The 56921-nt window shown below is 39.1% G+C and carries 51 protein-coding genes, 3 tRNA genes and 2 pseudogenes; 38 read left to right on the top strand and 18 right to left on the bottom strand.

Annotated features, from left to right (window positions below):
- Nucleotide 1 precedes the first annotated feature (1 nt).
- The 7 genes from HMPREF0014_RS19740 to HMPREF0014_RS19710 all read right to left on the bottom strand — a co-directional run bounded on the left by HMPREF0014_RS19740 (nucleotide 2) and on the right by HMPREF0014_RS19710 (nucleotide 4922).
- Nucleotides 2–77, bottom strand: a tRNA-Glu gene (locus HMPREF0014_RS19740).
- A 134-nt stretch (nucleotides 78–211) separates the two neighbouring features.
- Nucleotides 212–1096: a hypothetical protein gene (locus HMPREF0014_RS19735; protein WP_004711635.1), complete on the bottom strand. Its 885-nt coding sequence runs from the start codon at nucleotides 1094–1096 to the stop codon at nucleotides 212–214.
- Nucleotides 1097–1212: 116 nt separating this feature from the next.
- Entirely contained in the window at nucleotides 1213–2631 is a 1419-nt protein-coding gene (locus tag HMPREF0014_RS19730; RefSeq protein ID WP_004711637.1) for an amino acid permease, read from the bottom strand.
- Between the two features lie 131 nt (nucleotides 2632–2762).
- Nucleotides 2763–2838: transfer RNA gene (locus HMPREF0014_RS19725), tRNA-Glu, on the bottom strand.
- A 25-nt stretch (nucleotides 2839–2863) separates the two neighbouring features.
- Nucleotides 2864–2939: transfer RNA gene (locus tag HMPREF0014_RS19720), tRNA-Ala, on the bottom strand.
- 57 nt (nucleotides 2940–2996) lie between these two features.
- Nucleotides 2997–4505 carry a glutamate--tRNA ligase gene (gene gltX, locus HMPREF0014_RS19715; RefSeq protein ID WP_002051704.1) on the bottom strand — a complete coding sequence of 503 codons (1509 nt, stop codon included), beginning with the start codon at nucleotides 4503–4505 and terminating at the stop codon, nucleotides 2997–2999.
- A gap of 117 nt (nucleotides 4506–4622) precedes the next feature.
- Nucleotides 4623–4922 carry a hypothetical protein gene (locus HMPREF0014_RS19710; RefSeq protein WP_002051642.1) on the bottom strand — a complete coding sequence of 100 codons (300 nt, stop codon included), beginning with the start codon at nucleotides 4920–4922 and terminating at the stop codon, nucleotides 4623–4625.
- 400 nt (nucleotides 4923–5322) lie between these two features.
- On the opposite strand from HMPREF0014_RS19710, the gene HMPREF0014_RS19705 reads away from it, so the two are divergent.
- The 9 genes from HMPREF0014_RS19705 to HMPREF0014_RS19665 all read left to right on the top strand — a co-directional run bounded on the left by HMPREF0014_RS19705 (nucleotide 5323) and on the right by HMPREF0014_RS19665 (nucleotide 14896).
- Complete coding sequence (locus HMPREF0014_RS19705) at nucleotides 5323–6324, top strand: sulfate ABC transporter substrate-binding protein (protein WP_004711643.1); 1002 nt, start codon at nucleotides 5323–5325, stop codon at nucleotides 6322–6324.
- 221 nt (nucleotides 6325–6545) lie between these two features.
- A complete protein-coding gene (gene rsmH / locus HMPREF0014_RS19700) occupies nucleotides 6546–7469 on the top strand; it encodes a 16S rRNA (cytosine(1402)-N(4))-methyltransferase RsmH (RefSeq protein ID WP_004711646.1) in 924 nt (307 codons plus the stop codon).
- Nucleotides 7469–7801 carry a cell division protein FtsL gene (locus HMPREF0014_RS19695; RefSeq protein WP_002051754.1) on the top strand — a complete coding sequence of 111 codons (333 nt, stop codon included), beginning with the start codon at nucleotides 7469–7471 and terminating at the stop codon, nucleotides 7799–7801. The genes rsmH and HMPREF0014_RS19695 overlap by 1 nt, the downstream gene beginning before the upstream one ends.
- 11 nt (nucleotides 7802–7812) lie before the next feature.
- The gene (gene ftsI, locus HMPREF0014_RS19690; RefSeq protein ID WP_002051677.1) at nucleotides 7813–9645 is read left to right on the top strand and encodes a penicillin-binding protein PBP3; all 1833 of its coding nucleotides are present in this window, start codon (nucleotides 7813–7815) and stop codon (nucleotides 9643–9645) included.
- Nucleotides 9646–9648: 3 nt separating this feature from the next.
- Nucleotides 9649–11148 (top strand): UDP-N-acetylmuramoyl-L-alanyl-D-glutamate--2,6-diaminopimelate ligase, encoded by a 1500-nt coding sequence (locus HMPREF0014_RS19685; RefSeq protein ID WP_006581055.1) that lies wholly within the window; start codon nucleotides 9649–9651, stop codon nucleotides 11146–11148.
- Nucleotides 11149–11156: 8 nt separating this feature from the next.
- Nucleotides 11157–12557 carry a UDP-N-acetylmuramoyl-tripeptide--D-alanyl-D-alanine ligase gene (murF, locus tag HMPREF0014_RS19680; protein WP_006581056.1) on the top strand — a complete coding sequence of 467 codons (1401 nt, stop codon included), beginning with the start codon at nucleotides 11157–11159 and terminating at the stop codon, nucleotides 12555–12557.
- Nucleotides 12558–13676 carry a phospho-N-acetylmuramoyl-pentapeptide-transferase gene (mraY, locus tag HMPREF0014_RS19675; RefSeq protein WP_002051726.1) on the top strand — a complete coding sequence of 373 codons (1119 nt, stop codon included), beginning with the start codon at nucleotides 12558–12560 and terminating at the stop codon, nucleotides 13674–13676.
- Between the two features lie 60 nt (nucleotides 13677–13736).
- Nucleotides 13737–14069 carry a hypothetical protein gene (locus tag HMPREF0014_RS19670; RefSeq protein WP_006581057.1) on the top strand — a complete coding sequence of 111 codons (333 nt, stop codon included), beginning with the start codon at nucleotides 13737–13739 and terminating at the stop codon, nucleotides 14067–14069.
- Nucleotides 14070–14071: 2 nt separating this feature from the next.
- Nucleotides 14072–14896: a putative RNA methyltransferase gene (locus HMPREF0014_RS19665; protein WP_006581058.1), complete on the top strand. Its 825-nt coding sequence runs from the start codon at nucleotides 14072–14074 to the stop codon at nucleotides 14894–14896.
- An 18-nt stretch (nucleotides 14897–14914) separates the two neighbouring features.
- Here the strand turns inward: HMPREF0014_RS19665 and ponA are convergent, their stop codons facing one another.
- Nucleotides 14915–17473 (bottom strand): penicillin-binding protein PBP1a, encoded by a 2559-nt coding sequence (gene ponA / locus HMPREF0014_RS19660; protein ID WP_006581059.1) that lies wholly within the window; start codon nucleotides 17471–17473, stop codon nucleotides 14915–14917.
- A 161-nt stretch (nucleotides 17474–17634) separates the two neighbouring features.
- Here ponA and HMPREF0014_RS19655 point away from each other — a divergent pair, with 161 nt between their 5' ends.
- The 17 genes from HMPREF0014_RS19655 to HMPREF0014_RS19575 all read left to right on the top strand — a co-directional run bounded on the left by HMPREF0014_RS19655 (nucleotide 17635) and on the right by HMPREF0014_RS19575 (nucleotide 39186).
- Nucleotides 17635–18693, top strand: coding sequence for a pilus assembly protein PilM (locus HMPREF0014_RS19655; RefSeq protein WP_004711654.1), 1059 nt, complete (start codon nucleotides 17635–17637; stop codon nucleotides 18691–18693).
- Nucleotides 18693–19337, top strand: a complete 645-nt coding sequence (locus tag HMPREF0014_RS19650) for a PilN domain-containing protein (RefSeq protein ID WP_006581060.1) — start codon at nucleotides 18693–18695, stop codon at nucleotides 19335–19337. The genes HMPREF0014_RS19655 and HMPREF0014_RS19650 overlap by 1 nt, the downstream gene beginning before the upstream one ends.
- A complete protein-coding gene (locus HMPREF0014_RS19645; RefSeq protein ID WP_006581061.1) occupies nucleotides 19334–20074 on the top strand; it encodes a type 4a pilus biogenesis protein PilO in 741 nt (246 codons plus the stop codon). The genes HMPREF0014_RS19650 and HMPREF0014_RS19645 overlap by 4 nt, the downstream gene beginning before the upstream one ends.
- Nucleotides 20075–20084: 10 nt before the next feature.
- Entirely contained in the window at nucleotides 20085–20612 is a 528-nt protein-coding gene (locus HMPREF0014_RS19640) for a pilus assembly protein PilP (RefSeq protein ID WP_004711660.1), read from the top strand.
- 62 nt (nucleotides 20613–20674) lie between these two features.
- Nucleotides 20675–22840, top strand: coding sequence for a type IV pilus secretin PilQ (gene pilQ / locus HMPREF0014_RS19635; RefSeq protein ID WP_006581062.1), 2166 nt, complete (start codon nucleotides 20675–20677; stop codon nucleotides 22838–22840).
- Between the two features lie 11 nt (nucleotides 22841–22851).
- Nucleotides 22852–23421: a shikimate kinase AroK gene (gene aroK, locus HMPREF0014_RS19630; protein WP_002051689.1), complete on the top strand. Its 570-nt coding sequence runs from the start codon at nucleotides 22852–22854 to the stop codon at nucleotides 23419–23421.
- Nucleotides 23422–23449: 28 nt separating this feature from the next.
- On the top strand, nucleotides 23450–24532 hold the full coding sequence (gene aroB, locus HMPREF0014_RS19625; protein ID WP_006581063.1) for a 3-dehydroquinate synthase: 1083 nt from the start codon (nucleotides 23450–23452) through the stop codon (nucleotides 24530–24532).
- A gap of 15 nt (nucleotides 24533–24547) precedes the next feature.
- A complete protein-coding gene (locus tag HMPREF0014_RS19620) occupies nucleotides 24548–25423 on the top strand; it encodes a hypothetical protein (protein ID WP_006581064.1) in 876 nt (291 codons plus the stop codon).
- Nucleotides 25424–25885: 462 nt separating this feature from the next.
- Nucleotides 25886–30361, top strand: a complete 4476-nt coding sequence (gltB, locus tag HMPREF0014_RS19615; RefSeq protein WP_171057467.1) for a glutamate synthase large subunit — start codon at nucleotides 25886–25888, stop codon at nucleotides 30359–30361.
- 69 nt (nucleotides 30362–30430) lie between these two features.
- Nucleotides 30431–31852 carry a glutamate synthase subunit beta gene (locus HMPREF0014_RS19610; RefSeq protein WP_002051782.1) on the top strand — a complete coding sequence of 474 codons (1422 nt, stop codon included), beginning with the start codon at nucleotides 30431–30433 and terminating at the stop codon, nucleotides 31850–31852.
- A 173-nt stretch (nucleotides 31853–32025) separates the two neighbouring features.
- Entirely contained in the window at nucleotides 32026–32913 is an 888-nt protein-coding gene (locus HMPREF0014_RS19605; protein WP_020992312.1) for a metal-dependent hydrolase, read from the top strand.
- 131 nt (nucleotides 32914–33044) lie between these two features.
- Entirely contained in the window at nucleotides 33045–33635 is a 591-nt protein-coding gene (locus HMPREF0014_RS19600) for a LemA family protein (protein WP_006581066.1), read from the top strand.
- A gap of 21 nt (nucleotides 33636–33656) precedes the next feature.
- Nucleotides 33657–34739: a TPM domain-containing protein gene (locus HMPREF0014_RS19595; protein WP_006581067.1), complete on the top strand. Its 1083-nt coding sequence runs from the start codon at nucleotides 33657–33659 to the stop codon at nucleotides 34737–34739.
- Nucleotides 34733–35293 (top strand): TPM domain-containing protein, encoded by a 561-nt coding sequence (locus HMPREF0014_RS19590; protein WP_006581068.1) that lies wholly within the window; start codon nucleotides 34733–34735, stop codon nucleotides 35291–35293. Before HMPREF0014_RS19595 ends, HMPREF0014_RS19590 begins: the two co-directional genes overlap by 7 nt.
- Before the next feature lie 339 nt (nucleotides 35294–35632).
- A complete protein-coding gene (locus tag HMPREF0014_RS19585; RefSeq protein WP_006581069.1) occupies nucleotides 35633–36082 on the top strand; it encodes a pilin in 450 nt (149 codons plus the stop codon).
- A gap of 57 nt (nucleotides 36083–36139) precedes the next feature.
- A complete protein-coding gene (locus HMPREF0014_RS19580) occupies nucleotides 36140–37450 on the top strand; it encodes an O-antigen ligase family protein (protein ID WP_006581070.1) in 1311 nt (436 codons plus the stop codon).
- A 107-nt stretch (nucleotides 37451–37557) separates the two neighbouring features.
- Nucleotides 37558–39186: an O-antigen ligase family protein gene (locus HMPREF0014_RS19575; RefSeq protein WP_006581071.1), complete on the top strand. Its 1629-nt coding sequence runs from the start codon at nucleotides 37558–37560 to the stop codon at nucleotides 39184–39186.
- 41 nt (nucleotides 39187–39227) lie between these two features.
- Here HMPREF0014_RS19575 and bfr read toward each other — a convergent pair whose 3' ends face one another.
- The 7 genes from bfr to gmk all read right to left on the bottom strand — a co-directional run bounded on the left by bfr (nucleotide 39228) and on the right by gmk (nucleotide 44151).
- Nucleotides 39228–39692 carry a bacterioferritin gene (gene bfr / locus HMPREF0014_RS19570; RefSeq protein WP_000678121.1) on the bottom strand — a complete coding sequence of 155 codons (465 nt, stop codon included), beginning with the start codon at nucleotides 39690–39692 and terminating at the stop codon, nucleotides 39228–39230.
- 244 nt (nucleotides 39693–39936) lie between these two features.
- Nucleotides 39937–40131, bottom strand: coding sequence for a bacterioferritin-associated ferredoxin (locus HMPREF0014_RS19565; RefSeq protein ID WP_000289091.1), 195 nt, complete (start codon nucleotides 40129–40131; stop codon nucleotides 39937–39939).
- A gap of 219 nt (nucleotides 40132–40350) precedes the next feature.
- On the bottom strand, nucleotides 40351–40734 hold the full coding sequence (locus tag HMPREF0014_RS19560) for a RidA family protein (RefSeq protein ID WP_002051728.1): 384 nt from the start codon (nucleotides 40732–40734) through the stop codon (nucleotides 40351–40353).
- Between the two features lie 121 nt (nucleotides 40735–40855).
- The gene (locus HMPREF0014_RS19555) at nucleotides 40856–42961 is read right to left on the bottom strand and encodes an HD domain-containing protein (RefSeq protein ID WP_004711681.1); all 2106 of its coding nucleotides are present in this window, start codon (nucleotides 42959–42961) and stop codon (nucleotides 40856–40858) included.
- Between the two features lie 39 nt (nucleotides 42962–43000).
- On the bottom strand, nucleotides 43001–43132 hold the full coding sequence (locus HMPREF0014_RS25985) for a hypothetical protein (protein ID WP_102990545.1): 132 nt from the start codon (nucleotides 43130–43132) through the stop codon (nucleotides 43001–43003).
- A 38-nt stretch (nucleotides 43133–43170) separates the two neighbouring features.
- Nucleotides 43171–43449: a DNA-directed RNA polymerase subunit omega gene (rpoZ, locus tag HMPREF0014_RS19550; protein ID WP_000135049.1), complete on the bottom strand. Its 279-nt coding sequence runs from the start codon at nucleotides 43447–43449 to the stop codon at nucleotides 43171–43173.
- Between the two features lie 72 nt (nucleotides 43450–43521).
- Nucleotides 43522–44151, bottom strand: a complete 630-nt coding sequence (gmk, locus tag HMPREF0014_RS19545; RefSeq protein WP_002051739.1) for a guanylate kinase — start codon at nucleotides 44149–44151, stop codon at nucleotides 43522–43524.
- Nucleotides 44152–44273: 122 nt separating this feature from the next.
- Between gmk and ispH the strand changes: the two genes are divergently transcribed.
- A complete protein-coding gene (gene ispH, locus HMPREF0014_RS19540) occupies nucleotides 44274–45224 on the top strand; it encodes a 4-hydroxy-3-methylbut-2-enyl diphosphate reductase (protein WP_002051768.1) in 951 nt (316 codons plus the stop codon).
- Between the two features lie 12 nt (nucleotides 45225–45236).
- Here the strand turns inward: ispH and HMPREF0014_RS25980 are convergent.
- A pseudogene (locus HMPREF0014_RS25980) lies at nucleotides 45237–45487 on the bottom strand (hypothetical protein); the annotation flags it as partial.
- On the opposite strand from HMPREF0014_RS25980, the gene HMPREF0014_RS19535 reads away from it, so the two are divergent.
- From HMPREF0014_RS19535 to rplS, 11 genes are all read left to right on the top strand, one after another.
- A complete protein-coding gene (locus HMPREF0014_RS19535; protein WP_031944344.1) occupies nucleotides 45393–45839 on the top strand; it encodes a prepilin-type N-terminal cleavage/methylation domain-containing protein in 447 nt (148 codons plus the stop codon). The pseudogene HMPREF0014_RS25980 and the gene HMPREF0014_RS19535 overlap by 95 nt on opposite strands.
- Nucleotides 45836–46357: a type IV pilus modification protein PilV gene (pilV, locus tag HMPREF0014_RS19530; RefSeq protein ID WP_020992310.1), complete on the top strand. Its 522-nt coding sequence runs from the start codon at nucleotides 45836–45838 to the stop codon at nucleotides 46355–46357. The genes HMPREF0014_RS19535 and pilV overlap by 4 nt, the downstream gene beginning before the upstream one ends.
- Before the next feature lies 1 nt (nucleotide 46358).
- Nucleotides 46359–47387: a PilW family protein gene (locus HMPREF0014_RS19525; protein WP_006581074.1), complete on the top strand. Its 1029-nt coding sequence runs from the start codon at nucleotides 46359–46361 to the stop codon at nucleotides 47385–47387.
- Nucleotides 47387–48127: a hypothetical protein gene (locus HMPREF0014_RS19520; RefSeq protein WP_020992309.1), complete on the top strand. Its 741-nt coding sequence runs from the start codon at nucleotides 47387–47389 to the stop codon at nucleotides 48125–48127. Before HMPREF0014_RS19525 ends, HMPREF0014_RS19520 begins: the two co-directional genes overlap by 1 nt.
- A gap of 31 nt (nucleotides 48128–48158) precedes the next feature.
- Nucleotides 48159–51848, top strand: a complete 3690-nt coding sequence (locus tag HMPREF0014_RS19515; RefSeq protein ID WP_020992308.1) for a PilC/PilY family type IV pilus protein — start codon at nucleotides 48159–48161, stop codon at nucleotides 51846–51848.
- A 9-nt stretch (nucleotides 51849–51857) separates the two neighbouring features.
- The gene (locus HMPREF0014_RS19510; RefSeq protein ID WP_006581077.1) at nucleotides 51858–52358 is read left to right on the top strand and encodes a type IV pilin protein; all 501 of its coding nucleotides are present in this window, start codon (nucleotides 51858–51860) and stop codon (nucleotides 52356–52358) included.
- Nucleotides 52342–52791 carry a type IV pilin protein gene (locus HMPREF0014_RS19505; RefSeq protein ID WP_020992307.1) on the top strand — a complete coding sequence of 150 codons (450 nt, stop codon included), beginning with the start codon at nucleotides 52342–52344 and terminating at the stop codon, nucleotides 52789–52791. Before HMPREF0014_RS19510 ends, HMPREF0014_RS19505 begins: the two co-directional genes overlap by 17 nt.
- A 146-nt stretch (nucleotides 52792–52937) precedes the next feature.
- Entirely contained in the window at nucleotides 52938–53189 is a 252-nt protein-coding gene (gene rpsP, locus HMPREF0014_RS19500) for a 30S ribosomal protein S16 (RefSeq protein WP_000260334.1), read from the top strand.
- A 19-nt stretch (nucleotides 53190–53208) separates the two neighbouring features.
- Entirely contained in the window at nucleotides 53209–53757 is a 549-nt protein-coding gene (gene rimM / locus HMPREF0014_RS19495; RefSeq protein ID WP_004711694.1) for a ribosome maturation factor RimM, read from the top strand.
- Nucleotides 53758–53801: 44 nt separating this feature from the next.
- Entirely contained in the window at nucleotides 53802–54557 is a 756-nt protein-coding gene (trmD, locus tag HMPREF0014_RS19490; protein WP_006581079.1) for a tRNA (guanosine(37)-N1)-methyltransferase TrmD, read from the top strand.
- A gap of 215 nt (nucleotides 54558–54772) precedes the next feature.
- Nucleotides 54773–55141 (top strand): 50S ribosomal protein L19, encoded by a 369-nt coding sequence (gene rplS, locus HMPREF0014_RS19485; RefSeq protein WP_002051668.1) that lies wholly within the window; start codon nucleotides 54773–54775, stop codon nucleotides 55139–55141.
- Between the two features lie 51 nt (nucleotides 55142–55192).
- Here the strand turns inward: rplS and HMPREF0014_RS19480 are convergent, their stop codons facing one another.
- Nucleotides 55193–56134 (bottom strand): triacylglycerol lipase, encoded by a 942-nt coding sequence (locus HMPREF0014_RS19480; protein ID WP_079377864.1) that lies wholly within the window; start codon nucleotides 56132–56134, stop codon nucleotides 55193–55195.
- Between the two features lie 114 nt (nucleotides 56135–56248).
- Nucleotides 56249–56845, bottom strand: a pseudogene (locus HMPREF0014_RS19475) (lipase secretion chaperone); the annotation flags it as partial.
- Between the last annotated feature and the right edge of the window lie 76 nt (nucleotides 56846–56921).

Here is a 56921-nt window from a genome sequence, read left to right as displayed (position 1 = left end):
TTGGCGTCCCTACGGGGATTCGAACCCCGGTTACCGCCGTGAAAGGGCGATGTCCTAGGCCTCTAGACGATAGGGACGTTTCAGAGGTGGGCGTATATTAGGTCGATTTAATAAAAGTGTCAAATAGTTTTCTAAAGAAATATTAAAAAAAACATTCAAGCGCTTAAAAATAACTCAAATTGTAGAAAATATAGGCATTTATGGCTAATTTTTATTGAAAAGGTTCAATAATTGCTTTGATGACTGCATGGTGTTGTAAGTACCCTACAATTTCATGGGGTTGGTTCGCAAAAGTAAAAATTTCTTGATTGATAATTGGTGGAGTGAAATTAAAAGGTGCTTCACTTAATGGGAAAGCTGTTAAAAAATCATCTTTTGAGTAGAAATTATACCAATCGCCATTGAGGCATTTTGGTCGTTCAATCGGAATAGGGAGTTTACTTTGGATCACCCGAAAAGAAAGTGGCGAAGCTAAGGTAACAAAGCGTTGTACTGAAAAGTGATAAGCCGGGTCTGATAACAAGTGAAATGCGATCACGGAACCTAAAGAGTGAGCAACTACAATACAATCTTCATCATCATGCATTTGTTTTAAAATTCTTTGATGAACTTCGTACATAAAATCAGGATTAGATAAGTACATGTAAGTTTCAATCAAGAATTGTTGAATTAAGCTCTCATGTAATTTAGGAAAATTATTTAAAAGAACCACCATTTCTTTAAGAACGCGATCTTTTACTAACTGTGAAGTCAGATATAAACGTTCTGATAAGCTTTCTGCGGGTTGATCGGGGGAAAGAGGAAGATGTGGCACAAAAGGAGTATGTTCCTTAGGTGTGTTGGCTTGTGAGTGTAAATGGATAGGCAAATGAAAGTTAAAGGATTTTGGAAGTAAGGTGTTTAAATCTAATTGATTAGAGAGTTGATATTTCGTCATTAAATCGCCATAAAAAGGCATGTGTATATGTAAATCTCTTAAATTAACTCTACAGTGCAATTGTTTTAAGCCCAGTTTAAAGACTCTTAGCCAGTGCTCTTTTAAACGATGTGCTGTGTAATTTTGTTGATTCATCCCATGGATAAATATAATTTTCATTGTATACAAGGAATTGTTTTTAATATAAATTTTAATCTACAACGGTAGATTCTATAAAGCCAGTATCTAAACAAAAAAAAGTGTAGCTTTTTGCTACACTTTTTAATTACAAGCACTTAGGCCTTATGGCGATAAAAAATAAAATAACTGATATAGCAAAGAGCCGTAAAAATTAAGCAACCTACAAAACCCGCTCGCATTTGAGGGTCCGCTGCCATACTTAAACAGGTAATAAAGCAGAATAGAAAACCTAAAATTGGGACAATAGGAAATAATGGTGCAGCATATTTTAAATCTTTAACCGTATGTCCAGCTCGGTACCAGTGTCTACGGAAATTGAACTGACTTAAACAGATACTCATCCAGACAATAACCATGGTGAAAGCTGCAACCCCGAGTAAGTTTTTAAAGATGGTTTCAGGTGCAAACTGTTCCGATAACAAACCTGGGATTGCGCCAAACATGGTGACTACTAAAGCAACAATAGGTGTCCCACTTTTTGAAAGCTTGGCAAATACACTTGGAAGAAGCTTTTGTTCTGATAAAGACCACATCATGCGTGAAGCGGCATATAAACCTGAATTGGCGGCTGAGAGCAGTGCAGTAATAATTACAAAACGAATGATATCATCTGCATATGGAATACCAATGTAATTAAATACAGTAACGAAAGGACTGCTACTTACACTTTCACTGCTTAAGCCTGCAAGCTGGAAAGGGAGTAATGCACTGATCACAATAATGGTGCCGACAAAGAAAATAAGAAGGCGCCAGATTGCAGCATTAATCGCTTTAGGGACGTTTTGTGCAGGATCTTTAGTTTCACCAGCAGCCACACCAATTAGTTCTGTCCCAGAGAATGCAAAATTCACAATCAGCATGGTAGTAAAGATAGGAAGGAAACCGTGTGGAAACCAGCCTTGGGCTGTTAAATTACTAAACAGAGGAGCAGTTTGAGCGCCATGAAAAGGAATTAAACCAAAAATGGCTAATAACCCAAGCACAATAAAGGCAATAACGGTAACAACCTTAACAAGCGCTAACCAGAACTCAGATTCAGCAAATACTCGAGTTGAACTAATATTTAGTCCAAAAATGGTCACTGCAAAAATAAGTGTCCAGATCCACATTGAAATTTGCGGAAACCATTCCTGCATGAGTAAGGCAGCGGCGGTAAACTCGGTTCCTAGCGTTGCTGTCCATGTTAGCCAATACATCCATGAAATCATGTAACCTGTACTTGGACTAATGTATTTTTGGGCATATGCACCAAAAGAACCAGAAACAGGCATGTGCACAGCCAGCTCGCCTAAACAGAGCATAACCATGTAAGCAATTGCACCCCCAAGAATGTAGGCAATAATTGCGCCAATAGGTCCAGTTTGTGAAATGACTTCCCCTGAACCCAAAAATAAACCAGTACCGATTGCACCGCCTAGCGATAACATCACAAGGTGGCGAGTACTCATGGCTCTTTTTAAAGGTGCAGTACTGTTCTGATGCTGAGCATCTAGTTGATTGTCAGATGGCTGCATATTACACATTGAGAGAATTTAAGAAAGACGCTATTTTAGATAAAATAGACAAATGTGCAATCAAGAAGGTGTCAAAGAATAGACAGGAAGGTGACGATAGAGTTTTTAAAAGGAATTTTTAAAATAGAAAATGGCGTCCCTACGGGGATTCGAACCCCGGTTACCGCCGTGAAAGGGCGATGTCCTAGGCCTCTAGACGATAGGGACTTGATGAGGCAAACACAAAGGATCTTGGTGGAGCCAAGCGGGATCGAACCGCTGACCTCTACAATGCCATTGTAGCGCTCTACCAACTGAGCTATGGCCCCAGTTTGTGTGAGCGCAATATTAGGGTGAATGCGCTCACACGTCAACAAAAAAATGAATTAAGCTTCGCTAGTTGCTTCATTTTTCGGCAGTTTTAAGCTTTCATTGAGCTTTTCCCAGTTTTTTACCTCTTTTTTACTCGGGGCACCAACAATTTCTAATGCATGTCGTAAGCGAGCAAAGGTTAAATCTGGACCAAGCGTAACCATTGATTGCATCACTGGTGTTGAACTGGTTGAGCCAGCAATTGCGATAAAGAAAGCAGGCATAAAATCACGTAATTTAATACCCATTTGATTTGCCAAGTCCATTAATGTTTGGCTAACCGTGTCATTATTCCAAGTAAACTGACTTTCAAGACGCCAAATAGCAAATTGTAAGCTTTGGCGAACTTGTTCTTGAGTCAATTTTTTACTTTCAAACATTTCGGCTGTAATTTGTGGCATATGGTTAAAGTAGAAACCAGCCCAATTTACTGCCTCAGAAAGTAAATTAATACGCGGTTGAATTGCAGCAGCAATATCTTCTAATGTATTGCGGTCACTCTTCCAAGTAAGTAAACGGTCTAGTAGCTGGCCTGGTGTTAAACCTTTAATCCATTGACCATTTAACCAATTGAGTTTTTCAACATCGAAAATTGGGCCGCCTAAAGATACACGTTGAATATCAAAGTGATCCATCATGTCTTGCAGGGTAAATACTTCACGCTCATCTGGCATTGACCAGCCCATACGGCCTAAATAGTTGAGTAAGGCTTCTGGTAGGACGCCGATATCGCGGTAGTAGTTAATTGATGTTGGATTTTTACGTTTAGATAACTTCGATTTATCTGGATTACGTAGCAATGGCATATGGCAAAGTGTTGGCATTTCCCAACCAAAGTATTGGTAAAGCAATTGATGCTTCGGTGCAGATGGAAGCCATTCTTCACCACGTAATACATGAGTGATTTCCATTAAATGGTCATCAACGACATTCGCTAAATGGTAAGTTGGTAAACCATCAGTCTTAAGAAGGACTTGCATGTCGACTTGTGCCCAAGGAATTTCTACTTCCCCACGGAGTAAGTCGTTAAATTTACATACACCTTCTTCTGGAACTTTCATACGGATGACATGAGGTTCGCCTGCTTCTAGGCGGCGAGTTACTTCTTCTTGAGAAAGCTTTAAACCACGGCCATCATATTTTGGTGTTTCACCGCGAGCCTGCTGTTCGGCACGCATTTGATCAAGTTCTTCTGCTGTCGCGAAACAGTAAAAAGCATGGCCTTTTTCAACAAGTTCTAACGCGTATTGCTTATAAATTCCCATACGCTCTGATTGGCGATAAGGCGCGTGTGGGCCACCCACATCTGGACCTTCAGACCAATTTAAACCTAACCAGCGTAAAGAATCTAAAATCATTTTTTCAGATTCTGGTGTAGAGCGAAGTTGGTCGGTATCTTCAATTCTTAAAATAAATTCCCCGCCATGTTGTTTCGCAAAACACATATTGAATAAAGCAATGTAGGCAGTACCAACATGTGGGAAACCAGTAGGAGAAGGTGCAATACGAGTACGAACTTTCATAGATAATGGGTCAAAATAAAAATTGAAACTATTATAACGAAAAAGCCCAGTATTCTGACGTTTTTATTTAACGGCAGACTGGGCTTAAGTTGAAACGATGAGGGGTCGTTTCAAATATTAAGAAGTATGTGGCTGGAAGATGGCCTGAACAAAACGTGAGAAACGCTCATGCTGTGCTGCAAGAAAGTTTTGAGTAGGTGTTACACGAATAGTGTTAAGTACTTTTAACTCATCATCTGTAGATGGTAGAGCTATAGTATTGCGTTTTTGCTGGTCGAGTGCTTTTTCAATAAGCGAAGACTGGCGGTCAGAAACGCTTTTGGTTGGTGTGTCTTTGAGTGCTGCGGCAACTGATAATTGTGAGGCAAAACTGAGCACCAAACCCAAACTCAAAGCTTTTCCATACTTAATTTTCATTTTTACTCATCCCCTCAGTACGTACATTTCGTCTATTTTTTGAGTTTAACCAAATGTAAAATTACGGTAACGCTACGATTCAAACATAAATTTTAATAAAAAAGTAGAACCATGTCACACTTTTTACAAAAAATACCTTTATTTTACGTTGGTATCTTTCAAATGTAGCCTATCTGTATCCATTACGTCTCATTATTTAACAAATTAATGTGTAGATAAAGTGAAGACTATAAATAAACTATAAGAATAATTACAAAACTTTTCGAAATTATGAATAAAAAGTAAGCGTGAATGATATCGTTTAAAGTGATTAATAAACCTTGAATTGTTATAAGTATTTGATAGAAAAATTAAAATATAAAAATGTAATATAGTTTAAAAGTAAAATTGGTATTTATAAATGAAAAGAATAGTAAAAATTGCGCTCGCTACATATATGGGGTTAGCAGTAAGTGCAGTACAGGCTGCGACTACATTTTTAAATGTTTCTTATGATCCAACGCGTGAATTTTATCAAGAATATAATCAGGCATTTGGAAAATTCTGGAAACAACGCACCGGACAGGATGTCGATTTTAAACAATCCCATGGGGGCTCCGGAAAACAGGCGCGAGCTGTAGCAACTGGTCTTCAAGCCGATGTAGTAACCTTGGCTTTAGCAAATGATATTGATGAGATTGTTAAAGCTGGATATATCCAGCCAAACTGGCAAAAAGAGTTTCCTAATAACTCTGCGCCTTATACCTCTACAGTGGTTTTTCTGGTTAGAAAAGGTAATCCAAAGAATATCCGTGATTGGAATGACTTAACTAAACCAGGTGTTGAAATTATTACACCTAATCCGAAAACGGGTGGAGCACCGCGCTGGATTTATCTTTCTGCGTGGGGATATGCTTTAAAACAGCCGGGTGGCAATGACGCCAAAGCAAAAGAGCTAGTTAAAAAACTTTATCACAATGTTAAGGTGCTAGATTCGGGAGCCCGTGGTTCGCTTACTACATTTGCTGAGCGTGGAATTGGAGATGTTCTACTTTCTTGGGAAAATGAAGCATTATTGGCAACGAAAGGTCTCGATAAAGATAAATATGAAATTGTGTACCCATCAATTTCAATTTTGGCAGAGCCTTCTGTTGCGATTGTAGATAAAACAGTCGATAAGGACGGTAACCGTACTTTAGCAAAAGGCTATCTCAACTTTTTATATTCACCATTAGGGCAAGAGTTAGCTGCGAAACATTATTTTCGTCCACGTAATCCTCAAGTCGCTGCTAAATATGCAGCACAATTTCCAAAAATTAAATTATTTACGATTAATGACGTTTTTGGTGGCTGGGCAAAAGCTCAGCAAACTCACTTTGCCAATGGGGCCATCTTTGATCAGATTTATGATGGGAAACAGTAAATAAAATATGGGCAGCTCCCTAGTTTAAAAATTAATTAAACTTTTCATATTGAAGCAAGTGAACCTGAAAAGGTGAGCTTGCTTTTTATTTTGCTTAAAAAATGCAAAGAAAACGGTTTTCTCTATGAAAAATTAATATTTTCCTACAAAAAGCCGTTTGGTGTTCATCGTAAACAAGGTGATAATGTGCAGTTACATTTTTACGCTATGATTTAACTCCTATGTCGCATATTTCTGTCTTACTTTTTGAGACCGTTGAAAGCTTATTGGCAGATCGCACAACTGGGGTGTATATCGATGCAACCTTTGGACGAGGTGGGCATACACGCTTATTATTGTCGAAACTCGATGAAAACGCTCGAGTATATGCCTTTGATAAAGATCCTCAGGCTCTGGAAGTTGCAGGTGCTTTAGCACAAGAAGACCCGAGATTTACCATTATTCATGCAAGTTTTGCTGATATAAAAGAAAAAATGCAGGAAATTGGGGTGCAAAGTGTCGATGGAATTATGGCAGACTTAGGCGTATCTTCCCCTCAATTAGATCAGGCAGAACGCGGCTTTAGTTTTATGCAAGATGGCCCTTTAGATATGCGTATGGATAACTCTAAAGGTTTGACTGCTGCTGAATGGTTACTTGAAATTGAAGAGGAACAGTTGGCGAATATCATTTATCAATATGGTGAAGAACGATATAGTCGACGTATTGCTAAAGCAATTAAACAAGCTGGAAAATTAGATACGACAGCACAACTGGCCGAACTTGTAAAAACAGCTCATCCAAAATGGGAAAAACATAAGCATCCGGCGACACGTACTTTTCAGGCTATTCGTATTGCTATTAACAAAGAACTAGATGATATTGAAGTGTTTTTACCGCAAGCTGTAGACTTGCTTAAACCAAAGGGACGTTTGTCTGTGATCAGCTTCCATTCGCTTGAAGACAGGTTGATTAAACAGTTTATTCAAAAAGAATCAACGCTTGCAGAAGATTCTGGTTGGGGGATGCCTCAACAGCAGGTTGATACGAGAAGATTAAAGAAAATTTCACGGGTTCGTGCGAGTGAAGAAGAAGTAAAAGCGAATCCACGTTCACGTAGTGCATGGCTTCGGGTTGCTGAACGCTTGGAACAAAAAGGCGCGTAATGAAAAGCAGTGATGAAATCGAAACCACAGAAAATAAAGTGGTCAAAAAAGTTGTGATATATACAGTCATGGTGGCGTTGGTTTTCATCAGTGCCATGATGGTGGTATTGCAAGTGTTTGAATACCGTCATGATTATAGAGAGTTAAGCTCTTATATGCGTGAACGTGATGACCTCAATGCTGAATGGGGGCGTTTATTGATTGAGCAACAAACATTTGGTGCGACTGCTCAAATTGGTACGCGTGCTGTGACACAATTACGAATGTTTTCGCCACCGGCTGCAGAAACGGTGGTAATTTCTTTACCGATGACCTCAGAGCAAAATAAGTAAGGCCTTGCTGTATGGTAGATAAGCGAACAAAGCAAACACGAAAAAAACAGCAGTCTATTTCGGAAAAACCAAGTCTTGCCTTTGATATGTGGCGGTTTTATCTGCTCTGGGCAGTGGTGCTCCTGTGTTTTGTGGTATTAATTGCACGTGCATTTTATGTTCAGATCATTAATAAGGACTTTTTACAAAATAAGGCGAATGCCAATATTTTGCGTACTGAACGTGTAGAAGCTATGCGTGGCGTAATTAGTGATCGCCACGGTGTGCCTTTAGCGATCAGTAGCCCAATCATGAAAATTGTGATGGACCCACGTGATTATTTTGAAACTAAACATTTATATGATCAAATTTCGGCTGAACTAAAACAAGATCCAAAAAATCGTAAATTAAAACGCCAATTACCAGATAAAAATTTAAACTTAGATGAGCTTGCCGATGTGGTCGGTGTTGATCGTGCTGATCTTAAGAAACAGATGAATGCGCGTCCACGTTCTCGTTATTTAGTTTTGAAAAAAGAAGTACCACCGCAACAAGCTGACCTCATTATGAAAGGTAACTTCCAAGGGGTTTATGCAGAAAAAACTTACAAACGCTATTATCCGCAGCCACAACCAAATGCCCAAATTATTGGTTTGACTAATAGTGAGGGTCAAGGTGTTGAAGGCCTGGAAATGCAGTTGAATAAGCAGCTTTCTGGAGTAGATGGCGAACAAAAAATTATTCGTGATAAGCGTGGTAATCGTTTAAAAGTTTCTGAGGTGATTCGTGAGGGCGAGCCGGGTGAGAATATCACTTTAAGTATCGACTCTCGTTTACAGTACATTATGTATCGCGAATTGACCGCAGCGGGTGTTGCGAATAATGCACGTTCAGCAACGGCTATTGCGGTTGATGTTAAAACGGGTGAGATTTTGGCAATGACCAGTTGGCCATCTTATAACCCGAATGATAAGAATGGCTTGTCTAATAAAGATGCTATGCGTAACCGTGGTGCGATCGATATGTTCGAACCGGGTTCAACCATGAAGCCATTTACCATTTCTGCTGCTTTAGAAACTGGTCAATACACACCAAATACGATTGTAAATACTTCTCCTGGTTCAATGCGTTTAGGTTGGCATACCATTCGTGATACCCATAACTATGGGGCTTTGACCGTAACAGGTGTGATTATTAAGTCTTCAAACGTGGGTTCTGCAAAAATTGCATTATCGCTTCCAAAAGAGACATTACCGACCTTCTTTAATCGTGTTGGTTTTGGTAAGCGTTCTGCTGTGAAGTTCCCAGGGGAAAGTTCTGGTTTAGTACTTCCTGTAAATAAATTAAACTCTTCTCAAATTGGTACCATGGCTTATGGTTATGGTCTAAACGCAACTATTCTTCAGCTGGCACAAGGCTATGCCATGCTTGCAAATCATGGCGTCAAAATGCCATTAAGCTTGCATAAATTAGATCAGGCACCTAAAGGGGAGCAAGTTCTTAACCCAAAAATTGCTGATCAAGTCTTGTTAATGCTTGAGCAAGTGACTATGCCGGGCGGTACAGCAACACAAGCCAATATTCCAGGCTATCGAGTAGGCGGTAAAACAGGTACTGCTCATAAATTGCGTGCTGATGGTAAAGGCTATTCAAATAGTGAATATCGTGCTTTATTTGCCGGCGTTGCACCAATTAGTGATCCGCGTTTAGCTGTTATTGTGGTTGTGGAAAATCCACAAGGTCGTTACTACGGTGGTTTGGTTGCTGCCCCAGTTTTCGCTCGTATTATGCAAGAGTCACTACGTTTAATGAACGTGCCGCTTGATAAGCCACTTAACACTCCACAAAATCCTATTCGCAGGTAAGCTATGACTGTTTCTTTTCAAGAAATTAATCCAATTGAGATTGATGCACAATGGCCTCAACAGCCATTTCATGGCTTTAATTTAGATAGTCGTAAAGTAGAAGCTGGCCAAATTTTTATTGCCTTGACCAGTTATAGCCAACCTGAAAAAACACGCACATTTGCTGAAGCAGCTTTAACAAATGGGGCACTTGCTGTAATTAGTGAAACCGAATTAGGTGTCGCGAATGAGTGGGTATGTTCTGATGTGCGTCAGCGTATGGGTGAGTGGCAAAAACGTTATTTACAACAAACTGATACGGTTAAACCATTACGGATTATTGCTGTAACAGGTACGAATGGTAAAACGACTATTTCTCGCCTAATTGCTGAGTTAATTAGTTCGCAACAGCAGCGCTGTGCGGTGATGGGAACGACTGGTAATGGTATTTTGCCGGACTTAACGCCTTCTACACATACTACTCTTGATGCTTTGCAGTTACAAAATGAATTACATGCTTATGCTAAGCACGGCGCAACTTTTGCTTCTTTAGAAGCGAGTTCGCATGGTCTTGAGCAGGGCCGATTAAATGGTTGTGATATTGAAATTGCTGTTTATAGTAACTTAAGTCGTGATCACCTCGATTATCATGGCACGCTAGAAGCTTATGCAGAAGCAAAGGCTCGTTTATTCAAGTTTAATTCGTTAAAAGTTGCTGTGATTAATCTAGATGATGCACATGCAGATTTAATGATTAAATCGGCGAAGAATAATCCAGCGCAACCTAAAATTTTGACTTATTCGCTTACTCAAAATACGGCCGATTATTATATTACCGATTTAAGCTATAGCTTGGCGGGTGCAACCTTTAATTTAGTGGGGCAGCAAGGTTCATTTGCTGTAGAAAGTCCATTATTAGGTCATTTTAATGTTGAAAACTTGATTGCGGCGCTGATCGCTGCTGAGCAAGCTGGTTTCGATTTACAAGCATTAGTTAATTTTGTTCCTAAACTGATTGGCGCACCAGGCCGAATGCAGGTCATTCGTGATGATGAGCGACTTTTTGTGGTGGATTATGCGCATACACCCGATGCATTGATTCAAGTGCTTAAAACATTAAAACGTCACGTTTCGAATCAGCTTTGGGCTGTATTTGGATGTGGTGGTGACCGTGACCGTGGTAAGCGCCCACTCATGACTCAAGCAGCTTTAGATGGTGCAAATCCGGTTATTTTGACTTCAGATAACCCAAGAACAGAAGACCCCGAACAAATCTTTGCTGATATGAAGCAAGGAATAGATTTTTCAGGGCATCGTATGCATGAAATTCATGACCGTCGTGAAGCAATTAAATTTGTTACGCAGCAGGCTCAAGCTGGTGACATTGTGGTGATTGCCGGAAAAGGTCATGAAAATTATCAAGAAATTAATGGTGTGCGTCACTGGTTTGATGATGTGGTTGAAGTGCGTTCTGCGATTGATGCACAACATCATACGGTAGATGCTGCTTACCCTGCACAATAGGAAAAATTATGCATACTTCAACCACCAGTACCGTGCCTTTGGAACCGTGGACAGCTCAACAATTACAACAGGCAACACAGGGTTACTGGCATAAAGACCAGATCCCTCAAACTGAAATTAAACGTATTTTGACTGACTCGCGTCATGCAGAAAGTGGGGATGCCTTTTTAGCATTAAAAGGTGAACGTTTCGATGCGCATGATTTTGTCGCGCAAGTCGCTGCAAATGGTTGCCAAGTCGCTATTGTTGAGCAACCTATAGATGCCAACATTGCTCAGCTTGTAGTTGCTGATACTCGCTTGGCTTTAGGGCAACTTGGTGCGTATCGCCGTGAACAAAATGCTCAATTGAAAGTTATTGCTTTAACGGGAAGTAGCGGTAAAACCACCACTAAAGAAATGCTAGGAAGCATCTTATCTCGTTTAGCCCCTACATTGATTACCCGAGGCAATTTGAATAATGACCTTGGTGTGCCGATGATGCTTCTTGAGCTTCGCAAGGAACATCAATATGCAGTGATGGAACTTGGGGCAAATCATCAAGGTGAAATTGATTACACATCAAAACTTGTTCAACCGCATGTCGCTGGCATTTTAAATATTGGGACTGCTCACTTAGGTGAGTTCGGTGGTCGCGATGGTATTTGCCGTGCTAAATCAGAAATTTATCGTCATATTCTACCTCAGGGCGTTGCTATTGTTCCGCAACAAGATGACTTTACTACCGAGATTCGTGAAGCAGCAAAAAGTCATCACATTATGAGTTTTGGTACTGGTGGTGATGTCTTTGCTACAGAGATTGAATTGTTGCCACAATCTGCCAATTTCCAGTTACATACACCTCAAGGTTCAAGTTTTGTAAGGCTGCCATTTGCAGGTGAGCATAATGTGCAAAATGCAACTGCTGCAGTAGCATTTGCTTTGGCATTAGGTGTTAGCCTAGACGATATTGTAAAAGGATTAGAGCAAGCACAAGGTGCGAAAGGCCGTTTGAACTTTATTCAAAAAGCGCCTCATTTATTTATTGATGATACTTATAACGCTAATCCAACATCTATGCGAGCTGCGGCACAAGTATTACTTCAACAAAATGGCATTAAAGTCATGGTGATGGGGGATATTGGGGAACTTGGCGATAGTAGTTGGCAAGAACATCATGATTTAGGTCGCGATCTCGCTCAGCTTCCTTTAGATCATATTATTGCAGTTGGGCAGTTTGCCTCAGCAGCTCTCGAAGGTGCGGGCCTTCATTCTACTAAATTGAAAGCATTTCAGACTCAAGCTGAGGCGCTTCCATTTTTAATCAATCTAATCCAAACACATCAACCCCAGTCCATGAGTTTCCTGTTTAAAGGTTCTCGCTTTACTCATATGGAAACGTTGATGGCTGATTTGATGGAGAAACTTTAAATGCTGTTATGGTTGTTTGAACAACTTGCGGGCTATCACAGTTCGTTTCAGGTTGTTCGTTATTTAACATTACGTTCTTTACTCAGTGTATTAACGTCACTGACCATTGGTTTGGTTCTCGGACCAATCATGATTCGTAAATTACAAGCGTTAAAATACGGTCAGGCAGTAAGTTCATTTGCTCCTGAAAATCATGCCAAAAAAATGGGTACACCGACCATGGGAGGGATTTTAATTCTACTCTCAATTGGTATTAGTACTTTATTGTGGGCTGATTTATCTAACCCTTATGTTTGGATTGTACTTGGTGTAATGGTTGTGTTCGGTGCGGTTGGCTGGGCAGATGACTGGATTAAGATTCGCTATAAAGATAATGCGGGCTTACCTGCACGTAAGAAATTCTTCTGGACTTCTATTGCCTCACTTGGTGCTGGTATTGCGTTATATTTAATTGCAACTGAACAATCTAATTCAGAATACACAGCAAATATGCTGGATTTATTGATTCCTTTCTTCAAGAATCTTTCAATTCCACTTTCTATTGTTCCGTTAGGTTTGGCATTTATTGTATTCACCTATTTAGTAATTAATGGTGCTTCTAATGCGGTTAACTTAACTGACGGTTTAGATGGTTTAGCTATTATGCCGGTGGTTATGGTGGCTTCAGGTTTAGGTGTATTTGCTTATTTATCTGGTGACATCCGTTTCGCTAACTATTTACATATTCCATATGTGAAATATACCTCTGAGCTTGTGGTGATCTGTTCTGCGATGATTGGTGCAGGCTTGGCATTCCTTTGGTATAACGCACATCCAGCACAAGTCTTTATGGGTGATGTGGGTGCTTTAGCTCTAGGCGCAATGCTTGGAACAATTGCCGTGATGGTACGCCAAGAGATCGTATTTGCGATTATGGGCGGTGTTTTTGTGATGGAGGCTGTATCAGTATTCCTGCAAATCGGGTCGTTGCGAATGCGAAATAAGCGCGTATTCTTGATGGCACCTTTACACCATCACTATGAAAAACAAGGCTGGAAAGAAACTCAAGTTGTAATTCGATTCTGGATTATTACGATTATGCTAGTTGTTTTAGGCCTAATGACCTTAAAATTGCGCTAGAACTTATTTTGGTGTCAATATAAAGCCAGTTTCTACTGGCTTTTTTTATTGGAGAGGTAAATGACAAAGGTTATTGGGCTAGACCAATTATCTGTAATTAACCAAAAAGTGGTTAGTGATGGGGAAGTATTACCTCAAGTTGTACTTAAAGATGGTAGTCAGGTACAAACGGGAACTGTCGCGACAATGCTGCATAATATTGAACTCTATAATGCGGGACAAAGAGGGCAAATTGAAGAAGAGTTGAAGATCGCAATTCCAACTTTAATTAAAGTGGGATTGTTTGATTTGTTTGAAGTAGATGAATGGGTTTCTGGAACAAATGCAGGCCGCACATTTGTTGGAATGCACGCTAAGGCTTATTTGCAACAAAAAGAACAAGAGAATAATTAAACGTGACTACGCAAAATTTAATGTGCCCCGTATGTCGTCAGCGACTTGAGCTGGTAAACAAAACATGGCGGTGTGAACAGGGTCATAGCTATGACATTGCAAAGCAAGGTTATGTGAACTTACATGTCGTACAGCATAAACACAGTAAAAATCCCGGGGATACTCCTGAGTCTGTAGATGCACGCCGTGCCTTTTTACAGGGTGGCTATTATCAGCCTTTACAGCAAGCAGTAGTTCATTTGCTAAAGCATCTTAAAGCTAAAGCTGTACTTGATATTGGCTGTGGTGAGGGATATTACACTAGTGCGATGCAACAGGTTGTTGAGCAATGTATAGGTGTAGATATTGCAAAAAATGCGGTACAACGTGCTGCAAAGTTAAATGCCAACGTGACTTGGGTTGTCGGTACAGGAGCAACTTTACCTGTAATTGATCAAAGTATAGATGTGTGTACGAGTCTTTTTAGCCCGATTCCACAAGCAGAAATTTTACGTATTTTAAAAGATGATGGGTATTTAATTGTTGTGACTCCTGCAACCGATCATCTGTATGCGATGCGTGAAGCGCTATTTGAGCAGGTTAATCCGCACACGCCGCAAAAGTTTGTTGAACAACTGCAAGATTTATTTGAGTTGAAAGAACAGCAAGTTATAGATGCTCCTTTATTACTTGACCAAGAAGCTTTAAAGAATCTGATCGCTATGACGCCTTATGCGTATAAGGCGTCTCCTGAGCGCCGGATGCAATTAGAACAGCAATCACACCTGAAAGTGACTGCATCTTTTCAAATCTATCTTTTTCAAAAGCGTAATAAAAAAGCCATCTAACGATGGCTTTTTTTATTTTTACTCAATTTGGTTAATCAAGTTTTCTAACTCATCTTTGTCACGCTTCGGCGCTGTTCCTTGTGAAGGCTTCATTGCTGGAGGTGCTGCCTTAGATGGAATTACAATTTCCTCACCAGGTAGGTCATCAAAGTCATTATTGGTGTTAGCTTTCGGTTGCGGTGGTGCAGGACGATAGAGTGGACGTGCTAATGGTGGTGCAGCACGATATGTTTTCTTATCGCCTATTTCTGTAACGACAGCTTGTTTGTCACGAGAAATAGGTGCTTGAGCATCTTTTTCTAAACGAACCCAAGAAGCTGGAGTACCTTTTAGAGATTGATCCATAAAGTTAATCCAGATTGGTAATGCGGCAATACCACCATACTCACGACGGCCAAGTGTTGTTGGTTGGTCAAAGCCGACCCATGTAATTGCGACTAACTTGCCGTTGAAACCTGCAAACCATGCATCTTTTGCGTCGTTCGTTGTACCTGTTTTACCACCCAAGTCACTACGGCCAATTTTAAGTGCAGCACGACCTGTACCATGCTCAATTACATCACGTAAGATATTTGCCATATCATAAGCAGAGCTTGATTTTAAAATACGCTGAGCTTTACGATATTGACTATTATTCTTATCAGTTTGTTTTAGGTTGAGCTGTTTGGCCGCCTTTTCTTTCTGTTCCAACTCTTTATTGGTCACTTCAACAACTTGATCATCTGGTGTAGTTGCCTGTGCATCTTCAGTTGTTTCAGGTGAATTAATACATGGAATACATGCATATTCTGGCTTAGCTTCGTAAATCACTTTACCGTATGCATCTTCAATACGTTGAATGAAATGTGGTTGGACACGGTAGCCACCGTTTGCAAACGTTGCATAACCTGTTGCCATTTGAATTGGCAATACTTGAGGTGTACCTAAAGCAATCGTGTAGTTACGTGGAATCTGATCTTCTTGTAAACCAAAATCCATGAATAACTGACGAGTACGTTCAATCCCTACAGTTTGTAAAAGTCTTACAGAGACGGTATTACGAGACAAATACAAAGCTCGGCGTAATGGGATCATACCTAGGTAACGGCCATCAGAGTTCTTTGGTGTCCACTTGCCAATGGTAATCGGGCTATCGTTGACCATGCTATAAGGTGTCATGCCACGTTCTAATGCTAAAGCATAAAGGAATGGTTTGATGGTCGAACCCGGCTGACGCCAGCCTTGTAAAGCACGGTTAAATTTTGATTGATAGAAATTATAACCACCAACAATTGCTTCAATGGAGCCATCATTTGGATTAATTGCGATAAGCTGACCTTGAACTTTAGGTACTTGAACTAACGACCATGCAGTTTTAGCTTCATTTGGACGTAAACGAACAATATCCTTAACCTTAACAATCTGAGATGCACGTGAAGGTGCTCCACCTACGCTATTTGCATTGCGATAGGGGCGGGCCCAAGACATGCCAGACCATTGCACAGTGACTGTTGAGCCATCTTGCATTAACGCTTCAAAAGAGTTGTTATTTACTTTAGTCACTTCTGCAGGGTAGGTATTGGCATAAGCTCTAAATTGGCTTAATGGTTTGTCATGTGCTTCTGCTCCACGCCAGCCATGACGACGGTCATAAGCCTCTAAACCATCTTGTACAGATTTTTCTGCAATAGCCTGACGTTGGGCGTTAATGGTCGTGTAAACCTTATAGCCTGAGTCAATTGCTTGTTCACCAAAGTGTTTTACAAGCTCTGAGCGGACCATTTCACCTGCATATGGGTGAATATTATTTAGGTCGCGGTTGGGCATATTCAAGTTGATCGGCTCTGCAACTGCCTTTTGATACTCTGCTTGAGAAATATAACCGAGCTGCAACATACGGCCTAAAATCCAGTTGCGGCGTTCAAGTGCCCGTTCTGGGTTAACCACTGGGTTGTATTTAGACGGTGCTTTCGGTAAGCCAGAAATCATAGCCATTTGAGCAATGCTGAGCTCATTAATACTCTTGTTATAGTAAATTTTTGCAGCAGCTGCGATACCGTAAGCATTTTTACCCAAGAAAATCTTATTCACATAAAGACTTAATATGTCTTCTTTAGATAAGTTTTGTTCAATTTTTCGGGCCAAAAAGATTTCAGTTAGTTTGCGTTTTAAAGTTCTTTCTGGGCTTAAATAATAGTTTTTTGCAACCTGCATTGTGATGGTAGAACCACCTGTTTGCACATCAGACCCAGTCACACTTTCACTTAAAGCACGGCCTAAACCTTTAAAGCTAATGCCGCTGTGTTCGAAGAAAGAAGAATCTTCTGCTGCTAGGAATGCATGAATAAACGTAGGAGGAATTTGTTTGTATTCAACAGGAATAGAAAGTTTACCACCGTACTCAGCAATAAGTTGATTGTCGGCTGTATAGACTTGCAAGGGCTTTAAAAGCGGTGCTTTTTTTAGTGAACTCATTTCCGGGAGGGTTGGGGCAATATAGAGATACATGCCATAAAATCCCATCGGAAGTGAGACTAAGATAATAATAATGATCAAAAAAATTGGACGCACGAAGCCCAAACTGGATAGCTTTTTCATGATAAGTAAGCTTTAATAAGATCGAATACAAACTAATTGTGGTCAGTATAGCCTTTAGACATGCGGATTGTTAGATGAGATATTGTATCCGTGTAAAAATAAAGACCGAGATTATTGGTTTGTAATTTTTTTTGGGGATAAAAAAATAATAGGACAATAGTGTGCTCAGGTTATATCGTAAACCTAATAAGGGGTTAATGGGTGTCGATATTAGTTCGACTTCTGTTAAGTTGTTAGAGCTCTCTGTCAAGAACGGTAAATATTGGGTAGAAAGCTATGCTTTGATGCCTTTACCTGAAAACAGTGTAGTTGAAAAAAATATCTTAAATCCAGAAGCAGTAGCAGAAGCTTTGGAACGGGCGATGAATTTAGCAAATCCCCAAACCACTAATGCTGCAATTGCTGTTCCAACATCGACGGTTATTCATAAAACTATCGAAATGGATGCAGATATGAGCGATGACGAACGTGAAGTTCAGATTCGTGTAGATGCGGAGCAGTACATACCGTTCCCGCTGGATGAGGTGAGCCTTGATTTTGAGGTTTTGCCTGATCGCTTGCTGAATCCAAATCGAGTAAATGTTCTTTTGGTCGCAACAAGAACGGAAAACGTTGAAACACGTGTTGAAGTTCTTGAATTGGCAGATTTGAATCCTAAACTGGCAGATGTCGAGAGTTATGCAGTCGAACGTGCTTTTAGTGTGTTTGCTGATAGCTTGCCGATGGGCGCAAATACGATAGGAATTTTAGATATCGGCCATACCATGACAACACTATCGGTCATGCAAAATGGCAAGATTATTTATACTCGTGAGCAGGTTTTTGGTGGTAAGCAACTTACGCTCGAAATTCAAAGTCGTTATGGTCTCTCTCTAGAAGAAGCAAGCCGAGCTAAAAAAGACCGCACTTTGCCAGATGATTATGAAATTGAGGTACTAGATCCATTTCTAGATGCTGTGGTTCAGCAGGCGGCCCGCTCATTACAATTTTTCTTTTCTTCATCTCAGTTTAACGAAATAGACCATATTTTGCTTGCAGGTGGCAATGCGAATATTCCAGGTCTTGCCAAGCTTTTGCAGCAAAAATTAGGCTACCGTGTCACTATTGCCAACCCATTTTTACAAATGGGTTTTTCTCCTCAAGTCGACGTTCAAAAAATTGAAAATGATGCTTCATCTTTAATGGTGGCATGCGGCTTGGCTTTAAGGAGTTTTGATTAATGGCAACAATTAACTTATTACCTTGGCGTGAAGAGCTGAGGGAGCAACGAAAAAAACAATTTATAACTTTATGCTTTGGGGTGGTTGTTTTGGGGATTACAACCGTATTTGGTGGATGGTTCTATTTTGATCATAAATTAGATGATCAAGAACAAGCAAACCAACTTATTAAAAGTACAAATCAAAACCTTGATCAGCAATTAAAAGCATTAAACGGTTTACAAGAGCAGCGTGATGCCATTATTGAGCGTATGAAGTTGATTCAAAATTTGCAGAGTCAACGGCCAGTAGTGGTGCGATTAGTTGATGAGCTCGTTCGAGTCACGCCACCAGCAATGTATCTAACAAAATTCAGTCGAGTGGGGGATAAATTTACGATCGAGGGTAAAGCTGAGAGTCCAAATACGGTAGCTGAATTGCTTCGTAACCTTGAATCGTCTCCTTGGTACCGTAATGCTTTTATGAATTCTTTCTTGGCTAATGAAGATAAAAAAGATAAGACTGCGAGTTCTCTTCTTCCTAGGGTGGAAGATAACTATGGCAGTTTTGTTGTGACTGTCGATTTGGGGGAAATGGGCGTGACCACAACGAATAACGATGCTGATAAGCCAGCCGTAGCGAAAGACACGGGGGCAGCCAAATGAGTCAAGATGAACTGCAAGAATTATCATTAGAGCAATCAGCTTCAAAGAAAAAGAAATTTAATCTCGATAAATTCCTTCAGCAATTTAATACGCTTGATATGAACAACTATGGTAGTTGGCCAATATCTGTAAAAATTACTTGCTGGATTTTTATTTTCTTTGCTGTATTGGCTTTGGGTTATTTTGTTGCTATTCAGCCAAAGCTACAAGCAATTGATAATGCCCAAGCTCAGGAAGGTAATTTATTAAATGAATTTCGAGAAAAAGACTCCAAATTACGTAACCTTCAGCAGTATCAAGTGCAGCTTCAAGAGATGCAGGCAAATTTCAACCAGCAATTAGAACAATTGCCGAAAGAAACAGAGATTCCAAGTTTAGTTGAGGATATTAACTTAACTGGTGTGAACTCTGGATTGAAATTTAAAAATATTCGTTTAGAGGATGAAGTAAAGCAGGAAATTTTTATTGAACAACCAATTGCCATCGAAGCAACAGGCGACTATCACGCTTTCGGTGCTTTCGTAAGTAGTATCTCTGCTTTGCCACGTATTGTGACGATGCATGACTTTGTTGTAGAGGCTGCTCAAGCTAAAGATAGTAAGTCAGATATTCCTGTGCTTAATTATTCTATTAAAGCCAAAACCTATCGATATATAGGAGCAACAGAGGCATCGGCACAACCAGCTAAGGCTGCAGCGGCGACTGCACCAACTAGCCCTAATGCTCAGCCGAAATAGGAGAGTTATGATGAAAATTAAGCAAATTACTCTTTATATTTTGGCCTGTGCCGCTCTTGTGGGATGTGATTCAAGAATTGACGCAGTCAATCAGCAAATGGCAAGTATTCGTAATCAGCCACCGCTCCCTATTGAGCCAGCGCCGATTTTTACCCCTGTACCACAATTTAATTATGCTGCTCATCAATTAAAAAGCCCGTTTATGCCAAGCTCACTGGCAGCTGAGCTTAAAATTATGGCCGGGAAGCGAGTGTATCCAAATTTCTCACGGGCACCGCAACCATTAGAAAACTATGCACTTGAAGCCTTAAATATGAAAGGAAGCATGCGTAATAATCGTGGTCAAATATTGGCTTTGATTCAGACACCGGATCATCAAATTGAACGGGTACAAGTGGGTAATTATATGGGCATGAATCAGGGCCGTATTACTCATATTAGTCCAACCCAGATTGATCTGGTCGAGATTGTGCCAGATGGTCGAGAAGGCTATGTCGAGAGACCGAGAACTTTGGTCTTGATTGGGCCTGCACCCTAAAACTTAGGGAATAAAAACGAAAAAGTATTTTTAAAGATTATTTAATTGGGGATGGTCAGACAATGAATCAGGTATTCCGTCAGTTTTCTATGGGGGCTGTAGCTGTTGCAATTATGCAGGCTGCATCTGCACAGGTCAGCATGACCAATATAGTACCAACGCAAGTTGCAGGTCAGGGCACAGAAATTAGAGTTATATTTAATGGATTGCCACCACAGCCACAGGCTTACCAACTTGAAAATCCGTCACGTTTAATATTAGATTTTGATAAAGCTCAACAAAGTTTAAAACAGTCTAAAATTGCTGTTGCGACCAATGAAGCAAGCTCTGTAGATGTAACTTCAGATGATCAACGTTCACGTTTGACTGTAAATTTAAAAGATGCTGGAGCGTTTACAACACGTGTGGAAGGTAATACTTTCATTTTAAAAATTAATTCGGTCCAACCGAATAATAAACCTGTACCAGTAGTTACTGCACAACCACAAGGTATTTCAAACATTGGATTTCAGCGTGGTAGTCAGGGAGAAGGTTTAGTTGTTGTGGATCTTTTGGGAAGTAATACACCTGTAGATGTTCAACAACAAGGCAGTAAAGTTGTTATAAGAACTTTAGGTACAAAAATTCCGGCACATTTGGCGCGTCGTCTAAATGTAAATGATTTTGCAACACCAGTCTCAAGTATTGATGCTTATAATGATAAAGGTGCTGGTGTAATTACTATTCAGTCATCTGGTAGCTACGAATACATGGCATATCAGGCTGAAAATAAGCTCACAATCAGTTTGAAACGACCACAAGATAAAAATGTAACTTCTCTATATAAAACGCCAAATTATTCTGGAAATAAGCTTTCGCTAGATTTTCAAGACATCGAAGTGCGCCGTGTTTTACAGCTCCTTGCTGATTTTACGGGAATCAATATGGTGGCTGCTGATAGTGTGCAAGGTAATATCACGCTACGTTTAAAAGATGTACCTTGGGATCAGGCTCTGGATATTATTTTAAAAACTAAAAATCTTGATAAACGTCGTAATGGGAATGTGATTTGGATTGCTCCTGTTGCAGAGTTGATTAAAGCGGAAGAGGAAGAAGCGAAAGCTGTAGCGCAAAGTGTAAAACTTGCTCCGTTACAGACAGAGTATATTCAACTTAAATACGCTAAAGCTGGCGATATTATGGGTTTAATTACTCAAGGCTCAAATAATAGTAATGGCTTACAACATACTTCTGGTGGAGGAACTTCAACTTCAACCAATTTAAATACTGGCGTTGATAGTCTTGGGAATAATGTGGGTAGTTTACTTAGCCCTCGCGGTACCATTACTCAAGATGACCGAACTAATACTCTTATTATTAATGATACTGCTCAGTCGATTGATCAAATTCGAAAAATGATTGACTTGCTTGATGTGCAAGTTAAACAGGTTATGGTTGAAGCACGTATTGTGAGAGCGTCTACGTCGTTTACCAAAGAACTTGGTGTGAAGTGGGGCATTCTTTCGCAAGGTATTACCAATAATAAAAATTTGTTGGTTGGTGGTAGTGAAACAACTTTATGGAATCTGCGCGAACCTAAAAAAGATGAAACTACAGGTGGGTATAAATATACGATTGAGCGCCCAGATAATTTAAACGTTGATTTGGGGGTTTCTAATCCTGCCGGCAGTATTGCCTTTGGTCTTATTAGTATGTCGGACTTCATGTTGGATCTTGAGCTCTCAGCTTTACAAGCCGATGGTTATGGTGAAGTAATTTCAACGCCTAAAGTGATGACCGCCGATAAGCAAACTGCGAAAGTAGCAACAGGTCAACAAGTTCCATATCAAACTACAACAAATTCTGCTGCAGGCTCAACAGCCACAACATCATTTAAAGATGCATTACTAAGCCTAAATGTAACTCCAAGTATTACGCCTGACGGTAAGATTCAAATGAAATTGGATATTTCTAAGGACTCTGTAGCAGGTGCGGCCCCAAATGGTGAATTAATTCTGAATAAGAATAATATTAATACCAATGTGCTGGTTGATAATGGAGAGACCGTTATTTTAGGTGGTGTATTCGAGCAAACAACGACGAATTCTCAAACCAAAGTTCCATTTTTTGGTGATATTCCTGTTGTAGGGCATTTATTTAGAAAAGATGTAAAATCTGATGATAAGCAAGAATTATTGATTTTCGTAACACCACGAATTGTTAATGACACTTTAGCGAGAAATCATTAATATATTTTTTAATGAAAGCAATTGAAATAGGTGGCGCCTTGCCAAGCAAAGCGTTTGAAACCCTGCCAAATATTTATTTGGTAGGGCCCATGGGGGCAGGAAAAACAACCGTTGGACGTCATTTAGCAGAACTATTAGGGCGTGAATTCTTAGATAGTGATCATGAAATTGAGCGCAAGACAGGGGCGACTATTCCCTGGATTTTTGAAAAAGAAGGAGAAGTTGGATTTCGTACCCGTGAAACTGTGGTCTTAAATGAGCTCACTTCACGTAAAGCATTAGTGCTTGCTACGGGTGGTGGGGCGATTACTCAAGCACCTAACCGAGAATTTTTAAAGCAACGTGGAATCGTTATTTATTTATATACTCCTGTTGAATTACAACTACAAAGAACTTATCGGGATAAAAACAGACCCTTATTACAAGTTGAAAATCCTGAACAAAAATTGCGGGATTTATTAAAGATTAGAGACCCCCTGTATAGAGAAGTTGCACATTATACGATTGAAACAAATCAAGGTGCTGCACGTGATCTCGCACAAAAGATTTTGCAACTTATTCTAGCGAACAAGTTAAAATAGACGAACTGACTAGTGGTTTTATAAATTCATGCAAACTTTACATGTTGAATTAGGCGAACGCCGTTATCCTATTTTTATTGGTAGTCAACTTGACCCGAAACAGTTACTCGAGCCATATATACATGGTCAACAGGTCATGATTGTAAGCAATGTTACGGTTGCACCATTATATTTAAGCCACTATCAAGAAGCATTAAAAAGTCTGGGTAAAACGGTTGCGACTTGTATTTTACCTGACGGCGAAAAATATAAAGATATTCAATATTTAAATTTAATTTTTGATGCATTGCTTGAAGCTGGCTTTAATCGCGATTGTACAGTTTTAGCTTTAGGTGGTGGCGTGATTGGGGATATGGCGGGTTTTGCTTCTGCTTGTTTCCAACGTGGCGTTTATTTTGTACAGGTCCCTACGACATTGCTTTCACAAGTCGATTCGAGTGTTGGCGGAAAAACAGGAATCAATCATCCGCTTGGCAAGAATATGTTAGGTGCTTTTCAGCAACCACAAGTCGTTTTAGCTGATATGGCACAATTGAATACATTGCCAGAACGTGAGCTTTCGGCCGGTTTAGCTGAAGTGATCAAATATGCACTTTTAGGTGATGCTGATTTCTTGGTTTGGCTTGAAGAAAATATGGATGGCCTTGTTTCTAGAGATGCTGATTTACTTGCAGAAGCTGTCTATCGTTCATGTGCTCATAAAGCGCGTATTGTTGCGAATGATGAGAAAGAACAAGGTGAACGCGCTTTACTTAATTTAGGCCATACTTTCGGCCATGCGATTGAGTCGTATCTAGGTTATGGTACTTGGTTGCATGGTGAGGCTGTTGCAACTGGTATGGTGATGGCAGCAGATTTATCACAGCGTTTGGGCTGGATCTCAAATGAAGATGTAGCTCGTACAAAAAAAATCATTCAACGTGCGAATTTGCCGATATCATGTCCACAAATTCCATTGGATGATTTCCTTGGATATATGGCTCATGACAAAAAAGTTCTTAATGGACAATTACGTTTGGTGTTGTTAAAGCAACTTGGACAAGCAGTAATTACCAAGGACTTTGATGTCGAATTGATGAAACAGGCTATTTTGGCGAATCAACACGGATAACAAATAAGGTAAAGCATGACTGTATCACGTACACTTTGGCAGAATGTTCAACAATATATCTGGTTGGTTGGTGGTATTGCCTGCTTATTGCTTGCTTTTATTTTTTGGGTAATTACAGATAGCAAAAAACTGGTTGAAGTTGAAAAGTCCGCTGACTCTGAGGCGCCTGTACAAATTCAACCAGAGAAAGTTGCTACAACACCTAACCTAGGTGCTTTGGCTGATGAGGTTCGTCCACTCGATTTAACTACACGTACTGTGGCTTCGGGTGAGCATGAACCTGAGTTTCGCGGTACAAAGTTTATTAATGAAAATAAAAAACAATGGACGCTTGAGTTATTTCGTGCCTCTGATGAAGATATTATTAAAAACTTTTTAAAAAATCGTACCGACCGTAATAAATTTATTTATTTCCGTTTAAGTGGCGAACAACAAGCAGAGCAGTATGTGTTGGTTTATGGCACGTTTAAACGCTCAGAAGATGCAATTCAGCAATTAACACAAATTAACCTGCAATTACCTGAGTCAGTTAAACCTCAGCCACAACAGTTCTCAAGTTATGCTTCATTGGTAAATGACTTAGGGGCAGATGAGATGAAAGGTGGCAATAATCAGCTTTATGAAGTACGTCTGCGTCCGGCTGCTTTACCTACAATTGATGAGTCATTATTGATGTCAGGAGTAGCTACGGGAACTGCCAATGCTCAGCCTAAAGCTCCTGCAACTAATTCAGCTACAAAAACTACGATTATTCGTCGTGATGCAGAAGGAAATGTGGTTGATGTACAGCAATCAAATTCTAATATTGATCAGTCTAATAGAACACCTCAAACACGAATCAATGAGGGACAACAGAAAAACGCCACAAATGAGGGCACAAAAGGGAATTAATTTATCTAATAATATGCGCAAAAATGGTGCAAATCGATTGTGTGATAATATTTTTTGATCAGATGTGGTGCATATTTAGACATTTTTTAACATGATAACGCGAATAAAATAACTATATTTATAATAAATATAAGGATTTAGTCTTACTTTCTCAATATGGCACACTTTTTGCTTTATTGTTGTGCTTATTAATGTGCTGCAAACTATTTTAGCCCTCTAAGAAGTGAATTCTATGCAGAGGCGTGGGGCCTAACTGCTTTAAAAGAGTGCGAAATAAGTCAAAACATTTTTCTAGCAAAAACCAGTGTACGTAAAAATGGAACAGCGTATATTGGCTTATCAGCCCAAAATTTTTTGTTTGCGAAACATTGAGCTAACTGTCATCCGTAGGCACTATCGCAAAAAGAAGTTGTTTGTTTGACGCTCGAAAGAGCCTTATTGAAAGAAGGGTACGCTATGCACATGCCATCGCCTAATACTGTAGCTCCCGCTCAAGGTTTATATCAGCCTGATGAGTTTAAGGATAACTGTGGTTTTGGACTGATTGCCCATATGAAGGGTGAATCAAGTCATCATCTAGTAGAAACCGCGATTCACAGTTTAAGTTGCATGACGCACCGTGGTGGTATTGCCGCAGATGGCAAGACGGGAGATGGTTGCGGCTTATTATTGGCGATGCCAAAGCAATTTTTCCGTGATGAAGCAAAAAAACTAAGTGATATTACACTAAGTGAAATTTTTGCTGTGGGTACGGTATTTTTAAATATTGATCCTGCATTAGCACAGCACTCTAAAAATATTTTAACAAAAGAAATTGAGTCAGAAGGTTTACGTGTACTCGCTTGGCGTATCGTCCCTACAAATAACGATGCATTAGGTGAAATTGCGCTTCAATCTTTACCAGCTTTTGAACAAGTCATTGTGAACTGTCCAATGGGTGTAACTGAGGTTGAATTTAACCGTAAGTTATTCTTGGCGCGTCGCCGTGCGGAACAACAACTTCAAAAAGATCCGTCATTTTACGTGACTACGCTTTGCTCGACAGTTATTAGCTATAAAGGCTTGATGATGCCTGCTGCAATTGCTGAGTTCTATACAGATTTGGCAGATGAGCGCTTAAAATCGCATATCGTGGTATTCCACCAACGTTTCTCTACAAATACATTACCGCGTTGGCCGTTGGCTCAGCCATTCCGTTACCTTGCGCATAATGGTGAAATCAACACGATTACAGCAAACCGTAACTGGGCGTTAGCGCGTACTCCTAAATTTGAAAACCCATTATTACCAGGACTTACTGAGCTTAACCCGATTGTAAACCGTACAGGTTCGGATTCTTCAAGCTTGGATAATATGCTTGAGATCTTGGTGGGCGGTGGCATGGATTTATTCCGTGCTTTACGTATGCTCGTACCGCCAGCATGGCAAAACGTTGAAACTCTAGATGCGGACTTGCGTGCATTCTATGAATTCAACTCAAAACATATGGAAGCTTGGGATGGTCCTGCTGGTCTTGTTATTCAAGATGGCCGCCATGCGATTTGTATGCTTGACCGTAATGGCCTGCGCCCTGCACGTTGGGTAATTACTAAAAATGATTATATTACCTTAGCATCTGAAATTGGTGTTTGGGGCTATGAACCTGAAGATGTAGTTTCCAAAGGTCGTGTAGGTCCTGGTCAAATCTTGGTAGTCGATACTTTAACAGGTAAAGTACTTGATACTAAAGATGTTAGTACTCATTTGAAAAACATGCGCCCGTATCGTGAGTGGTTACGTGATCACGCGATTCGCTTAAATGCAAACCCAGAACTTGAAGAGCAACTTGTTGATAAAGGTTTAACTGGTGAAGCATTAAAAGCAGCTCAAAAAATGTTTATGGTGACATTTGAAGAGCGCGACCAGTTGTTACGTCCAATCGCTGAGAGCGGTCAGGAAGCTGTTGGTTCTATGGGTGACGATACGCCAATGGCTGTATTGTCTCGTCAAGTGCGTCATGTGACCGACTACTTCCGTCAACAGTTTGCACAGGTGACAAACCCACCAATTGACCCACTGCGTGAATCAATTGTTATGTCACTTGAAACCTGTTTGGGTCGTGAGCAGAACGTATTCGAACAAGGTCCTGAGCATGCTGATCGTATCATCATCTCTAGCCCTGTATTGTCAAATTCAAAAATGCAGCAAATCCGTACAATTGAGCGTGCAGGTTACGAGGCAGTTGATATTGATTTGAACTATGCTGAAACAGAAGGTTTACAAGCGGCAATTACGCGTATTTGTGAAGAATCTGCACAAGCTGTTCGTGATGGTAAAACCCTAATTGTTTTAACTGATAAAAATATTCGTGAGGGTTACTTACCTGCAAACGCTGCTCTTGCAACGGGTGCGGTACACCATTACCTCATTAAAACTGGTTTGCGTACTGATGCAAACATTATGGTTGAAACTGGTTTTGCACGTGATCCACACCAATTTGCGGTATTACTTGGTTTTGGTGCGACTGCTGTTTACCCATACCTTGCATATGACGTAATCAATGACTTGATTGCGAAAGGTGAGCTTTTAGGTGATCCGATTCATGCACAAGCAAACTTCCGTAAAGGTATTGAGAAAGGCTTGTTAAAAGTTCTTTCAAAAATGGGTATCTCGACAGTTGCCTCTTACCGTGGTGGTCAGCTTTTTGAAGCAGTAGGTTTATCATCTGAAGTTGTAGATCAGTGTTTCTTAGGCGTTCCAAGTCGTATCCAAGGTGCAACTTTTGTTGATCTTGAAAATGACCAGAAAAAATTAGCGGCGACAGCTTGGTCTAGTCGTAAGCCAATTGACCAGGGTGGTTTGCTTAAATTCGTATTTGGTAAAGAGTACCATGCGTTTAACCCAGATGTGATTAACTCACTACATAAAGCGGTTCGCTCTGGTAAATACGAAGACTTTAAAGAATATGCTGAATTGGTAAATAACCGTCCAGTAGCGACTATTCGTGACTTATTTAAGTTAAAAACAACTAATCCGATCCCAGTTGAACAAGTTGAATCGGTTGAAGATATCTTGCCTCGTTTCGACTCGGCAGGGATGTCTTTAGGTGCGCTTTCTCCAGAAGCACATGAAGCAATTGCAATTGCGATGAACACTATTGGTGGTCGTTCAAACTCTGGTGAGGGTGGTGAAGATCCTGCACGTTACGGCACAATTCGTAACTCGAAAATTAAGCAAATTGCATCTGGTCGTTTCGGTGTAACACCTGCTTATTTAACTTCTGCTGAAGTTTTACAAATTAAAGTTGCTCAAGGTGCAAAACCAGGTGAAGGTGGTCAGTTACCAGGTGGTAAAGTGAATGGCTTAATTGCGCGTTTACGTTACTCAGTACCGGGTGTGACACTTATTTCACCTCCACCACACCACGACATTTACTCAATTGAAGATTTGTCGCAACTGATTTTTGACTTGAAACAAGTTAACCCGAAAGCGATGGTATCTGTGAAGTTGGTATCTGAACCGGGTGTAGGTACGATTGCTGCTGGTGTTGCTAAAGCATATGCAGACTTTATTACCATTTCTGGTTATGACGGTGGTACTGCTGCATCTCCGCTTTCTTCAATTCACCACGCAGGTTCTCCATGGGAGCTTGGTTTGAGTGAAGCGCATCAGGCACTTCGTGTAAATGACTTGCGTGGCAAAGTACGTGTACAAACTGACGGCGGTTTAAAAACTGGTCTTGATGTGATTAAGGCAGCAATTTTAGGTGCTGAGAGTTTCGGTTTTGGTTCAACACCAATGATTGCATTAGGTTGTAAATATCTACGTATTTGCCACTTAAACAACTGTGCAACAGGTGTTGCAACTCAACAAGACCATTTACGTCAAGAGCACTATATTGGCGAACCACAAATGCTCATTAACTTCTTCCATTTTATTGCAGAAGAAACACGTGAATGGTTAGCGGCTCTTGGTGTAGCTTCACTTAAAGACTTAATTGGTCGTGTGGACTTACTTGAAGTATTACCGGGTGAAACTGAAAAACATGCTCACCTTGATTTAAGTGCATTGTTAACTTCTCATCCTGCTGCTGAAGGTAAAGCGCAGTACTGTGAAGTACAAGGTAATGCACCATTTGATAAAGGTGTATTGGCTGAGAAAATGGTTGCAGAAATGCTTCCTGCAATTGAGTCAAGTGCAGGCGGTCAGTTCAACTTTAATGTCGTGAACTGTGACCGTTCAATTGGTGCACGTGTATCGGGTGAGATTGCTCGCCGCTATGGCAACTTGGGTATGGAAGCACATCCGGTTGTAATGAACCTAACAGGTACTGCTGGTCAGTCACTTGGTGTTTGGAATGCTGGTGGTTTGCATATCCGTCTTGAAGGTGATGCAAACGACTATGTAGGTAAAGGCATGGCGGGTGGTCGTATCTCGATCTTTCCACCAAAAGGTTCGCCTTTCCAAACACAAAATACAGCAATTATTGGTAATACTTGTTTATATGGCGCAACTGGCGGTAAGTTATTTGCAGCTGGTACGGCAGGTGAGCGTTTCGCCGTTCGTAACTCTGGTGCGTTTGCTGTTATTGAAGGTGCAGGTGACCACTGCTGTGAATATATGACTGGTGGTGTTGTGACTGTGCTTGGAAAAGTGGGTCATAACTTCGGTGCAGGTATGACAGGCGGTTTTGCTTATGTGCTTGACCTTGATAATGACTTTGTTGATTACTACAACCACGAGTTAATTGACTTAACCCGTATTTCAACAGAATCTATGGAAGATCATAAAGAGTTCTTGTTGCGTATTATTGACGAGCATATTAAAGAAACTGGTAGTGCTTGGGCTTATAAAATTCGCAATGAGTTCGATTTCTACAGCCGTAAATTCTGGCTTGTAAAACCAAAAGCTGCTAACTTGCAATCGCTTTTGAAAACTACGCAAGCTGATCCACAATAATTCCACGACTGCAAAGACATAGGCAGGTGCGGGCAACAGGGAAATCCGCGCCTACCCACGGAGAGAGACATGGCAGAACGCCTAAATAATGACTTTCAATTTCTGGATGTACCACGTCAAGATCCAGAGAAAAAAGATATTACTGTCCGCAAAGCAGAATTTGTGGAAATTTATAAACCTTTTACTTCGGAAACTGTCACTAATCAGACACACCGTTGTTTAGGTTGTGGTAACCCATATTGCGAATGGAAATGTCCTGTACATAACTACATTCCAAACTGGTTAAAACTCATTGCTGAAGGACAAATTTTCCAGGCTGCTGAGCTTTGCCATCAAACGAACACTTTACCTGAGGTATGTGGTCGTGTGTGTCCGCAGGACCGTTTGTGTGAAGGTGCTTGTACCTTAAATGATGGTTTTGGTGCAGTAACTATTGGGAATGCTGAAAAATATATTAATGACACCGCTTTTGCTTTGGGTTGGCGCCCAGACATGTCCCATGTAAAGTGGACAGGTAAAAAAGTTGCGATCATTGGTGCAGGTCCAGCAGGGCTAGGTTGTGCCGACATTTTAGCCCGCGGTGGTGTTAAGCCAGTTGTATTCGATAAGCGTCCTGAAATTGGTGGCTTACTGACATTTGGTATTCCAGAATTCAAAATGGAAAAGGATGTGATGAAGCGCCGCCGTGAAATTTTCACTGGCATGGGTATTGAATTCCGCTTAAATACCGAAATTGGTAAAGATGTCACGATTGATGAATTACTTGCTGAATATGATGCAGTATTCATGGGAATGGGAACTTATACCTACATGAAAGGTGGTTTCCCGGGTGAAGATCTTGATGGTGTTTATGATGCGCTTGATTTCTTGATCTCTAACGTGAACCGTTGCCAAGGTTGGGAAAAAGATCCAAGTGAATACATTAGCTTAGACGGTAAAAAAGTTATTGTTCTTGGTGGTGGTGATACCGCAATGGACTGTAACCGTACTTCATTGCGTCAAGGTGCTCATGATGTAACTTGTGCATATCGTCGTGATGAAAGCAATATGCCAGGTTCTGCACGTGAAGTAAAAAATGCGTATGAAGAAGGCGTAAAGTTCTTGTTTAACCGCCAACCAATCGAAATTGTTGGTGAGAATGGCAAAGTGACAGGCGTAAAAGTGGTAACGACGCAGATGGGTGAACCAGATAGTCGTGGCCGCCGTAGCCCTGAGCCAATTCCGGGTTCGGAAGAAATTTTACCGGCAGATGCAGTTTTACTCGCGTTTGGTTTCCGTCCAAGTCCAGCAGACTGGTTTGGTAATGTGAATATTAATCTTGATGGTTCAGGTCGTGTAGTTGCACCAGAGCACCAAGAATTTAAATTCCAGACATCAAACCCGAAAATCTTTGCTGGCGGTGATATGGTGCGTGGTTCAGATCTTGTAGTTACAGCTATTTGGGAAGGTCGCCAAGCTGCTGAAGGTATTTTAGATTATCTTGGTGTTTAATCTAAAAAATCATTACTAAAGTTTTTGATAAAGCCTGCGATATGCAGGCTTTATTTTTTACCGTTAATCAGTTTGACGTTTTTGGCAAATACAATAAGCTTTTTTGCCCTTTTTGGCCTCTTAGTTGCAAGAGATACTCAAAGCTTCCTTCTTCACTACAGTAGGTGTTGAGCATGAACATCGCAGGTATGACGGCAGAAAAATCATATTTAAATCGTCGAAAAGCGTTGGGTATTACAGTGCGTCGCCTTGAGTTTAATCCTCAAGCAATCAAGCGCTATTATTTTGCAAATTCGCCTTTAATGTCCCATTTTTTAACTGCACTCTCTTCAACATTTCCCGTAGGAGAACAGTTTTTTGTAAATAGCGTGCGTAATGTACGTGACAAAGTTTCCGATCCCCAATTGCAGGCCCAGATTGCGGCATTTATTGGACAAGAAGCGATGCACTCGAAAGCGCATGGTGAATTTAATGAGGCTTGGCGCCGTGATGATTATAATCTGGATCGTTTTCAGGCTTGGTTGAATGAGCGTGATAAATATTTAAGAACAATTTCTCCTAAGCTACAGCTGGCATTGACATGTGCATTTGAGCATTTTACGGCTTTGCTTGGTGGATATATTTTACAGCATCCTGAATTATTAAAAACTTTGGACCAAGATGCGCTAAAGCTTTGGGTCTGGCATGCTATTGAGGAAATCGAGCATCGTTCAGTTGCATTTGATGTGTACCAACATGTCTATGGTGATGATCGTATTCGCCGTTTACTCATGCGTAGTGTTACTACGGGATTTGCGAGTCTTGCTTTCTATGGTACGACGCGATTATTTTGGCAAGATAAATGGAAAAGCTTGCCTAAAATGGGCGGAAATATTTTTGGTGTGTATTTGCTTGTTAAAATGATTATACAACTGACACCTGAATATTTTGCTTATTACAGAAAAGACTTTCATCCGAGTCAAAAAAACTATGGCCAGATGGTCGATTACTGGAAGAGTTATTTGGCGGATGAATATCAAATGACAAGTTTCCAAGAAGAAACAAAGTTAAGGCCAAGCTAGAATAAAAACCGGATTTAAAGATCCGGTTTTTTTAAATCTATAAAATAAAAGCAACACAATAATGCCAAATTCATCATACAATCGAGACAAGAGGTTAAAAATATAAAGAAAAACTTGAGGATAAAGTGACGATGAAAACGTTTAAACAACTTGTAATCGCGACAATACTTGCAAGCACCTTACTATTTTCCGGCTGTGGCTATAATACTTTACAGGTCAAAGATGAGGCTGTAACAGCGGCTTGGTCTGAGGTACAGAACCAATATCAACGTCGATCAGATTTAGTACCAAATCTTGTAAATGTAGTTAAAGGTTATGCTAAGCACGAAGAGCAAGTATTAACTGAAGTAACTCAGGCACGCGCAAATGTAGCAGGCTTGAAGGTCGATAAAGAAGTATTGGAAGACCCAGCATTACTTGAAAAATATCAACAAGCGCAAAGCCAGTTAACTGGTGCGTTATCTCGACTGATTGCTGTTTCAGAAAATTACCCAGACTTAAAAGCTAATACCCAATTCCAAGAGTTACAGGTTCAGCTTGAGGGTACAGAAAACCGAATTGCTGTGGCACGTAATCGTTATATTACCACTGTTCAAGACTATAACTCTTATGTCCGTCAGTTCCCACAAGCTGTAACAGCGAAAGTGATTGGTATGCATCCAAAAGCTAATTTCTCTGCAGAAGCATCGGCTCAGCAGGCTCCAAAAGTTTCTTTCGATTAATTTAAATCAAGGAAGAGCCGCATGAGAAATACTATATTGCTTCAGTTTAAGCAAATTAAGGGGTTTGTTATTACCTTAATGGTGCTCTGCTGCAGTGTTCTGTTTCAGAGTGCGGCTTGGAGTGAGAATAATATTGCCACTGCTACAGATGAAACTGATACTGTGGTGGCAGGTAAAATTATTCAACAGCAGCAAGCTCAAGCATCGAAACCTAAAATCAATGAGCAAGCTGCTTCAAGTGCCGCGCCTCAGGCTCAGGTTGCGAATGACATGGCTGATGGTGAATCAATTCGCGGTTTACCAACATTAAATCAGCCTGTTATTGATCAAGCCAATATTTTGAGTGAAGCTGAAAAGCAGCAACTCAATCAGAAAATTTTAAATCTATACCAGCAAGGTAAGGCACAAATAGGTATTGTGATTGTACCGACCACAGGCCAAGAAGATATATTTGATTACGCTTTACGTGTCGGCGAAAAATGGCAACTTGGTTCGAATAAACGAGATAATGGTTTACTTATCGCAGTTGCTATTAATGATCATAGAATACAAATTTTGACTGGATATGGTTTAGAAGGCGTATTGCCTGATATTGTGGCAAGTCGAATTATTCGAAATCAAATTACACCTTATTTTAAACAAGCTCAATATGCCCAAGGCTTAAACGCTGGTCTTGATGAAATCGGAAGGATTTTAAATCTAGATCCGGAAGTTGCTCAGCAAGCTGCTCAAGATTTAAAAGAGCGCCAACATCAGGCTGCCGAAGAACAACAAGCCAAACAAACTACTTTGACAATGGCGTTGTTTATTCTTATTGCCGGAATTGTAGGCTCTTTTATTGTTGGTCGACCTCTCAGTGCTTCTACAGCAGGTGTTGCTGCCGCGGTAGCAGGCTTTGTAAACGGTGCTGGCTTGGTCACTAGTTTACTACTTGGATTTGGTATTTTCTTTTTACTTATTACCTCAATTGCCCAACTTATTTTACAGGCTATTTTAAGTGGTTCTGGTGGGGGTGGACGCGGAGGCGGCTTCGGTGGTGGAGGCGGCGGTTATGGCGGCGGTGGAGGTCGTTTTGGTGGTGGAGGTGCTTCAGGGTCATGGTAACAACATCAGAAACAACACAAATTATTACTCAACCAAAAATTGAGGAATATGTAGAGCCAAGTTTAAAACGTTGGTTTAAGCATCTTTGCTATTTTCCTGCTAGTAGCCGCTATTTTAGTAAAAGGGATAAACAAGCTATTGCTGAAGCTGTTCAACAAGCAGAACTTGGTCATGTTGGTGAAATACAGGTCGTTATAGAAGGGCATATTCCTTGTTCACAAGCATATAGGCAGAACACGCGCTCAAGGGCGCAGCAATTATTTGCAGAACTTGGGGTTTGGGATACTGAACTTAATAGCGGTGTACTGCTCTATTTAAATTTATGTGAACGCACAGTAGAAATTATATTTGATCGTGGTATTCGAAGCGCGACGACTGAGCAGGTATGGCAACAGATTTGTGAGTCTATTGTGCAGCAGCTTAAACAAAAGCAGTATCTACAAGCTGTAGTGATTGGGGTTCAGCAAATTGGTGATGTGATGTCTCGGTTTTACGATGAAAATATGCCAGATCAGAATAATGAATTGGGTAATGCACCTATCATTATTAATTAAATTATCTACATAAAATCTAGCTGTTTTAAAAAATTTGGACAATAAACTGACTGACAAAAAATGTCATCTAATCATGTATTTTTAAAGAGATTTTTGTCACATTAAAAAGTAAAAAAAAGAAATAGGCTGTGAAGAAATTTTTATTAGTGATTTAATTCTAAAAAAATTATAGTGACAATTTTTGTCACTTATTTACTGCTTTAGCATCTCGAATAAGTTTAAAGTATTTATAAATCTTTGTTTTTTAATAAAAATAAAAGTTGGCATGGTTGCTGCATTATATTCTATAGCTCAAAAAGCTTATATAAAAACATACATACAATCTTTGGGGAAAAGGCTATGAATGCACAAAAAGGTTTTACATTAATTGAACTTATGATCGTGGTTGCGATTATTGGTATTTTGGCAGCGATCGCGATTCCTGCTTATCAGGATTATATGACTCGTTCTAAAGTAACTGAATTGGTGACAGCAGCTGATGCTTGTAAAACTTCTGTTGCTGAGTTTTATCAATCTAAGAATGCATTACCTAATAGTTTAACCCAATCAGGTTGTTCAACTAACACAACTCAATATATTGCTTCATTAGATGTTGATTCAAGTGGTACGATTAAGGTAACAGGCACAACTGCGATGCAAACTGCTATGGGTGCCACTACTCCACCTGTTTTTGCTTTAAAACCAACTGCTGATACTGATGCAACTAAGCCATTATCATGGACTTGTACTTCTACAGCTGGTACAACTATTCCATCAAAATTCTTACCTGCTAATTGTCGTGGTTCGTAATTAACCTAATTATTAAAGAGAGGTTGCTACCTCTCTTTTTTATTAAAGAAAATAAAAATGATAAAAAATAAAATATTATTCTTATTAATAGGTATTTACCTTATTATGGCCCTATTGGGATACCAAATTGAATGGTCATTTTTCCAATATGATGAACTTCGTTTATTACAGTTTCCATTGGCACTATGTGCTTTGTTAATTTTGATTTTTAAAAAGAAAATAGAATATTCAATTTATACTCAAGTTACTTTTTTTTTGATTGGTGTATTAACGGCTATAGAGATAGCAAGTTATAGCATTTTTCAGATACAAGAACTTTGTTCTTCGATAGCATTATTATTTATATTTTCAGCTTTAACATATGAATTAAGGAATATAAAAAATATAGAAAATGGTCTAGCATTAATCGTTGTTTCAGCATTTATTCCTAGTTTGTTTATTGGTATTTCCATTATTAATTTTATTTTTTATAAACAATGGTTTGATTGGCAATTTAATTCAGGAACGATTCGAATTTATGACAGTGTTATCGTTCCTTTCTTTTTTTTCTTAATCTTCTTAAGAAATAAAAAATATCCTTATATTTATTATTTTTATCCGAGTGCTATTTTCTTTTTTGCTCTGGCATTGTTTTTTGACGGAGCCAGATCAGCCTTACTTGCTGTAATCACTGGACTGTTAGTTTTCCTTATATATTCTCAAGAAAATCGAAAACTTATTTTACAAAGCTATGGTTATATATTTTTAGCTTTTGTTGCTTATAAGTGTACTATTTATTTAGCTGATAAAAATACCATGACCGTAATGAGAGTTGGTACATCCATGCGTACAGAGATGTGGATTTTTGTTTTTGAGCAATGGAAGGAAAAACCATGGTCGGGGGTGGGTGGCGGTTATCTTTCAAAAATACAATATAAATATGCGCATCACATACATAATCTATATTTAAGGTTAATTTTTGAATGGGGGATAGTTGGCTATATTTTTTTAGTGTGGATGGTATATCAAGTTATTAAATTATTCCTAGATAAGAATGTTTTACCTATTGCAAAAGCTGGTGTTGTTGCAGTTTTGGTTGATGCAATGTTCTCAGGGAGCATGGTTTATCCTGTTTCACAAATGGCCTGTATATTATTCTTAGCATTTGCTTTTTCTCAAATTAAATCCGCTAGTAATTTAAAAATTTTTACTATGAAGACAAAAATACTGATCGGTTTATGGGGAGCTTTATTTTTGTACATTACAATTATGTTTTTAGGACAAGACTTAACTTGTTGGGGATGTATGAGCTATGCCGGACGAATGGCACCAAATTTTTGGGAGTATGGTGGTACACAGCACTTAGTACCAGCTTCACAAATTCCTTAATTTTTTATAGTAAATTTTATTAAGACCTTTTCATTGAGAGTTCATACATTCTTTTTTAGGCTTCCATGTATAATCCTTCTCAAGTTTTTGGCTTATAACCTGTCTTTATGCAAGTATTCTTTTTATTCCTCGCAGCAATCCTGTTAGGTTTTGCATGGCTATCTCCATTTCACTATAACCCTTGGGTGATGTTTTCTAGCGAAATGAGTACCTTTGCGGCAGGTCTAAGTGTCGTAGCTGCACTTTTTTATCAAAATATAAAAATTCCACGGGCACAATTATTACTATTGCCATTTATTTTAATTCCAGTGGTGCAGTGGGCTTTTGGTCTGGTTTTTGATTTTAGTACAGCTTTGTTAAGTTCGCTTTACTTATTAGGCTTTTGGTTTATGGTTGTGGCTGGCTATAATCTGTCATTAGATTACCAACAGCGGGACCAAATTTTTACAGGATTTAGCCTGCTTACTGTCATTGTTTCAGTTGCAACTAGCTTTATTGCGGTTTGCCAATGGTTAAATATTGATACGCATTTTGCACATATGTTGCATTTGATTGGTAATCGTCCATACGGTAACTTTGGCCAACCCAATAATATGGCAACCTTTCTCATTACGGGGTTATTAGGATGCTTATATTTATATGAAAAGAATAAAACATCAGTTTGGTTACTCTTGCCATCAGCACTAACTATTTTATTTGCAGTTGTTCTGAGCCAATCACGAACCTCTTGGATTGTTTTTCCGTTTTTACTCATCTATTGGACCATTAAGCAATTTAACAAACCGAAGCGTTTTGGACTTTTTCAAGGCTTATTATGGTGTGCTGGCTTTTTCCTCATGGCGGGCTTAGTTTTACCATTTCTTACAAGCTTAATTGAGGCATGGTCGCATACAGATATAACTCAGGCGAGTAGCTTGGCTGAACGGGCAAGTTCTGGTTATTTGCGTTTTAATATCTGGACGCAAATGTTACTCGCTGTACAGCAGCATCCTTGGTTGGGATATGGGTGGAGTCAAACTAGTGTTGCTCAAATGTCCGCTTATGCTCTTTTCCCAACGACGGAGTGGACGACCAGTGCTCACAATATGTTGCTAGATATTATTATTTGGAATGGTATTCCAATTGGTGCCATGATTATTGTTTACTTTGCATGTTGGTTATTTTGGTTAAATCAACAAGCGAAAGAAACAATTTCGATTATTGCAGTGATGATGGTCTGTACCGTACTTATTCATGCCATGTTAGAGTTTCCGCAGCGCTATGCTTATTTCTTACTGACTTGTGGCTTTTTATTGGGTGTAATTCAAGCACAGACTCCAATACTGAAAGGTTTTGTACTAAGTAAACATCTTTTGCGTTTAATTTGGGGTGTTAGCTTAATTCTTATGATCACAATTTGGCGTGATTACAACGTATATGTTAAGAATAGTAATTTACTATTTAAAAATAAGCAGCCAAATGCCCAGCTTATGGGAAGCGATCAGATCTTTGTTCTAACCCAATTTGAGCAGCGTTTAAAGTGGATTGCACTTAATCCTCATGTAACTTTACCTGAAGCAGAGTTAGTTCAGTGGGGAAATTTTGTGAATAACAAACCAACCCCTTATAATTTACGTAAATATGCTCAGTTACTTGCTTACAATGGAAAAGTAAATCAAGCAGAGCGTCAAATATTTATTTTGCAGCACCTTTATCGGCAGCAAATAATACTGCCGCAATTATTAAAAGATAAATAAAAAAATCCCCTTGTATTCAAGGGGATTTTGTTTATGAGAAATTACATTTGGCTCTGGATATAATTCTCAATACCCACACTACCAATAAGATCAATTTGAGTATCTAACCAATCCCAATATTCTTCTTCTTTTTCTAAAATTTCTTGTACCAAATCACGTGTTACATAGTCTTGTTCTGCTTCAGCTAATGCAACTGCTTTTTGAATAGCTTCAATGTTTTCTTTCACTTTGCGAATATCACATTGCAGAACTTCTTCTGTATGCTGACCAATATACAATTTACCTAGATGTTGAAGATTAGGAAGTCCTTCTAAAAATAAGATACGTTCAATAATCTTGTCGGCATGCTTCATTTGACGAATTGATTCTTTATATTCAGCAGAACCGAGTTGTTCAATTCCCCAATCATTAAACATACGAGAGTGTAAAAAGTATTGGTTAATTGCAGTTAAATGATGATACAACACTTGGTTAAGCTGATTGATTACATCACGATTGCCTTTCATTGTAGCTACTCCAAAACAATTTCTGCCTTAATCCAATTAAGGCAATCTATGAATTCATTTTAGTGAACATTCACGGATATGGCGAGTAATTTATAGAACAGCAAATGAAAATCGCAATCAAAAACAACACAATATTGGTAAAGCTGAATTTCCTTCCAAAAAAAACCGCTTGAATGAGGAACAGTTAACGTTCCGCAAAAAGCGGTGGAGGAGTCAATAATTTACTGTTAAATACTAATTTTTATTATGCAGCTACAGAAATGCGCGCAGCAATTTCTGCTAATTCTTCACTAATAATAGCACGTGCTTCTGGTGCACAGCGTCCACAGCAAGTACCGAGGTCAAGCAAATCGCGAATTTCACGATAGCTTTCAGCGCCATTTTCAATAGCGTCTTTAATATCCTGATCGGTAATGCCACGACACAAGCAAACGTACATGGGAGTAATCCCCAAATATAAATGCGATAATTGATATTATTGATAATTATTATCGTTTGTCAATGAAATTCATTTAAAATCTCATTTATCTTTATTGGGATTTTGGATAAAAAAATACCGCCTAAGCGGAAATCTAATGGTTGTTTAGATTTCTAAGCATAGCGGTATCTAATTTTAGAACTAAATATTTAAGGATTATTTTTTCCTTAAATATTTATCTTATTGATTAATAATTACAATTCCATCCATTTCTACTAATGCGCCCTTAGGTAGACTTGCTACCCCAAGTGCTGCACGAGCTGGGTATGGCTGAGCAAAATATTCGCCCATAATTTGGTTTACAAGCTGGAAATTAGATAAATCAGTAAGGAAGATGTTGAGCTTTGCAATATCTGCAAGTGAGCCACCCGCAGCTTCACATACTGCTTTGAGATTATCGAATACACGGCGGATTTGAGCTTCAATACCGTCTACAAGTTCCATACTGTAAGGGTCTAAACCAATTTGCCCTGATAGATAGAGTGTGTTACCTACTAAAATAGCTTGAGAATATGTGCCGATAGCAGCAGGGGCATTTTCAGTATGAATGACTTGGCGGGACATTTGGTTCTCCTTGATTAAATCTTTTTCCATCATAATCGATGATAGGTTTTGACAAAAGTATCATCGATTTAATTAATTAGGTGCTTATGGAAAGTTAGATTTTAGTAAAGTAGAACAATTTTTAGCTGACTTTAGAAACTTCTGCTTGTGGAGCAGGGGCATCCAAACGCTCAATACGTGGGAATCCATAGTGCATTCGTAAATCACGAATGACTTTCGCAATATGTTTACGATTGTTGACTACAATATTGACGAAAGTACGTTGCTCATTGGAATGCACCATTTCCACCCCCGCATTATTTTTACGGCATTGATAGATGAGATCTGATACCTGTTCATCATTCATTGCCATATAAATCGCAAGATAGGCTGTAAATCGTACATCATCTACATCATCTGCTTTCCATTGAAGTGGCATAATATTTTCTGGGTGTAGATGTTGTTCATGAAGTAAATTATGACAACGAATACGATGCACAATTAGACCACGACGTGTTAAATGACCTTGAATTAAATCGCCTAAAATTGGGTTACAGCAGTGAGCATATTTAACATCGATGCCTTCAGTACCTTGAATTAATCGGTCCGAATTTTCTACTTGTGGATGTTTATCATTTGCAAACAAGTGGTTGGCTACAAGTTGAGGAAGTAAATCTCCAACTGCAATTTGCTCAAATAATGCATTTTTATTGTCAATATGACGCCATTGTAAGAGGTCTAGCCAATCTGCATCTGAAAGGTCGTTGATTGAACGATTAAAGAGTTTCAAAGCGCGTGAAAGTGCTTGGGCACCTACTAAGCGTTGTTCTTCAATATCTTGATCTTTGAGCACGTGTTGTAAAGCACGACGAGCTTTCTGAGTATTAATAAAGCTAAGCCAATCTGGATTTGGAGTTGCTAAAACGTCAGTAATAATCTCAATAACTTGTCCACTGACTAGGGGTGTTGAAAGTGGCTTAATTTCACCATCAACTTTCGCACCTACCGCATGGTTACCCAAGAAAAGACTAGCTGAATAGGCAAAATCAACTACTGTTGCACCTTGTGGTAATTCATGTAATTGACCATGTGGGGTATAGACCCAAATTTTTTCTTGATGTAGATAATCAAGTAAATCGTTAAAAGTTGTCTTAGCGCATTCACTATCAATGAGTGTATTTAAATTTTGCATTGATGCCTGAATGGCAGAGCGACAAGTTTGTGGAGCATTTTCACCTAATACCACACCAAAACGGGCAGCTTTACGCATCAATTCAGTTTGGATGGTGAGTGATAGCGTAGTTTTTTCGCCTTTGAGCTTGATCAGTAAAGACTGATTCCCGCCAGGTAGTGGACGGCGGATATGATCTTGATATTGGATGACTTGGAAATTTTCTTTTAATGCTGCCACTAAGCGGTCGCAGTCAGCAATAGACTGTAAAACGATTTCAAAAGCATGACTATGAGTCAGCTCTTGTAAATCCATTTCGTTTTTAACGAAATGGCGTAATAACTCAATATTATTATTTTTCTTTTTAATGCGACCTTGAATGTGATAGTTGTGCAGAAGCTCTGCAAGATTTTGTTCCCAAATACTTTGATATTTACATCGTTCGGGTTTGGTTTGAAGTAAAGCATTTTGAACGTTATCAAACATATCTAAATCAAGATTTTGATAACATAAATTTTCAAGATTATCAGCCATCTCATTCATGCCGACTAATCTTGCCATAGGTACAAAAATATCAAAAGTTTCTTGCGCGATACGAGCACGTTTATCGGGACGCAGAGCACCCAATGTGGTCATATTATGATAGCGATCAGCTAATTTAATAATAATAACGCGTGGATCTTGTAAGGTTGCTTGCAGAATTTTTCTGAAAGATGCGGCTTTATTATATTCTTTATCGCTTGACTGGCTTAGCTTAGTTACGCCATCAACGAGTTCTGCAACTGTTTGCCCGAAGCGCTCAATAATATCATCTTTGGTATATTGAGTATCTTCAATGACGTCATGTAAGAGCGCTGCCATTAAAGTTTCCGGATCTAAACGCATATTAGCTAAGATACAGCTGACAGCAATAGGATGCAGAATATAGGGTTCACCACTTTTACGGGTAATACCAGTGTGTGCCAGATCTCCAAAATCACAGGCAGCAAGCACTTTCTCGACTTCACTTACTGATAAGTAAGGTTCGATAATTAATTTGAGCTGTTGCTTGGCTTGGCTGACCTCTTCGCCTGGCATAGACCACCCTTTTTCTGTTACTTAAAAAACTAAATCTATCTACTTCTTAATGAAAAGCATATTGCGGAACTTGTCAATTTTTTCGTTTGAAAAAGTGTATTTTTTTTTCAATGAAAATAATTGCTTTTGCCAATATGTTTTTAAATATAAAGAAGCCAAATAAAAAACCATCGCAAAGAAACGATGGTTTTTTATAGAAACAGGAGTAATTAGAAAGAAAAACCTTCTAAATTTAAACTGTTTGTAGAAAGGGCAAGATCAAGACTAGAAGTTTGATAATCTTGCTCACGTTGTTTAAGAATTTCTTTCGTTACATGACCTACAGCGATTTCACGTAAAGCAACAACTGTTGGTTTGTCGTTATCCCATTCTACAGTTGGCTCCATGCCTTGACGTGCCAATTGACGAGCACGTTTACTTGCAACGAGCACAAGCTCAAAACGGTTGTCTACATGATCTAAACAATCTTCAACGGTGACGCGTGCCATAAAAGTTCTCGTTTTGGAATGGTAAATTTGAACAGACTAAATAGTATAAAAGGCTTTCGTTCTAGACTCAAGTTATTCCTGTTTTGGTTGAGGAGTAATCAAGTCCTGAATTAATGCTTGGTGTCTATTTGCTTGTTGAGATAACACTAAGCGGTTTGCAGTAATTACTGCTTCAAGCTCATGAAGTGCTTTATTAAAGTCATCATTAATAATAATGTAATCAAAATTTACATAGTGCTGCATGTCTTCCACAGCACAGCTTAAGCGATGTTCGATAACTTCCACAGAGTCTGTGCCACGGTTAGATAACCGTTGACGTAAATCGAATTGAGTAGGTGGTAAAATAAAGATCTGTTTAGATTCAGGAAAGAGTTTACGTACTTGCTCAGCACCTTGCCAGTCAATTTCAAGCAAGACATCATGCCCTTGAGCTAATTGTTGTTTAACAGTTGCTTGAGAAGTGCCGTAGTAGTTACCAAATACTTCAGCGTATTCAATAAATCCACCTTGATTTACTTGGTCTAAAAAGACATCTTTTGTTGTGAAATGATAGTGAACACCATCTAACTCACCTGGTCGTTGACCTCGGGTAGTATGCGAAACTGAAACATGTAAATTGCTCACACGGTCAAGTAGGGCTTTCACCAAAGATGTTTTGCCCGTTCCTGATGCAGCAGAAACGACAAACAATAGACCCGACATGATATTTTTCCTGATATGATAAAATATCTTCGCTATTGTAGTGTACCGTGCGTTTAAACTGAATAGTTTTAACTGCAAATATTTACGAGAACTTCCCCTGTTTTATTAATTTTGAGGCTGTTATGGAAATTGTGTTAGCTAATCCGCGTGGTTTTTGTGCCGGTGTTGATCGAGCCATAGCAATCGTCAATCGGGCTTTGGAATGTTTTAATCCACCTATTTATGTGCGTCATGAAGTTGTACACAATAAATTTGTGGTAGACGACTTACGTCAAAGAGGGGCTGTTTTCGTTGATGAGCTGGATCAAGTGCCAGATGATTCTATTGTAATTTTCAGTGCGCACGGAGTTTCAAAAGCGGTTCAGCAAGAAGCAGAGCGTCGAGGTCTCAAAGTTTTTGATGCGACTTGTCCGCTTGTTACGAAAGTGCATATTGAAGTGACTAAATATGCCCGTGAAGGTACAGAAGCGATTTTAATTGGTCATGAAGGGCACCCAGAAGTTGAAGGAACAATGGGGCAATATGACAAATTAAAAGGCGGTGATATTTATTTGGTCGAAGATGAAGCCGATGTAGCAGCGCTTGAAGTCAGACATCCAGAAAAATTAGCTTTTGTTACACAAACGACTTTATCTATTGATGATACTGCGAAAGTCATTGATGCTTTGCGTGCGAAGTTCCCTAAAATTCAAGGGCCACGCAAAGATGATATTTGTTATGCAACTCAAAATAGACAAGATGCCGTACGTGATTTAGCTGAAAAATGCGATGTCGTATTGGTTGTTGGATCACCTAATTCATCAAATTCGAATCGTTTACGAGAGCTTGCTGAACGTATGGGGAAAGCTGCTTATCTAGTAGATAACGCTGATCAGCTTGAACAATCATGGTTCAATGATACTTGTAAAATTGGCGTTACAGCAGGCGCTTCTGCTCCAGAAATTTTAATTAAACAAGTGATTCAACGTTTACAGGATTGGGGAGCCCAAGCACCTAAAGAGTTAGAAGGGCGTGAAGAAAATATTACTTTTAGTCTTCCTAAAGAGTTACGTATTCATGTGACTCAAGCATAAAATGTGACTTGTTTAACATACTGATTTTAAAAAATTTAAACAGATAATTGTCAAATGACAGTTATCTGTTTTTTTATACCCTTTATCTGGTTTGTATTCGTTTTGTAAAAGTAAAACGTAAAATTTATATAGAAATAAAAAGTTTTAAATTTATTTGGGGTTATGGGGATGAGGGGAATTACTCCGCAAGAAGGGTTCACCTTAGTGGAACTCATCGTAACAATTGCAGTCATGGCTATTATTGCAATGATGGCTGCGCCGTCTTTTACTCAACTCATGGCTAAGCAAAAATTAAATGCAAATACGAGAGAACTGATATCAGCATTATCTCAAGGGCGTAGCCAAGCTGTTTTATTAAGAACAAATGTTACTGTACATTTGGTCGCTGGAACGAATACAAATATAGATTTTTATTGGGAACCTACTTCTGGAAATCAAGTAACTGCACCTACATCTATAAGTAGTATTACCTTTGGTCAAGATGGGTCATTAATTTCAGGTATATCAGCCAATACAGATTTTGTGATTTGTAATTCAATCGCTAAAACTCAAAAATCTTTTGCATTAACCCGGATGGGAACGCTCTATTTAAAAAGTGATGGAACTTGCTCATGAATAAATATAACCAGATGGGCATAGGAATGATGGAAGTATTAATTGCTTTACTGATTCTTGCTATAGGGGTTTTAGGATTTACTGCATTACAGTTAAAAGCCGTTGATGCCACAGATGAGGCTATGAATAAAATTCAAGCTATGAATCTTGCAAGGGATTTAGCTGAACGTATTCGTGTAAATAGGGGAGCATTTAGTACCTATAACGATAATTTAAATGCAATAACACAAAGCACAACAGCGACTACAGCATGTATTCAAATCACAGATACCACACCATGCACTACGTCTGTTCAAATGGCAAATTATGATACTGCACAGGTTGTGAGTCAGGCAAATGATCTAGGAATGACGATCCGTTTACCTGACTGTCAGGTAAGTGGTACCCAAAGCCGTAAGTGTGTTTATGTCGCATGGGGGAAAACAAAAGCAATAAATAGCTCTACTGATCCAGCAGCTTGTACAAATGGTGGTGCATATTTACCCCAAGCAAAATGTGTCATCATGGAGTTATATTGAGATGAACAAAATATATATTCAGCAGGGGTTCACACTTATTGAACTCATGATCACAATTGTTTTAGGGCTATTAATTACAGCTGCCGCAATTCAGTTATTTCTTACGGGGCAAATTTCTTTAAATACTCAACGAGCGATGGCTGATCTACAGGAAAGTGGAAACTTCGGGTTACGTTATATCTCGAATGATATTCGAAAAACCAATTATGGGAATAATAATATTATAAATGATCGACTGGCTAATGGTGGAGTTGTAATAACAACAAGGCAGAATGCCCGCTTTCCAGCAGGAACAGGATCAACTTATACGGCAGATACGATTCCAACGAATATTCCAGACAAAGTGCCTTCAACAGTAGCTGTGCCAGTCACAGATTTTGCTACCAAGGCAAGTAATGTACAAGTTTCGGCAGTATCACCCGCCACAGGAAAGGTAGATCAAGGTAGTGATCAATTAGTTGTTCAATTTTTTGCAGAGCAGGCTGGTGTCGATTGTGAAGGCAATAATTATTCGGCAAATAGATACATTATAGAGCGTTTCTTTTTAAGGTCAGATTCAAATGCCATAACAAATGAACCTAATGCTGCATTAGCACTTGCATGTGAAGCAGGTTCATATACATCGGATGATACCACGATTTTAAAAAATCCTTCAACATCTAAGACCGTATTTGGCACTACAGATGGGGAAATCTTGGTGAGACGTGTAGATCATTTGCACTTCCTTTTAGGAGTTTCAGATGATACCAATACAGCAAATTTTCGGTATATCTCGATTGGACAATATCTTGCTTTGAATGCAATCCCACGTCCACGAATCACTTCCATTCAGGTTGGTATACTTGTACGTTCAAATGAAAGCATTCGTGAGAATGGTTTAGTTTCAAATAATCAAACTTATAAAGTGCTTGATCAAAATGTATCGATCAAAGTACCGACGGGAAATCCTCCCAAATATTTGCGTACAGTTATTACACAAACTATTGCCTTGCGTAATGGCCTGTTTTCTCAAGATACGGCGGTAATGTGATGAAAGTACAAAATGGTTCAACATTAATTGTTGTTTTAATTTTACTGCTAGTGATTACAGTCATTGGAACATTGGCTGTTCGTCAAAGTTTAACAAGTTTACATATTGCAACAACTAGTCAAGCCCAGCAGTTACTCATGCAGTCATCTGATTCTGTACTTTATCGATTAGGTGCTGGGGGGTTCGCTAGTACGAGTGGTAACCCAACAAGTTTACTTGGATATGCTTTGCAAAATCAGGGAAAGGAAGTGGTATTCTGTTTTAGAAGTCAAACTTCTCCAGCATCTTCTTTTAATGTCTCTAATACCAGCATTTTGCAATGGAATGAAGATAATACAGATATTACAGCAAATGGCGTATCAGGTTTCTGTAATTTAACAGCGGCTAATGACTATGCAAGTAGCCGAAAAGCACAAATGACGCAAGTTGCTATGATTGTAAACCCACCATTAAATACACCTGCACAACCTTTACAAATTGTCACTTTAGGGAGTGATCTTGAAAGTCTAGGTAAATTGGATAATGAGCAAACCAAAAGAATCCGGGTATATGTAACGTCTATTTTACCCAACTTGTCCGATGTTTCTCAGGCTGATATTACAAATTGTCTAAAACGTCCGAATAGTCAACCTTTATCCGGATCAAAGTCAACGGTATCAAGTTGTTTACAAAATTTGAATGTTCCATTTAATACACAATTTCAAGATTTTGTACTGAGTACTTATCAACGTCAGAGTTAGGCTTAATTTGAACTATTGGGGAATAGATGAAATGAAGAAATTAAATACAAAAAAAACAGCAGATTTAAAATATAAAGTGTTGGTTACAGCTTTATCTACAATAACAACATTTACTATGACAACGTCAATAGTTCATGCCAGTGATGTACAGATTTATCAAAATCCATCTGCAACGAATTATCCTATTATTATATTGGCGATTGATAATTCGCCAAGTATGTCTGCTCAAGATGTTAAATATAATGGTGCTATTACAAGTCGTATTAATGCATTAAAAAGCTCTCTAAAAGATGCTTTAAACGCTAAAAATGTAGATGGAAGCTATAAGATTCCAGATAAGACGTATATTGGTTTAGCTGTGTTTGCAGATACAAGCAGATCTAAAATTTTATCTGAAGCAAAGCGTTTAGATATGATGGTTGATACTTCAAAGACATACCGACAATATTTAGTAGATACACTAATTGATTCTATTTCTACAACTGGAACTAGTACACCAACCGTTACACTACTTGCGGAAGCGTACGCTTACTTATTAGGGAGTCGAACAGACAGTCCAGAGAACGTTAGTACGATGTCCGGATATAGTGAAAAAAATATACAAGGTATGGATCTAGCATCTCCTAATATTATAGATAGTTCTACCAAACAATATAAAGCACCTATTGAAAAACTATCTACGGAATCAGATAAACAGTGTTCTACTCAGGGTGTTTTCTTTTTGACTGACGGTGCCCCAACTAGGATTGCTCCACCACAAAGTGCTTCATTACTTAAAAATGTGATTTCAAATGCTAATATACCAGACAGCAGTGGGACTTCAACTTTAACAGCAAGTACAATTACAGGTGTAGATTCAGATGTTTCTGCTGTATATTACAATTATGACAATGCATTTAATAAAAATATAGGGAATGGTGAATTTTATGAAATGAGATTAAGTTCAGCGCTAAATTCCTCTCAGATTTCAACAAATTATACGATTGCTGAGAAATATCAGGATAGAAGTAGTTGGCCTTATATTGCAAATTTAGTTAGAGCTATAGCAAATGCACCAAAAACATCTAAGAAAAGAATTTATCTTTCTACAGTAGGGTATAGCCCTATGTTGACGGGTTCTGATGGTGAGGTTTGTACTGGTGTAAGCGGTTCTGAAGTAAGTTGTGTTATTCCTCTATCGATTCAACTTGCAGATAGCTCAAAAACACAATATTTCAAAAGATATGCAAATACTTTAAATGCAAATGCATTAAAAACATTGGGTGATAAGGTTGGTGAAGGCGATACGTATGGCACAGATAAGCCAATAGGTGGATATACTTATGCTGACTCGGGGGAGAAAGTACAAAATGCTTTATTAAGATTTGTAGGGGCAATTGGACAAGGGTCCTTCAATGCTGCGAGTTTTGGTACCTATGTTGTACCTGCTGATCCAATGGCGACTAGTGCCTCATATTCTTATGTTTTTGCTCCACAGTTTCAACCTAAAGTGAGTAGTACAAATGGGGTTACCCAATCTACTCAGCAATTATGGTTAGGAAATCTTAAAAAATATACAATAAGCTCATCAGGTAGTTTAGTTGATGTAAATAATAGTACGGTATTAAAAAATACAGGTGGTATTAATACTTTAACTCAAGATTTTTGGAATGCTGAAAATATAAATGATGGAGCTGATGCTCTCAAAGGAGGGGTATGGTCACAGCTATCAATTCCAAAAACATCTTTAGGCGCGTTGAATACAGCAACCAATGCTTCTGATATTCAAACTAGACCACTCTATATTAATGCGACTATTTCTAATGCGTTAGCAGATGCGGATAAAAATAAAGTTGTAGCCGCAAATAGCTTAACTAAATTGAGTACAGAGAATGTCTTAAATGCTAGCTATATTGATAGTTCAGCTGGTTCGGGAGTGACAGCATGGCGACAGAATGTATATCAACCTTATTTGCTTTCGGCATTAGGTTATAAGCTTACAAAAACTGATTTAGAGACCAAAACAGCAGGTTATCAATGGGATACAGTTGATAAAGTAAAAAATTTAAACATTATGCGGCAGATGGGAGGGGTGTTACATTCAGATCCATTATTAGTGACATTGGAAGCAAAATATGATTCAACAACAGGTGCGATTTCAAGTAATACTCAAAGCACAGTAAATCGTAAAGATTATATTGTCATGGGGTCAATGCAAGGTCTATTACATGTAATAGACCAAACTACGGGTAAAGAGGCAATGACTTTCCTTCCCAATGAGATTCTTCAAGACACTAATCGACGAGATGCTTTACTTGATGTAAGTAATGCCACAACATCTACGACGAACCCTTTTTATGGTATAGATGCTCCTTGGGCTTCTTGGGTTGAATATAAAGTTGATGCAACGAATAATAAATTTATAGCTAATACTGCCAATATTTATGGTGGTATGCGTATGGGTGGAAAAAGCTATTATGGCTTAAATATTAAAGATCCCTCAGATCCAAAATTTTTGTTTCAGATCGACCCTGTAAACGGAAAAATTAATAGTAGCGACAGTAAAGTGTCTGCTACGGGGGACCAAATAACTGCACTTCAGGCTATGGGGCAGAGTTGGTCCAAGCCAACACTTGCAAAAATTCGTTTCAATAATCAAGTCAAAAACGTCATGATTGTAGGCGGGGGCTATGATCCAGCCTATGAGAGGGATGGTTATCAGCCGACTTCAACCACTGTAAATGCTGGCGCTGGTATTTATATTTTTGATGCGACTACAGGTGCTTTATTGTGGGATGCCCGATATGGCAGTAGTAATGATACAAACACTGTTGATGTAAAGGATGCTAATTTAAAATATAGTGTAGTTAGCCAAATCAAAGCGTTTGATCGAGATGCCGATGGCCTGGTTGATAATTTATATTTTGGTGATTTAGGTGGACAAATTTTTCGTGTTGATTTGAATAATAATTATGGAACATCAACAACAAATTTTGGTCGAGTAAATCGACTCGCGAACTTTTCAACCCTTAATCAGCGTTTCTATGAAATGCCGACGTTAAGTATTCATGATCGTAACGGTAGTCGTTTTGGTGTGATCGGAATTGCATCAGGTAATCGAAGTTTTCCATTGAACAAAGCCAATAGCTACGATAATCGAATCTATGCCTTATATGATTATGATATTGCTGCGTCGAATTTATACAATTCAACATTTTCTAAAACCAGTAATTTAACAGAGACAGATTTATATAATTGGAATGAAATAGCGAGCACTAATGTAGCTAACTTAATGAATAATACTAAAAAGGGTTGGTACTATGTTCTGCGTGAAACAAATGGAACAGTCCAAACTGAAAATACAGGTACGGTAAAAGCACTTAACGGATATCTTGTGGTTGCAAACACTGCTCAATTCTCAGATTTTTACGTATCTTTATATAACCCGAATCATAATTCAACCCAACAGCCAAATGCGTGTACAGGTGGTATTACAGGTTCAAGTGTAATACGTCGTTTATGTTTGCCTTATGGCGTTTGCGGTGATGCTTCCGATAAGAATAATTTTGATGCAAACAAAATAGTAAAGAATGTAGGTAATGCTTCTGATGGTATTAGTAAAATTAATGCTGGAGGATTTTCAAATGGTGTAAATAATTTGATTACATTGTTACCTGATGTTGGGCGGAATTATAAAACTACAAAAATATTTCAAAGTACAAATTGGTACGAGCGACAATAAGGGGGCTCTATGGAAAAAAATATGGGATTTACCCTAATTGAGTTAATGATTGTAATCATGGTTGTCGCTGTTTTTGCGGCAATTGCGATTCCATCTTATCAGGCCCAAATTCGCCGTACAGATACGGCAGCTGTCCAGCAAGAATTATTGAAACTTGCTGGACAGCTAGAGAGATATAAAAGTCAGAATTTTTCCTACCATGGGTTCGATCCTAAATATTTATATGGTCAAACCTTAGAAATGAGTAGTCTGGATTTTCCAAGCACGACAAATAAAAAGTATACGATTACACTAACCGATATTAGTGGAACAAACCCTAATACTTTATTGGCTACTAGTTCTGGACTAGGCCAAAGATGGGCGATTAAAGCAATACCAGAAAAGGTGGGATATGATGCTCTGCTAATTACTAGTACAGGGATCAAATGTAAATCTAAGTATTTGGTGGCAAATGATCTAACTAATATCAACAATTATACAGGTTGTGCTACAAATGCTGAAAAATGGTAGTTACTTAGGGTTTACATTAGTTGAGTTGATGATTGTGGTGGCGATCATTGCAATTTTGGCAGCAATTGCTTATCCGACTTATAGTCAATATAAAATCCGTACTAATCGTACTGATGTACAAGCTGAGATGTTACGTATTAATCAACGATTGCAAAGTTATAAAGTCGTTAATCATAGCTTTAATAATGCTACTTTAGATAATGGTACAACATCGCAAAATTATCCTTTAACAGGAACTGCATTTTACACTGTAACTTTAGCTGTTGATGCTGATAATCAGGGTTATTTACTCAAAGCTACTCCACTTCTTACCTCTATACAAAATGGAAATGGTGAGGTTTGCTTAAATCAGGATCAACAGCGCTATTGGTCTAAAGGTGTAACCTGCTCATCAATTAGCTTGTCAAATACATCAAACTGGGATGGACGCTAATTTAAATTCAAAACTGCGGATAACTCAAAATTTAATCTTTCTTTCAGGGTGAAAATCACGTAGAATGTCGCCCTCTATGAAAGGGGTTTGAAGTGTTGCCGATGGTCGGCGCAGGGATAATCCGTAAGAATTATAAGGCTTTTATCATGGTTGTTATTCGTTTAGCACGTGGCGGCGCAAAAAAACGTCCATTCTATCAAATCGTTGTGACTGATAGCCGCAATGCACGTGATGGTCGTTTCATCGAGCGTATCGGTTTCTTTAACCCAACTGCACAAGGTCAAGCAGAAAAACTTCGTTTAGACGCAGACCGTTTTGCTCACTGGGTTTCTCAAGGTGCTCAACCTTCTGAACGTGTTGCTTCTTTGGCTGCTCAAGCTAAAAAAGCTACTGCATAATTATTGTAGTAGGTAGCCCATGACACCAACACAGAATGTTCCCGAAGATCGTATTCAGATTGGACAGTTACGTTCAGCTTATGGATTAAATGGGTGGCTCTGGGTGTATTCCAATACGGAACCCATGAGCAATATGTTTGACTACTTGCCTTGGTACATTGAGACCAAGGCTGGTTGGCAAACAGTTGATGTAAAACGTTGGAAACCACATGGCAAAGGCTTAGTTGTCTCTTTAAAAGGTGTGAGTGATCGCACTGGAGCAGAGAGCTTGGTTGGCGCTAATATCTGGATTGCTAAATCTCAATTGCCAAAAGCAGATGTAGATGAGTACTACTGGTCAGATTTGAAAGGCTTAACGGTGTTAGGACTTGATGATGAAGAACAGGAAGTAAACCTAGGGCAAATTCATGAGTTGTTTGAAACTGGAGCTAATGATGTGATGGTTGTACGTGCTACACCAGACAGCATTGATTCAGAAGAGCGCATGATTCCTTGGCATAAAGACGTGGTACAACGCGTTGATCTTGAAGCTGGTCGCATTTACGTCAATTGGGGCGTAGATTACTAATCCTTTTAGGGGATTAACGCAGCAGGAAAATAGAGGAGTCTGCGGTGTTTTTTGCAGTCATTACGCTTTTTCCTGAAATGTTTGAAGCGATTACAGTGTACGGGATTAGCGGACGCGCAGCAAAGCGTGACATTGTGCAAGTCACTTGTATTAATCCACGTGATTTTGCTGAAGGGAGTTACCGGAGAGTGGATGAACGTCCATTTGGTGGTGGTCCTGGTATGGTAATGATGGCCGAGCCTCTAGCAAAAGCAATTAACCATGCCAAACAACTTGCTTCGCAAGCAGGATGTGTTCATGTGCCTGTGGTGTATATGTCTCCACAAGGCAAAACTTTAAATGAACAGGCAGTACAGCAGTTTGTTGATTATGACGGCTTGATTGTATTGTGTGGACGTTATGAAGGCGTCGATGAACGTTTGATCCAGCATTATGTTGATCAGGAATGGTCAATTGGAGATTATGTTTTATCTGGCGGTGAACTACCTGCCATGGTGTTGCTTGATAGTATTATTCGCCGTTTGCCGAATGTAATGTCAGATGAGCAATCAGCGATACAGGATTCTTTTGTAGATGGTCTTTTAGATTGTCCGCAATATACTAAGCCAGACCATTTTGAAGGTTTGGATGTCCCTGAAATTTTAAAATCAGGACATCATGCCAACATTGAAAAGTGGCGTTTTTTGCAGCGATATCAACGGACTTTAGAACGCCGACCAGAGTTGGTAGAAAAAGTAGAGTTGACTAAACAGCAAAAAAAATGGCTAAAAGATATACATGAGAATGGCGGTAATTCTTAATTGCTATTCTCAAGAACGAAAGTTCTAACACAAGACGAGAAGCAATGCTTCGAGTTAAACCATAAGTCTATTTAAATTTATAGATTTATGTGTAATTAAGGCTCTTTACGATTTTCGTAAAGGGAAAGTTAAACGGGTTGATATGCGTTTTTAGCCTCTATCCCCAGCGGAAAATCAGACCTCTTCTGACTCCGCACATATTGGAGATTCCCACAATGAGTGGTAAACATCCTTTAGTTCAAGCTGTTGAAAATGCACAGTTAAAAACTGACCTTCCTGAATTTGCTCCTGGTGACACAGTAGTTGTTCAAGTTAAAGTAAAAGAAGGTGACCGTGAACGTCTTCAGGCATTTGAAGGTGTTGTTATCGCTAAGAAAAACCGTGGTTTGAACTCTGCGTTCACAGTACGTAAAATTTCTAGCGGTGTTGGTGTTGAGCGTGTATTCCAAACTCACTCACCAGTTGTTGCTAAAATCGAAGTGAAACGTCGTGGTGACGTTCGTCGTGCTAAACTTTACTACCTCCGTGACTTGTCTGGTAAAGCTGCACGTATTCGTGAAAAATTACCAGCTCGTAAAGCGTAAGCTTATACCGAGTAAAAAAATGCGCCTTTTGGCGCATTTTTTTATTTGGAATCATAATCCTTGTAGTTTTAAACGATTAGCATGTTGACGGTAAACCGAGACTGGGTCCGCTGCAAAAATAGAACGTATACCAAGCACTTGATTGACTTCATCTAAATGGTTCCAGTTATAGTCATCACGAATAGTCTTACCAAACTTGGCACTACATCTAGAAACTAGTCCATCGTTATCTCCCAGTGGGTCAACAACCAAACTACTTCCTGTTAATGCAATATCAAAAGGATCTAATGGATTTGTGAGTGCTTTATTGCCAGAGAATGAATACATATAGATTCCTTTCTCTTGATAAGCACCTTCACCACAAGATGTGGTAGGAACACCCATTGGAAATTGTGCATTAAACTGTGCCGAGCCTTGAGTTGAGAGGCTATGAGCGCCAGCTAAAGAGTCATGCGGATAACTAGTTGGATCTAGGCCTTCTGCCCAAGTAATCGCTGCTGAAAACCAGTTTACTAATGTTGCCAGTCCAGACAGAGGAGTACCCTCAACGTTCAGGATGACATCTGCCATTGGAGATCCTTTGTGAGGTGCTCCGATAGTAGTAAGTGAAGCAACTTTCTCTGGCATGATACCAGCGACATAGCGAACTGTTGGTCCCCCGTGACTATGTCCGATTAAGTTGACTTTAGGTTTTCCCGTAATAGCAATAATTTCTTCTACTTGTTGGGCAAGTTGTTCTCCGCGAACTTCGGTTGAGTTAAACGGTGAAACTCTTGTTGCCCAGACATTTCCTCCGTTACGCGCAAGGTCAGGAAGAATCTGATACCAATAATCAAGACCAAGCGTATCTGTCCCAACTCGGCTAAAACCGGCCATACCATGATTAAATACCAGTGGATATTTGGTTTGAGCATAATTCGAATAGACAAATGAGCTTTTTACTTGCTCTGCATTTGTGGCATGGGTTGCTGAAATACTCAGTCCTGAGAGTATTGCAGCACAGAAAAATATTAAGTTCCTTTTCATTTTTTACTCACTATTTTTATTTTGTATGAGCAGCAGCTGTTACTGCTGGATAAGGTTTGGCTCACTTTGAAATAGAAAAGCCTAATAGTTAAATGGTAGTTCACCTCCTTGGTCATGGACTTTTTCAAAAGTTTGAAGACGAAGTTGTTCCTGTGATGAGCTAAATTGTTGTTGGCGTAGTTGTTGAATTGCTTGATTTTTAGCACTATCACTCATATTGCTATTGAGAACTTCATCACGCTGTTTTAAGAAGCCTGTAACTCGCTGTTGCCAAGCATTACGCTGCGTATCTAAAGTTTCTAATCTTTGTGTTGCCTCAGCTCCTACAAGTGCTGTACGCATTTGACGCAGTTCCTCCGCTGAACCATTGCGAGCTTTAATTTGTTTGGTCAGCGTATGCAAATCATCAAGTTTTGATAGTTCTTGCAGATTTTGTTGCCAGTCTGCTGGTAGCTGTTCAAAGCGTTCTTTCAGCTTTTTAGCTTTTTCAATTTCACTTAAAGATGAATCTTCCAAAATTTTCATGCGATCTAATGTGTAGTTCTGATAGATATCTTCTGTTGAAAAGAGTCCTTCAATTTCAGATGCAGAGAAGAAACGTTTTCTAATATCTTGAATTGAACTAAAGATCTTTTGAAAATAATTTTGATCTTGTTGTTTAGATTGAGGTGGTTGAATTGATCCTAGACAGTATCGTGGACAACAAATCCCTCTAAATTCTTAAAATATTTCTTCTCAAAGGCTTCAGGGCTTA

This window comes from Acinetobacter sp. RUH 2624, assembly GCF_000162375.2.
Classification (GTDB): Bacteria; Pseudomonadota; Gammaproteobacteria; order Pseudomonadales; family Moraxellaceae; genus Acinetobacter; species Acinetobacter nosocomialis.
This window is presented reverse-complemented; position numbering and strand designations above follow the sequence as displayed.

Bases quoted from the DNA above. Each gene is read 5' to 3' on its own strand.
- rimM (WP_004711694.1), top strand. From the start codon at position 53,209: ATGACACCAACACAGAATGTTCCCGAAGATCGTATTCAGATTGGACAG.
- HMPREF0014_RS19685 (WP_006581055.1), top strand. From the start codon at position 9,649: ATGACTGTTTCTTTTCAAGAAATTAATCCAATTGAGATTGATGCACAA.
- murF (WP_006581056.1), top strand. From the start codon at position 11,157: ATGCATACTTCAACCACCAGTACCGTGCCTTTGGAACCGTGGACAGCT.
- ispH (WP_002051768.1), top strand. From the start codon at position 44,274: ATGGAAATTGTGTTAGCTAATCCGCGTGGTTTTTGTGCCGGTGTTGAT.
- HMPREF0014_RS19590 (WP_006581068.1), top strand. From the start codon at position 34,733: ATGGTAACAACATCAGAAACAACACAAATTATTACTCAACCAAAAATT.
- bfr (WP_000678121.1), bottom strand. From the start codon at position 39,692: ATGAAAGGCAATCGTGATGTAATCAATCAGCTTAACCAAGTGTTGTAT.
- HMPREF0014_RS19585 (WP_006581069.1), top strand. From the start codon at position 35,633: ATGAATGCACAAAAAGGTTTTACATTAATTGAACTTATGATCGTGGTT.
- HMPREF0014_RS25985 (WP_102990545.1), bottom strand. From the start codon at position 43,132: ATGGTTTTTTATTTGGCTTCTTTATATTTAAAAACATATTGGCAAAAG.
- HMPREF0014_RS19510 (WP_006581077.1), top strand. From the start codon at position 51,858: ATGGAAAAAAATATGGGATTTACCCTAATTGAGTTAATGATTGTAATC.
- HMPREF0014_RS19735 (WP_004711635.1), bottom strand. From the start codon at position 1,096: ATGAAAATTATATTTATCCATGGGATGAATCAACAAAATTACACAGCA.
- mraY (WP_002051726.1), top strand. From the start codon at position 12,558: ATGCTGTTATGGTTGTTTGAACAACTTGCGGGCTATCACAGTTCGTTT.
- HMPREF0014_RS19670 (WP_006581057.1), top strand. From the start codon at position 13,737: ATGACAAAGGTTATTGGGCTAGACCAATTATCTGTAATTAACCAAAAA.
- rpoZ (WP_000135049.1), bottom strand. From the start codon at position 43,449: ATGGCACGCGTCACCGTTGAAGATTGTTTAGATCATGTAGACAACCGT.
- HMPREF0014_RS19575 (WP_006581071.1), top strand. From the start codon at position 37,558: ATGCAAGTATTCTTTTTATTCCTCGCAGCAATCCTGTTAGGTTTTGCA.
- HMPREF0014_RS19730 (WP_004711637.1), bottom strand. From the start codon at position 2,631: ATGCAGCCATCTGACAATCAACTAGATGCTCAGCATCAGAACAGTACT.
- rplS (WP_002051668.1), top strand. From the start codon at position 54,773: ATGAGTGGTAAACATCCTTTAGTTCAAGCTGTTGAAAATGCACAGTTA.
- rpsP (WP_000260334.1), top strand. From the start codon at position 52,938: ATGGTTGTTATTCGTTTAGCACGTGGCGGCGCAAAAAAACGTCCATTC.
- aroB (WP_006581063.1), top strand. From the start codon at position 23,450: ATGCAAACTTTACATGTTGAATTAGGCGAACGCCGTTATCCTATTTTT.
- gmk (WP_002051739.1), bottom strand. From the start codon at position 44,151: ATGTCGGGTCTATTGTTTGTCGTTTCTGCTGCATCAGGAACGGGCAAA.
- pilQ (WP_006581062.1), top strand. From the start codon at position 20,675: ATGAATCAGGTATTCCGTCAGTTTTCTATGGGGGCTGTAGCTGTTGCA.
- ftsI (WP_002051677.1), top strand. From the start codon at position 7,813: ATGGTAGATAAGCGAACAAAGCAAACACGAAAAAAACAGCAGTCTATT.
- HMPREF0014_RS19555 (WP_004711681.1), bottom strand. From the start codon at position 42,961: ATGCCAGGCGAAGAGGTCAGCCAAGCCAAGCAACAGCTCAAATTAATT.
- HMPREF0014_RS19560 (WP_002051728.1), bottom strand. From the start codon at position 40,734: ATGTCCCGCCAAGTCATTCATACTGAAAATGCCCCTGCTGCTATCGGC.
- HMPREF0014_RS19620 (WP_006581064.1), top strand. From the start codon at position 24,548: ATGACTGTATCACGTACACTTTGGCAGAATGTTCAACAATATATCTGG.
- gltB (WP_171057467.1), top strand. From the start codon at position 25,886: ATGCCATCGCCTAATACTGTAGCTCCCGCTCAAGGTTTATATCAGCCT.
- HMPREF0014_RS19600 (WP_006581066.1), top strand. From the start codon at position 33,045: ATGAAAACGTTTAAACAACTTGTAATCGCGACAATACTTGCAAGCACC.
- HMPREF0014_RS19645 (WP_006581061.1), top strand. From the start codon at position 19,334: ATGAGTCAAGATGAACTGCAAGAATTATCATTAGAGCAATCAGCTTCA.
- HMPREF0014_RS19610 (WP_002051782.1), top strand. From the start codon at position 30,431: ATGGCAGAACGCCTAAATAATGACTTTCAATTTCTGGATGTACCACGT.
- HMPREF0014_RS19535 (WP_031944344.1), top strand. From the start codon at position 45,393: ATGAGGGGAATTACTCCGCAAGAAGGGTTCACCTTAGTGGAACTCATC.
- HMPREF0014_RS19520 (WP_020992309.1), top strand. From the start codon at position 47,387: ATGAAAGTACAAAATGGTTCAACATTAATTGTTGTTTTAATTTTACTG.
- HMPREF0014_RS19650 (WP_006581060.1), top strand. From the start codon at position 18,693: ATGGCAACAATTAACTTATTACCTTGGCGTGAAGAGCTGAGGGAGCAA.
- aroK (WP_002051689.1), top strand. From the start codon at position 22,852: ATGAAAGCAATTGAAATAGGTGGCGCCTTGCCAAGCAAAGCGTTTGAA.
- HMPREF0014_RS19595 (WP_006581067.1), top strand. From the start codon at position 33,657: ATGAGAAATACTATATTGCTTCAGTTTAAGCAAATTAAGGGGTTTGTT.
- HMPREF0014_RS19505 (WP_020992307.1), top strand. From the start codon at position 52,342: ATGCTGAAAAATGGTAGTTACTTAGGGTTTACATTAGTTGAGTTGATG.
- rsmH (WP_004711646.1), top strand. From the start codon at position 6,546: ATGTCGCATATTTCTGTCTTACTTTTTGAGACCGTTGAAAGCTTATTG.
- HMPREF0014_RS19710 (WP_002051642.1), bottom strand. From the start codon at position 4,922: ATGAAAATTAAGTATGGAAAAGCTTTGAGTTTGGGTTTGGTGCTCAGT.
- ponA (WP_006581059.1), bottom strand. From the start codon at position 17,473: ATGAAAAAGCTATCCAGTTTGGGCTTCGTGCGTCCAATTTTTTTGATC.
- HMPREF0014_RS19695 (WP_002051754.1), top strand. From the start codon at position 7,469: ATGAAAAGCAGTGATGAAATCGAAACCACAGAAAATAAAGTGGTCAAA.
- HMPREF0014_RS19515 (WP_020992308.1), top strand. From the start codon at position 48,159: ATGAAGAAATTAAATACAAAAAAAACAGCAGATTTAAAATATAAAGTG.
- HMPREF0014_RS19525 (WP_006581074.1), top strand. From the start codon at position 46,359: ATGAACAAAATATATATTCAGCAGGGGTTCACACTTATTGAACTCATG.
- HMPREF0014_RS19705 (WP_004711643.1), top strand. From the start codon at position 5,323: ATGAAAAGAATAGTAAAAATTGCGCTCGCTACATATATGGGGTTAGCA.
- HMPREF0014_RS19640 (WP_004711660.1), top strand. From the start codon at position 20,085: ATGAAAATTAAGCAAATTACTCTTTATATTTTGGCCTGTGCCGCTCTT.
- HMPREF0014_RS19580 (WP_006581070.1), top strand. From the start codon at position 36,140: ATGATAAAAAATAAAATATTATTCTTATTAATAGGTATTTACCTTATT.
- HMPREF0014_RS19605 (WP_020992312.1), top strand. From the start codon at position 32,026: ATGAACATCGCAGGTATGACGGCAGAAAAATCATATTTAAATCGTCGA.
- pilV (WP_020992310.1), top strand. From the start codon at position 45,836: ATGAATAAATATAACCAGATGGGCATAGGAATGATGGAAGTATTAATT.
- HMPREF0014_RS19565 (WP_000289091.1), bottom strand. From the start codon at position 40,131: ATGTACGTTTGCTTGTGTCGTGGCATTACCGATCAGGATATTAAAGAC.
- gltX (WP_002051704.1), bottom strand. From the start codon at position 4,505: ATGAAAGTTCGTACTCGTATTGCACCTTCTCCTACTGGTTTCCCACAT.